The organism is Candidatus Methylomirabilota bacterium (assembly GCA_035315345.1).
Lineage (GTDB): Bacteria > Methylomirabilota > Methylomirabilia > Rokubacteriales > CSP1-6 > CAMLFJ01.
The window spans coordinates 1-57671 of record DATFYA010000089.1; the positions used below are offsets into that span (position 1 = coordinate 1).

52 protein-coding genes (1 of these 52 running past the window's edge) are annotated in these 57671 nt (G+C 71.7%); 37 read left to right on the top strand and 15 right to left on the bottom strand.

Features of this window, described 5'->3' with window-relative positions; translation table 11 throughout:
* The 3 genes from VKN16_11485 to VKN16_11495 form a co-directional block, all read left to right on the top strand.
* A partial coding sequence (locus VKN16_11485) for a fimbria/pilus outer membrane usher protein (protein HME94826.1) occupies positions 1–2124 on the top strand: 2124 nt, incomplete at its 5' end.
* Positions 2125–2135: 11 nt separating this feature from the next.
* Entirely contained in the window at positions 2136–2594 is a 459-nt protein-coding gene (locus tag VKN16_11490) for a spore coat U domain-containing protein (protein ID HME94827.1), read from the top strand.
* A 213-nt stretch (positions 2595–2807) separates the two neighbouring features.
* Positions 2808–3167, top strand: a complete 360-nt coding sequence (locus VKN16_11495) for a hypothetical protein (protein ID HME94828.1) — start codon at positions 2808–2810, stop codon at positions 3165–3167.
* On the opposite strand, the gene hemG is transcribed toward VKN16_11495, so the two are convergent.
* From hemG to hemE, 3 genes are read right to left on the bottom strand one after another with little or no spacing between them, the layout of a single operon-like run.
* Positions 3157–4578, bottom strand: a complete 1422-nt coding sequence (gene hemG / locus VKN16_11500; protein HME94829.1) for a protoporphyrinogen oxidase — start codon at positions 4576–4578, stop codon at positions 3157–3159. The genes VKN16_11495 and hemG overlap by 11 nt on opposite strands.
* Positions 4575–5492: a ferrochelatase gene (gene hemH, locus VKN16_11505; protein ID HME94830.1), complete on the bottom strand. Its 918-nt coding sequence runs from the start codon at positions 5490–5492 to the stop codon at positions 4575–4577. Before hemH ends, hemG begins: the two co-directional genes overlap by 4 nt.
* A gap of 5 nt (positions 5493–5497) precedes the next feature.
* Entirely contained in the window at positions 5498–6535 is a 1038-nt protein-coding gene (gene hemE, locus VKN16_11510; protein HME94831.1) for a uroporphyrinogen decarboxylase, read from the bottom strand.
* A gap of 77 nt (positions 6536–6612) precedes the next feature.
* Between hemE and VKN16_11515 the strand changes: the two genes are divergently transcribed.
* Positions 6613–8286: a thiamine pyrophosphate-binding protein gene (locus VKN16_11515; protein ID HME94832.1), complete on the top strand. Its 1674-nt coding sequence runs from the start codon at positions 6613–6615 to the stop codon at positions 8284–8286.
* Positions 8287–8323: 37 nt separating this feature from the next.
* Here the strand turns inward: VKN16_11515 and VKN16_11520 are convergent, their stop codons facing one another.
* Together VKN16_11520 and VKN16_11525 are read right to left on the bottom strand one after the other, a co-directional pair.
* On the bottom strand, positions 8324–9313 hold the full coding sequence (locus VKN16_11520) for an ABC transporter substrate-binding protein (protein ID HME94833.1): 990 nt from the start codon (positions 9311–9313) through the stop codon (positions 8324–8326).
* 25 nt (positions 9314–9338) lie between these two features.
* Positions 9339–12389 (bottom strand): CHASE domain-containing protein, encoded by a 3051-nt coding sequence (locus VKN16_11525; GenBank protein ID HME94834.1) that lies wholly within the window; start codon positions 12387–12389, stop codon positions 9339–9341.
* A 179-nt stretch (positions 12390–12568) separates the two neighbouring features.
* On the opposite strand from VKN16_11525, the gene VKN16_11530 reads away from it, so the two are divergent.
* The 17 genes from VKN16_11530 (at position 12569) to VKN16_11610 (ending at position 33650) form a co-directional block, all read left to right on the top strand.
* Complete coding sequence (locus tag VKN16_11530; GenBank protein HME94835.1) at positions 12569–13699, top strand: citrate/2-methylcitrate synthase; 1131 nt, start codon at positions 12569–12571, stop codon at positions 13697–13699.
* A gap of 48 nt (positions 13700–13747) precedes the next feature.
* On the top strand, positions 13748–15742 hold the full coding sequence (locus tag VKN16_11535) for an aconitate hydratase (GenBank protein HME94836.1): 1995 nt from the start codon (positions 13748–13750) through the stop codon (positions 15740–15742).
* A 12-nt stretch (positions 15743–15754) separates the two neighbouring features.
* Positions 15755–16852, top strand: coding sequence for a PrpF domain-containing protein (locus VKN16_11540; GenBank protein HME94837.1), 1098 nt, complete (start codon positions 15755–15757; stop codon positions 16850–16852).
* 67 nt (positions 16853–16919) lie between these two features.
* Positions 16920–18074 (top strand): acyl-CoA dehydrogenase family protein, encoded by a 1155-nt coding sequence (locus tag VKN16_11545; GenBank protein ID HME94838.1) that lies wholly within the window; start codon positions 16920–16922, stop codon positions 18072–18074.
* Positions 18071–18823 (top strand): enoyl-CoA hydratase/isomerase family protein, encoded by a 753-nt coding sequence (locus tag VKN16_11550; GenBank protein HME94839.1) that lies wholly within the window; start codon positions 18071–18073, stop codon positions 18821–18823. Before VKN16_11545 ends, VKN16_11550 begins: the two co-directional genes overlap by 4 nt.
* A gap of 13 nt (positions 18824–18836) precedes the next feature.
* Positions 18837–19871: a cobalamin-independent methionine synthase II family protein gene (locus VKN16_11555; GenBank protein HME94840.1), complete on the top strand. Its 1035-nt coding sequence runs from the start codon at positions 18837–18839 to the stop codon at positions 19869–19871.
* A gap of 32 nt (positions 19872–19903) precedes the next feature.
* Positions 19904–21184, top strand: a complete 1281-nt coding sequence (locus VKN16_11560) for an ABC transporter substrate-binding protein (protein ID HME94841.1) — start codon at positions 19904–19906, stop codon at positions 21182–21184.
* On the top strand, positions 21160–22173 hold the full coding sequence (locus VKN16_11565; GenBank protein HME94842.1) for an ABC transporter substrate-binding protein: 1014 nt from the start codon (positions 21160–21162) through the stop codon (positions 22171–22173). Before VKN16_11560 ends, VKN16_11565 begins: the two co-directional genes overlap by 25 nt.
* Before the next feature lie 39 nt (positions 22174–22212).
* Positions 22213–23073 carry a branched-chain amino acid ABC transporter permease gene (locus VKN16_11570; GenBank protein ID HME94843.1) on the top strand — a complete coding sequence of 287 codons (861 nt, stop codon included), beginning with the start codon at positions 22213–22215 and terminating at the stop codon, positions 23071–23073.
* Complete coding sequence (locus VKN16_11575) at positions 23070–24008, top strand: branched-chain amino acid ABC transporter permease (GenBank protein HME94844.1); 939 nt, start codon at positions 23070–23072, stop codon at positions 24006–24008. The genes VKN16_11570 and VKN16_11575 overlap by 4 nt, the downstream gene beginning before the upstream one ends.
* A complete protein-coding gene (locus tag VKN16_11580; GenBank protein HME94845.1) occupies positions 24005–24766 on the top strand; it encodes an ABC transporter ATP-binding protein in 762 nt (253 codons plus the stop codon). The genes VKN16_11575 and VKN16_11580 overlap by 4 nt, the downstream gene beginning before the upstream one ends.
* Positions 24767–24770: 4 nt before the next feature.
* Positions 24771–25478: an ABC transporter ATP-binding protein gene (locus VKN16_11585; GenBank protein ID HME94846.1), complete on the top strand. Its 708-nt coding sequence runs from the start codon at positions 24771–24773 to the stop codon at positions 25476–25478.
* Between the two features lie 172 nt (positions 25479–25650).
* The gene (locus VKN16_11590) at positions 25651–26142 is read left to right on the top strand and encodes an OmpA family protein (GenBank protein ID HME94847.1); all 492 of its coding nucleotides are present in this window, start codon (positions 25651–25653) and stop codon (positions 26140–26142) included.
* A gap of 314 nt (positions 26143–26456) precedes the next feature.
* The gene (locus tag VKN16_11595) at positions 26457–28334 is read left to right on the top strand and encodes an ABC transporter substrate-binding protein (GenBank protein HME94848.1); all 1878 of its coding nucleotides are present in this window, start codon (positions 26457–26459) and stop codon (positions 28332–28334) included.
* A gap of 122 nt (positions 28335–28456) precedes the next feature.
* Positions 28457–29485, top strand: coding sequence for a methionine synthase (locus tag VKN16_11600; protein ID HME94849.1), 1029 nt, complete (start codon positions 28457–28459; stop codon positions 29483–29485).
* 231 nt (positions 29486–29716) lie between these two features.
* Positions 29717–31069, top strand: a complete 1353-nt coding sequence (locus tag VKN16_11605) for a FecR domain-containing protein (protein ID HME94850.1) — start codon at positions 29717–29719, stop codon at positions 31067–31069.
* A gap of 4 nt (positions 31070–31073) precedes the next feature.
* Positions 31074–33650, top strand: a complete 2577-nt coding sequence (locus VKN16_11610; protein HME94851.1) for a GAF domain-containing protein — start codon at positions 31074–31076, stop codon at positions 33648–33650.
* Here VKN16_11610 and VKN16_11615 read toward each other — a convergent pair.
* Positions 33647–34294, bottom strand: a complete 648-nt coding sequence (locus VKN16_11615; protein ID HME94852.1) for an ABATE domain-containing protein — start codon at positions 34292–34294, stop codon at positions 33647–33649. The genes VKN16_11610 and VKN16_11615 overlap by 4 nt on opposite strands.
* A gap of 41 nt (positions 34295–34335) precedes the next feature.
* On the bottom strand, positions 34336–36519 hold the full coding sequence (locus VKN16_11620; protein HME94853.1) for a DUF2339 domain-containing protein: 2184 nt from the start codon (positions 36517–36519) through the stop codon (positions 34336–34338).
* Between the two features lie 119 nt (positions 36520–36638).
* Here VKN16_11620 and VKN16_11625 point away from each other — a divergent pair, with 119 nt between their 5' ends.
* The 11 genes from VKN16_11625 to VKN16_11675 all read left to right on the top strand — a co-directional run bounded on the left by VKN16_11625 (position 36639) and on the right by VKN16_11675 (position 45176).
* The gene (locus VKN16_11625) at positions 36639–37214 is read left to right on the top strand and encodes a YceI family protein (protein HME94854.1); all 576 of its coding nucleotides are present in this window, start codon (positions 36639–36641) and stop codon (positions 37212–37214) included.
* Positions 37215–37223: 9 nt separating this feature from the next.
* Entirely contained in the window at positions 37224–37925 is a 702-nt protein-coding gene (locus tag VKN16_11630; GenBank protein ID HME94855.1) for a DUF169 domain-containing protein, read from the top strand.
* Between the two features lie 98 nt (positions 37926–38023).
* Positions 38024–39217: a CoA transferase gene (locus VKN16_11635; protein ID HME94856.1), complete on the top strand. Its 1194-nt coding sequence runs from the start codon at positions 38024–38026 to the stop codon at positions 39215–39217.
* Complete coding sequence (locus tag VKN16_11640) at positions 39201–39995, top strand: enoyl-CoA hydratase-related protein (protein ID HME94857.1); 795 nt, start codon at positions 39201–39203, stop codon at positions 39993–39995. The genes VKN16_11635 and VKN16_11640 overlap by 17 nt, the downstream gene beginning before the upstream one ends.
* A 123-nt stretch (positions 39996–40118) precedes the next feature.
* On the top strand, positions 40119–41282 hold the full coding sequence (locus VKN16_11645; GenBank protein ID HME94858.1) for an acyl-CoA dehydrogenase family protein: 1164 nt from the start codon (positions 40119–40121) through the stop codon (positions 41280–41282).
* A gap of 7 nt (positions 41283–41289) precedes the next feature.
* A complete protein-coding gene (locus VKN16_11650; GenBank protein ID HME94859.1) occupies positions 41290–41844 on the top strand; it encodes a GNAT family protein in 555 nt (184 codons plus the stop codon).
* Positions 41841–42791, top strand: coding sequence for a hydroxymethylglutaryl-CoA lyase (locus tag VKN16_11655; GenBank protein ID HME94860.1), 951 nt, complete (start codon positions 41841–41843; stop codon positions 42789–42791). Before VKN16_11650 ends, VKN16_11655 begins: the two co-directional genes overlap by 4 nt.
* On the top strand, positions 42788–43345 hold the full coding sequence (locus tag VKN16_11660) for a class I SAM-dependent methyltransferase (protein HME94861.1): 558 nt from the start codon (positions 42788–42790) through the stop codon (positions 43343–43345). Before VKN16_11655 ends, VKN16_11660 begins: the two co-directional genes overlap by 4 nt.
* A 7-nt stretch (positions 43346–43352) precedes the next feature.
* Positions 43353–43856 carry a hypothetical protein gene (locus tag VKN16_11665; GenBank protein ID HME94862.1) on the top strand — a complete coding sequence of 168 codons (504 nt, stop codon included), beginning with the start codon at positions 43353–43355 and terminating at the stop codon, positions 43854–43856.
* Between the two features lie 8 nt (positions 43857–43864).
* Complete coding sequence (locus tag VKN16_11670; GenBank protein ID HME94863.1) at positions 43865–44386, top strand: GNAT family N-acetyltransferase; 522 nt, start codon at positions 43865–43867, stop codon at positions 44384–44386.
* A gap of 4 nt (positions 44387–44390) precedes the next feature.
* Positions 44391–45176 (top strand): DUF169 domain-containing protein, encoded by a 786-nt coding sequence (locus VKN16_11675; GenBank protein HME94864.1) that lies wholly within the window; start codon positions 44391–44393, stop codon positions 45174–45176.
* Between the two features lie 72 nt (positions 45177–45248).
* On the opposite strand, the gene VKN16_11680 is transcribed toward VKN16_11675, so the two are convergent.
* The 6 genes from VKN16_11680 to VKN16_11705 all read right to left on the bottom strand — a co-directional run bounded on the left by VKN16_11680 (position 45249) and on the right by VKN16_11705 (position 52463).
* On the bottom strand, positions 45249–48785 hold the full coding sequence (locus VKN16_11680; protein ID HME94865.1) for an AAA family ATPase: 3537 nt from the start codon (positions 48783–48785) through the stop codon (positions 45249–45251).
* Positions 48786–48831: 46 nt separating this feature from the next.
* On the bottom strand, positions 48832–49353 hold the full coding sequence (locus tag VKN16_11685; protein HME94866.1) for a MaoC family dehydratase: 522 nt from the start codon (positions 49351–49353) through the stop codon (positions 48832–48834).
* Positions 49350–49811, bottom strand: coding sequence for a MaoC family dehydratase (locus VKN16_11690; GenBank protein HME94867.1), 462 nt, complete (start codon positions 49809–49811; stop codon positions 49350–49352). The genes VKN16_11685 and VKN16_11690 overlap by 4 nt, the downstream gene beginning before the upstream one ends.
* Positions 49812–49942: 131 nt before the next feature.
* Positions 49943–50476: a metal-dependent hydrolase gene (locus tag VKN16_11695; protein HME94868.1), complete on the bottom strand. Its 534-nt coding sequence runs from the start codon at positions 50474–50476 to the stop codon at positions 49943–49945.
* 8 nt (positions 50477–50484) lie between these two features.
* The gene (locus VKN16_11700) at positions 50485–51252 is read right to left on the bottom strand and encodes an SIMPL domain-containing protein (protein HME94869.1); all 768 of its coding nucleotides are present in this window, start codon (positions 51250–51252) and stop codon (positions 50485–50487) included.
* Between the two features lie 23 nt (positions 51253–51275).
* Positions 51276–52463 carry a benzoate/H(+) symporter BenE family transporter gene (locus VKN16_11705; protein ID HME94870.1) on the bottom strand — a complete coding sequence of 396 codons (1188 nt, stop codon included), beginning with the start codon at positions 52461–52463 and terminating at the stop codon, positions 51276–51278.
* A 66-nt stretch (positions 52464–52529) separates the two neighbouring features.
* Between VKN16_11705 and VKN16_11710 the strand changes: the two genes are divergently transcribed.
* From VKN16_11710 to VKN16_11725, 4 genes are read left to right on the top strand one after another with little or no spacing between them, the layout of a single operon-like run.
* Complete coding sequence (locus VKN16_11710) at positions 52530–53456, top strand: ABC transporter permease (GenBank protein ID HME94871.1); 927 nt, start codon at positions 52530–52532, stop codon at positions 53454–53456.
* A complete protein-coding gene (locus VKN16_11715) occupies positions 53453–54277 on the top strand; it encodes an ABC transporter permease (GenBank protein HME94872.1) in 825 nt (274 codons plus the stop codon). The genes VKN16_11710 and VKN16_11715 overlap by 4 nt, the downstream gene beginning before the upstream one ends.
* Positions 54277–54711, top strand: coding sequence for a GNAT family N-acetyltransferase (locus VKN16_11720; GenBank protein HME94873.1), 435 nt, complete (start codon positions 54277–54279; stop codon positions 54709–54711). Before VKN16_11715 ends, VKN16_11720 begins: the two co-directional genes overlap by 1 nt.
* Positions 54708–56255: an ABC transporter substrate-binding protein gene (locus tag VKN16_11725; protein ID HME94874.1), complete on the top strand. Its 1548-nt coding sequence runs from the start codon at positions 54708–54710 to the stop codon at positions 56253–56255. Before VKN16_11720 ends, VKN16_11725 begins: the two co-directional genes overlap by 4 nt.
* Before the next feature lie 10 nt (positions 56256–56265).
* Here the strand turns inward: VKN16_11725 and VKN16_11730 are convergent, their stop codons facing one another.
* A complete protein-coding gene (locus VKN16_11730) occupies positions 56266–56472 on the bottom strand; it encodes a hypothetical protein (protein HME94875.1) in 207 nt (68 codons plus the stop codon).
* A gap of 189 nt (positions 56473–56661) precedes the next feature.
* Here VKN16_11730 and VKN16_11735 point away from each other — a divergent pair, with 189 nt between their 5' ends.
* On the top strand, positions 56662–57606 hold the full coding sequence (locus tag VKN16_11735) for a cation diffusion facilitator family transporter (protein ID HME94876.1): 945 nt from the start codon (positions 56662–56664) through the stop codon (positions 57604–57606).
* A 1-nt stretch (position 57607) separates the two neighbouring features.
* On the opposite strand, the gene VKN16_11740 is transcribed toward VKN16_11735, so the two are convergent.
* Positions 57608–57671, bottom strand: partial view of an antibiotic biosynthesis monooxygenase family protein gene (locus VKN16_11740; protein ID HME94877.1) — the 3' end only. Its footprint extends 305 nt past the window's final position; 64 of the gene's 369 nt are visible here — the last part of the coding sequence; the start codon falls outside the window, past its right edge; it ends in the stop codon at positions 57608–57610.

The window sequence follows — 57671 nt, forward strand, 5'->3', positions numbered from 1 at the left end:
CCCTACGTCGGCGTGATGTACGTCTCGCTCGCCTCGCTGGCCCCCGCGGTGGGCTACGAGCTCGACGAGCGGGCGCTGGTCCTCCGCGTGACCACCGCGCCCGCGCTCCTGAGCACCAACGTGCAGGACTTCCTGCAGGCCCGCCCGGAGGGATTGATCTACACGACGGACACCTCGGCGTTTCTCAACACCTCGCTGACCGGCATCGACTTCGAGCGCTTCACCTGGACGGGAGAGGGCGGTCTCAGCATCCGCAATACCCTGCTGTACGGCACCGCGTTCCGCGACGAGGACGGCATCTTCTCCCGCGGCCTCACCAACTTCACGGTCGACGATCGGGAGCGGCTGATCCGCTACGTGATCGGCGATCGCTTCGACGCCACCGGGCCGCTGGGTGGGGCCAACCTCGTGGGCGGCTTCAGCGTCTCGCGCGAGTTCTCGCTCGACCCCTACTTCGTGCGGTTCCCCACCGTCGGCCTGTCCGGCGCGGTTCTCACGCGGTCGACCGCCGACGTCTACATCAACGGCCAGCTGGTCAAGCGGGAAGTCCTGCCCCCGGGCCCGTTCGAGCTGCGGAACCTGCCCGCCACCGTCGGCGCCGGGAACGCCGAGATCGTGCTGCGCGACGCCTTCGGCCGCCAGCAAGTCATCGCGTCGCCCTACTACTTCACCTCGAACCTGCTCAGCGCCGGGCTCCAGGAGTTCAGCTACACCATGGGGTTTCGCCGCGACACCGACGCGGCCGGGCTCGGCGACTACGGCTCCTGGGCCCTGATGGCCCGGCATCGGATCGGCGTGACCAACGATCTCTCGGCGGGCGGCCGGCTCGAGGCGGCCGACGACCTCGTCTCGGGTGGTCCACTGGTGACGATGCGCCTGCCCATCGGTGGCGAGGTCGAGCTGACCGCGGCGGGCAGCCGCAGCGAGGGCGACAACGGCTGGGCCGCCGGCGTGGCCTACAACTACACCATGCCGTTCTTCAGCGTGGGCTGGGCGCTTCGCGGCTTCAGCGATCGCTACGCGACGACCAGCCTCGATCCGTCGGAGGACCGGCCGACCCTCGAAGCCACCACGCTGGTGGGATTCCCGGTGACGTCCCGGGCCACGGTCACCTTGCAGTACAGCCACACCAACTTCCGCGACACCAAGCCGACCGAGCTCGTGTCCGGCTCGGTCAGCCTGCGGCTGACCAACCGCGCGAACTTCTTCGTCACCACCGCCTATACCCGGCAGCCGGGTGCCAAGCCCGACACCACCGTCTTCACCGGGCTCACCGTCTACCTGGGCGATCGCACCACCGCGAGCGTCTCCAACCAGGTGAGCCGACACCAGAACATCTCCGATCTCGAGGTGCAGCGCTCCCTGCCCCTGGGTGAGGGATTCGGCTACCGCGTCTCGGCTGCGCGCGTGGAGCAGGACCGCCCACAGGTCAACGGTCGCAGCGGCGGCAGCGACGTGGAGTTCCAGGGGCTGGCCGACGCGCAGTACCAGGGCCGGTTCGGCTTCTACGAGGCCGCGTACGAGCGCACCGGCAGCCGCAACTCCTCGACGCTGACCGGCGCCTTCGGCCTGGTGGCCATCGCCGGCGGCGTGCACCTGAGCCGGCCGGTGCAGGACGGGTACGCGCTGATCAACGTGCCGGACCTGCCCGGCGTGCGCGGCTCGCTGAACAACCAGGAGGTCGGCCGCACCGACTCGCGCGGCCAGCTGCTCGTCCCGAACCTCCTGCCTTACTACGGCAACCGGCTGAGCATCGCCGACCAGGACATCCCGGTGGACTACCGGATCGAGACGACCGACCGGCTGGTGGGACCGCCGGTGAAGGGCGGCTCGGTGGTGACCTTCCCGGCGCAGCGCGTGCAGGCCGTGGTCGGCGCACTGATCGTGGAGATCGACGGCCGCCCGGTGACGCCGGCCTACGGGCAGCTCACGGTCACCGCGGACGGCCGCACCTACGAGTCGCCGATCGGCCGCGACGGTGAGTTCTACCTGGAAAATCTGCCGCGCGGGCGATACCCGGCGGTCATCGATCACAAGGACGCGACGTGCCGCTTCACCCTCGAGACGCCGGCCTCCACCGCCTCGATGGTCGACGTGGGCACGGTGCGCTGCGTCGCCCGATGAAAGGACGGCCCATGACCATCACGAGACTCGCTACGATCGTGCTCGCCGCGAGCGCCGCGCTGATGCCGCTCGCCGCCGAGGCGGCCTGCACCGTCAACACCACCAACGTCGCCTTCGGCGCCTACAACGTCTTCACCGCCACCCCCGACGACGCCACCGGCCGCGTGCGGCTCCGGTGCACCGGCACGCGTCCGCCCTCGGTCACGGTCCATCTCGACAAGGGCGGCGCCCCCGGCTTCACCCCGCGTCAGATGCGGAAGGGCACCGAGACGCTCGACTACAACCTGTACCAGGACTCGACCCGCACCGTCATCTGGGGCGACGGCACCGGCGGGAGCCAGACCGTCGTGCAGCCCAGCCCGCCGCTGAACACGAACATCGACGTGACGGTGTACGGGCGCATCCCGGCGGGCCAGGACGTGAGCTCGGGCGCCTATTCGGCCACGGTGACCGCGACCATCTTCTTCTAGCCCGGTATGGCGGGCGCGCCATGAGCATGGGGCGCCGCCCCTAGCATCCGCGCCCGCCCCCTCGGCCCGGGCCGGCGCCAGCGCCGCATTCCCTGGTCCGCTCGGCCGAATCGCCCCGCATCCACGGCCGTCCTCGCTGGTACCGCTCTTGCCCCCTCCAGTCCTGTGGCGCATAATTCGGAGCCGCGCGACGGCGCAGGAGGGAGCGGGCGAATGGGTGTGGCGGGTCGGGTCGGGGGACTGATCGCGACGCTGCTGCTCGTCTCGCCCGCCCTGGTGTGGGCCGGATCCGCGCAAGGATTGCTCAGCGTGGCCGCGGTCGTTCCCGCGCGCTGCGCGGTCCGGATGCCGGGCTCGCTCGAGCTGAGCGCAGCGGCCGCGAGCCTGCCGCGCGAGACGGTCACCATGCGCTGCACCAAGGGCACGCTGCCGCCCGGCGGCGTGGCCGGCGCCCGAGGGCCGCGGATCAGTCGCCACCTCATCCTCGCAACCCCTCCCGCCCCGCGCCCGCTCGCCGAGACCTCCCCGTCGGGGCTTGCCGGGCCCCGGCTGGTGATCACGGTCAACTTCTAGGCTCGCCCGCTCCCGCTCCCAGCAGCGCAGCCGCCGCCGCCTCGCCCGACCGCACGCAGTCCGCGATGCCGACCCCTCGATAGGCGCCCCCGGCGAGACACAGGCCGGGTAGCCGGGCCACCGCCTGCTCGATGGCTTCCGCGCGAGCGGCGTGGCCCACGTGGTACTGCGGCATCGAGCGCGGGTAGCGCACGACGCGCGTGAAGAGCGGCTCGCCCGTGACGGCCAGCAGACCCGCCACCTCGCGTCGCGCGGTGGCGGCGAGGGTCGCGTCATCGGCGTGAAGCGCCGCCTCATTCAGCGCCCCGCCCAGAAACACGCGCAGGAGCGCGTGCTCGGCGGGCGCGCGCCCGGGATATTTCACGCTGGAGAACGAGCAGGCGATGATCGGGCGCCGCTCGATCTGCGGCACCACGAAGCCGAATCCATCGAGCAGATGCCCGATGTCCCGGCGCCGGTAGGCGAGAGTCACGGTGGCCGACGAGGCGTACGGGATCCCGTCGAGCAGGTGGGCGAGGCCCGGATCGACGTAGCGCAGGAGCCGCGCGGACTGATGCGACTCCGGCGCCAGGATCAGCGCGTCGGCCTCGACGGCGGTCCCGCTCGCGGTGGCGAGCCGCCAGCCCGAGCCCTCGCGCGCGACGCCGGTGACCGGCTCCTTCAGGCGCACCGCGCCCGGGGGCAGCCGTGTGGCCAGCGCGCGGATCAGCTCCTCCATGCCGTCGGCCAGGGTCACGAACAGCGACCAGCGCGCGCCGCTCACCCCGTCCCCCCGCGCCGGCGTCCTCCGCGCGGCCCGCCAGAGCGCCAGGATCACGCTGCGATCGCGGCGCTCCATCTCGAGGAAGCGCGGCATGGTCGCGGCCAGCGACAGCTCGTCCGGGTCCGCGGTGTAGATGCCGGCGACCAGCGGCTGGGCGACGCGCTGCAGCGCCTCGCGCCCGAGGCGCCGGCGGACGAACGAGCCGAGGCTCTCGTCGGGATCGGATCCCCGCGGCAGGACCAGGTCCAGCGCCATCCGCAGCTTGCCGGGCCACGAGAAGAGCCGCGAGGCCACGAACGGGCCGAGGCGCGTCGGAGCCAGCAGCTGGAAGCCGTCCGGCAGCGGGTGGAGGTGGCCGCGAAAGACCACGTAGGTCCGGCGGAAGCGGTCGTCGGTCCGCAGAAGTCGCTGCTCCAGCCCGAGGCGGCGGCAGAGATCGAGCGCCCACGGCTTCTCGGAGAGGAACGAATCGGGACCGCACTCCACGAGGAAGCCATCGCGATGCTCGGTCTGGATCGTGCCGCCGAGCCGCTCCGCCGCCTCCAGCACCGTCAGGTCGAGCGGCCGGCCGCGCTCGCGCGCCACCTCCACCGCTCGGTGCGCGGCGGCGAGGCCGCTGATGCCGCCGCCGACGACCACCAGCTTCACGTGGCGGCCCCGCGGCGGACGAGATCGGCCAGCATGGCCACGAAGGCAGGGTGGTCGTTGGCCGCGGCGGCACGGTGGAAGTCGACGCCGCACGACGCGGCCACCGCGCGCGCTTCGACGTCGAGATCGTAGAGCACCTCCACGTGATCGCAGACGAAGCCGACGGGGATCACGACCACGTCGCGCGCGCCCTCGGCGGCGAGCCGTCGGATGACGTCGCCCACGTCGGGCTCGAGCCACGGGTCGCGCGGCGAGCCGCTGCGGCTCTGGTAGGCGAGCGACCAGCCGGTGCGGCCGAGACGCGCGGCGATCAGGCCGGCCGCGCGCGCCAGATGCTCGGCGTAGGGCGAGCCGGCCGCCATGGCCACCGGCACGCTGTGCGCGGTGAAGACGAGCCGCGCGTCGGACTGCCGCCGCGACGGGATCGCGTCGAGCGCGGCGCGCGCGCGATCGGCCATCGCCTCGATGAAGAGGGGCTGGGCGCCCCACGTCGGCGCGTAGACCACCTCGGGCGCGTCGGGACCCACTTTCTCGCGGGCCGCGGTCACGTCCTGCACGTAGCGATCCCACGAGACCTCCGTCTGCAGCGACGAGAGGATGATGCCGAGCGCGCACCGGACCCCGCGGTCCTTCATCTCGGCCAGCGCCTCGTGCAGGAATGGATGCCAGTTCCGCATGCCGACCCAGACCGGCAGCGGGCGGCCCTCGGCCGCGAGCGCGCCGCGGAGGGCCTCGGCCTGGCGCCGGGTGAGCGCGTTGAGCGGCGAGCGCCCGCCGATCGCCTCGTAGTGCTGGGCGACCTCCTCGAGGCGCTCGGGCGGGATGCGGCGGCCCTCGGTCACGATCTGGAGGAAGGGGCGGATGTCCTCGGGCCGCTCCGGGCCGCCGAAGGCGACGAGCAGCACCGCGTCCATCGCGCTCACCGGGCGGACATGTCGTGGACCATGTCCACGAGCGCCTTCACGTGCTCCACCGGCGTCTCCTTGTGAATGCCGTGGCCCAGGTTGAAGACGTGGCCCGGGCGGCCGGCCGCGGCCTGGAGAATCTCCCGGGCGGCCCGCCGGATCGCGTCGGGGCCGGCCAGCAGCACCGCCGGATCCAGGTTGCCCTGCACCGCGACGTCGTGGCCGAGTTGCTCCCAGGCCGCGCCCAGATCCACGCGCCAGTCGAGCCCGATGACGTCGCCGCCCGCCCCCTTCATCAGCGGCAACAGTCCCGCGGTGCCGACGCCGAAATGGATGACCGGCACGCCCGGCCGCAGCGCCTGGATCGCCCGGCGCGAGTAGGGCTCCACGAACTGGCGGTAATCCGAGGGCGAGAGCGCGCCGACCCACGAATCGAAGAGCTGCACGGCCTGGACGCCGGCCTCGATCTGTCCGTTCAGGTACGCGCCGGTGATGTCGGCGAGACGGGTCATCAGGGCCGCCCACGCCTCCGGCTCCTCGCGCATGAGGGCCTTGGTGAGCAGGAACTCGCGCGACGGGCCGCCCTCGACCAGGTACGAGGCCAGCGTGAACGGGGCGCCCGCGAAGCCGATGAGCGGCACGCGGTCCGCGAGGGCCTTGCGCACGCGCGCCACCGTGTCGAACACGAAGCCGACCGCGTCGTCGACGTCCACCGCGGGCAGCGCGCGCACCGCCGCCGCGCTCCGCACCGGCCGGGCCATGCGGGGGCCGTCGCCGGCGGTGAACTCGAGGCCCACCCCGAGCGGCTCCAGCACGAGCAGGATGTCGGCGAAGAGGATCGCCGCGTCCACCCCGAGGCGCTCGACCGGCTGCAGCGTCACCTCGGCCGCGGCCTCGGGATGCTTGCACAGCTCGAGGAATCCCATGCGCGCCCGCACCGCGCGGTACTCCGGCATGTAGCGGCCCGCCTGCCGCATGAGCCAGATCGGCGTGAACGACGTGGGGCGACGGTGACACGCCTGGAGAAACGTGGAGGAAACTGCCGGCGGCATGCTGCCCCGAGCCTACAGGCGGGGTCTGGCGCAGTCAAGGAAGCGGGGCTATCATCCGCCGCGAGGAGGCTCCCACCATGTCCTTTCTCTCCGGCAAGCAGGCGTTCCTTCAGATCCTGAAGGACGAGGGTGTCGACACCATGTTCGGCAACCCCGGCACCACCGAGCTTCCGCTGATGGACGGCCTCGTGCGCGAGCCGGGGATTCGCTACGTCCTGGCCCTGCAGGAGGCGGTGGCGATCAGCATGGCCGACGGCTACGCGCAGGCCAGCGGCAAGCTCGGCGTGGTCAACGTCCACACCTCGCCGGGGCTGGGCAACGCGATGGGCATGCTCTACGACGCCTACGAGGCGGGCACGCCGCTGCTGGTCACCGCGGGACAGCACGACCAGGCCATGAACCTGACCGAGCCCATCCTGTGGTCGGATCTGCCGCCGGTGGCCCGGCCCTACGTGAAGTGGTCGCACGAGATCACGCGACTGGAGGACCTGCCCCGCGCGGTGCGCCGCGCGGTGAAGACCGCGATGGCGCATCCGACCGGGCCGGTGTTCATCTCGCTGCCGGTCGACGTGCTCAACGCCGAGCGCGATCTGGACCTGCTGCAATCCACGCGGGTCGCCCCGCGCATCCGCGGCGATCGCGCCGCGATCGAGGCGGCCGCCGACCTGCTGGTGAAGGCCACGCGGCCGGTCCTCGTGTCGGGCGACGCGGTGGCCCACGGCGACGCGCTCGCCGAGATGGCGCAGCTGGCCGAGGTGCTCGGCGCCCCGGTGTACACCGAGTGCGTGCCGTCCACCTGCTCGTTCCCGTTCACCCACCCGCTCTATCACGGTCCGTTCCCGCGGCTCGGTCAGCCGATCCGCCAGATGCTGATGCAGCACGACCTGCTGTTCTCGGTGGGCGGCGATCTCTTCACCCTCTCGCTGCCCTCGGACGTGGAGCCGATGCCGGAGGGCCTGCCCCTGATCCATCTCGATCTCGATCCCTGGGAGATCGGCAAGAACTATCCCGCGCAGGTCGCCATCCAGGGCGATCCCAAGGCGACGCTGCCCGAGCTGGTCGAGGCCCTGAAGCGGCGACTCGGCCCCTCGCAGGTCAAGGCGGTGAGCGCCCGGATCGAGCAGCTGCGGGTGGCGCAGGAGGCGCGGCGCGACGCGCTCCGGCAGGAGGCGGCCGCTCAGGCCGATCGCGTGCCGATCAGCCCGCTCGCGCTGGTGGGCGCGGTCGCGGGCGCGGTGCCCGACGAGGCCATCATCGTCGACGAGACCATCTCCTCGAGCCTCGGCGTGCGCGAGCTGCTGCGCGCCCGCGACCATCGCGGCTTCTACGGCCTGCGCGGCGGTGGCATCGGCTGGGGCCTGCCCGCCTCGCTCGGCGTCAAGCTGGCCCAGCCCGATCGGCCGGTGATCGCGCTGGTGGGCGACGGCAGCGCGATGTACACGATCCAGTCGCTCTGGTCGGCGGCGCACGACTCGATCGCGGTGGTGTTCGTGATCTTCAACAACCAGTCCTACCGCATCCTCAAGCAGCGCACCCTCGCGCTGAAGGGCTTCTCGGCCGAGGACGACACCTACGTGGCGATGGACCTGGTGAAACCGGGCCTCGACTACGTGGGCCTGGCGAAAGCCCAGGGGGTGCCGGGCGAGCTGGTGGACAAGACCTCGGGAGTGGCCGCGGCGATCAAGCGCGGGATGGCCTCGGGCGGGCCGTATCTCGTCGACGTCCGGATCGACGGCGCGCTGCGCGGCTGAGCCGGCGGCGCGCCGACCAGGCGACTCGCGCGGCTCGCTACTGGATCACCTGATCCGCGCGCACCAGCATGGACTGGGGCATCGTCAGACCGAGCGCCCTGGCCGTCTTCAGGTTGACCACGAGCTCGAACTTCTCCGGACGCTGAACCGGAAGGTCAGCCGGCCGCGCTCCGCGGAGGATCGGGACAACGTACTGGGTCGCCGCGCGTCGAAACGCGTCCGGCTGGTTGGGCCCGTATGCCATCAGAAGCCCGAACGCCGGGAAGTTGGTGAACAGGGTGATCCCGGGCAACCGGTGCTTGAGGGCCAAGTGGGAAATGCGCGCGCGATGAATCGAGAGCAGTGGCGAGGTCAGCATGATGAGGCAATCCGCGCGCTCGCGGGCGGCTGCTTCGAACGCCTCGGCCAAATCCTCTGCGCGCCGCACCCCGAGTGATCTGATCGCCAGCCCCTTCACGCGTGCCGCCTCTTGAGTGGTCTCGAACTGGGACCGCCCGATCGTCTCGTCCCAGAGAACGGCCACGCGCGAGCCGGCCGGCACGGCTTCCTTCAAGAGCTCGAGCAGCTTGCCGGTCATCTCGGGCTGATCGAGGAACAACCCGGTCACGTTACCGCCGGGCCGGGCGATGCTTGCGATCCAGCCGCGCGCCACCGGATCGGTCTCGTAGTCGAGCGCGACCACGATCGGTACGCGGTCGGTCGCGTCGCGGGCCGCCTGGGTCGCGTACGGGTTCGACGTGACCAGGACGTCCACCGGCAACGCGACCAGATCGCGCGCGATCGCCTTGAATCGATCGAGCTTGCCCTCTGCGTACCGGGCTTCGACGCGAACGTTCGTTCCTCGGGCGTAGTCGGCTTCCTGTAGCCCCGTCAGGAAGGCGCCGACCGACGCGCGGTCCGCCGCGTCACTCGGGACGCCTGGGCGAAGCAGGGCGATCGTCGGCGTCCCCGCCACCGGCTGCGCGGCGGCGAACCGCCGGGCGAGCAGCCCGCTGGCCAGGCCGCCGACGAAGACGCGCCGATGCATCAGATCGCGAGCGGCCGCCGGGGGCTCACCCGGTCTCGGCGTCCGCGGTGGAGAGCAGCTCCCGCACCCGATCGGCCAGCGTTTCGGGGGCGAAGGGCTTGGCCAGGAACGCGGAGTGCTCGCTCGCGAACGCGGCGCGCGCGGAGGCGTCCTGCACGTAGCCCGACATGTACAGCACCGGGAGCGCGCGTCGCAGGGCGCGCAGGCGCTCGGCCAGGTCGCGGCCGGACATCCCCGGCATCACCATGTCCGTCACCAGGAGGTGGATGTCGCCCGAGTGATGCCGCACCATCTCGATCGCGGACGGGCCGTCGGCCGCGTCGAGCACGCGGTAGCCCACGCGCTCCAGGATCTCGGTGGCGAACTCGAGCACCTCCGGCTCGTCGTCCACCACCAGCACGGTGCGCGAGGTCGTCCGCACGCGGCGGCCCGGCTCCGCGGGCGGCGCCGCCGGCATCGCCTCCTCCACCCGTGGCAGGTAGATGGTGAAGGTGGTGCCGCGACCCAGCTCGCTGTCCACGCGGATCCGGCCGTGGCTCTGCTCGACGATGCCGTAGACGGTCGACAGGCCGAGCCCGGTCCCCTTCCCTTGCTCCTTGGTGGTGAAGAACGGCTCGAAGATGTGCTCGGCGGTCTCGAGGCTCATGCCGGTGCCGGTGTCGGTGACGGTGAGCGCGACGTACCGGCCGGCGGGCAGGCTGGCCGGGCCGAGCGGCATGGCCCCGCGGATCTCCACGTCGCGCACCGCGACCGTGATCCGCCCGCCGCCCGGCATCGCGTCGCGCGCGTTGACCGCGAGGTTCATGAGCACCTGCTGCATCTGGCTCGGATCGACCTTCACGCGCCCGGTGCCTTCCGTCGGCAGCACCGACAGCTCGACGTCCTCGCCGATCATCCGCTGCAGCATGGGCGCCAGCTCCGCCATCAGCGGCCCCAGCTCGAGCACGCGCGGCTGGACCACCTGCTTGCGGCTGAACGCGAGCAGCTGGCTCGTCAAGGCCACCGCTCGCTGCGACGTCTTCTGGATCAGCGCGACCTCCCGGTACATCGGCTCGTCCGGCTTGAGCCGGCTCAGCAGGATGTGGGCCCGGCCGCCGATCACGGTGAGCAGGTTGTTGAAGTCGTGGGCCACCCCGCCCGCGAGGCGGCCGATCGCCTCCATCTTCTGCGACTGCTGCAGCTGCATCTCGAGGCTCGCCCGCGCCGCCTCGGCCTGCTTCTGCGCGGTCAGATCCCGGATGTAGGCGTTGAACGCGGGCCGCTCGTCCGAGCCCGCCCGCGTCACGGTCAGCTCGACCGGAAACTCGCGGCCGTCAGCGCGGAGCGCGCTCACCTCGAGCCGTCCCCCGATGACCACCGTCTCGCCGGTGGTCAGGTAGCGCGCGAGGCCCCGGCGATGGGCCTCGCGGAACGAGGGCGGCACGATGACCCCGGCGAGCTCGAGCCCGAGGACGTCGGCGCGCGCGTGGCCGAACATGCGCTCCGCCGCCGGATTGAACTCGGTGATGCGGCCCTCGTGATCCATGCCCACGAAGGCGTCCATCGCCGACTCCAGCACCGCACGATGCCGCGCCTCGCTCTCGCGCAGCACCACCTCCGCGCGCTTCCGCTCCGACACGTCGAGCATGCTCCCGACCATGCGGACCGGCCGCGCGTTGCCGTTCCGGACCGGCCGGCCCCGATCCAGGATGTCGAGGTAGCGGCCGTCGCGCGCGCGGAAGCGGTACTCGGCCACGAAATCGCGATCGGCGGCCCGCGCCGCCGCCAATTGCGCCTCGACGCGCGGCCGGTCGTCGGGATGCACGCGTTCCAGCCACCACTCGCCGGTGGCTGCGACCTCGTCCCGCTCATAGCCGCACATCTCGCGGAGGCCGTGCGTCCAGCTGAGGGTCCCGCCGGCCAGGCTCCGCTCGTAGATCGCCGAGCTCACCGCGGAGGCGGCCAGCTCGAAGCGTTCGTTGGCGTGGCGCAGCCGCCGCTCCGCCGCCTGCACCTCCGCGCCGAGGCGGCGAGCCCGGAGGAGCGCGCGCGACTGCAGCAGCGCGATCGCGAATGCAAGGACGGAGATCAGCAGGCCGCTGCCGAGCACCGAGTACGGCACCAGCCGCCCGGGAGCGGAATGAAACGGCGGCCTCGTGGTCAGGCGAAGCGTCCACGTGCGTCCGCCGAAGGACAGCGGCACCGTGCCGCTCAGCTCCCGGGCGGAGTCCGCCGGGTGCAGATCGGCATCGCGATCGGAGAGCAGCCGGCCGGACGAGGGCGGCTCCGCGTCGTAGATCGCCACGCTCACCCGCTCGGAGAGCGTCGACCCGAGCAGCGCCCGCATCATCGCGTCGGGGCGGAACGCCATGGCCACGAATCCGGTGAGGGCCTGGCGCCGCGCCTCGCCCGCCGCGGGCACCCGGCCGTCGCGGTAGACCGGCACGAAGATCAGGAAGTCGGAGGCGCCGCCGAGCCCGGCCGGGCGGTCGCTCATCGCGGGCTGGCCGCTGTCCCGCGCTCGCTCCATCGCGGCCTGGCTCTCGGGCCACGCGGCGAGGTCCAGCCCCAGCACGTCGTCCTCGAATCCGGCAGCCGGCTCCACGAACGCGACCGGGTGAGACTCGGGTCGGGGCGAGGCCGGATGGATCTCGTATCCCGGCAGCCCGCCCTCGCGCATGGCCAGCTCGTGCCGCGTGCGGGCCACGGCCGGCACCCGCGGCGCCCAGGCGAGGCCGCGGATGTCCGGGTAGCGCGCCGGGAGGTCCAGCGCGGTGACGTAGGCGCTGAAGCCGGCGCGATCGACCGTCGGGCGGTCCGCGAAGAGCGCTCGCACGCCGAGCAGGATCAGGACGTACGCGTCGAGCCGCCGATCGATGGCCTCGCGGCTCACCGCTACGATGCGGTCGAATCGGTCCTGCTCGTCGGCGCGCACCGTCTCGCCGGCGTACCGCCACGCCGCGAAGGTCAGCAGCAGGGTGCAGGCCAGCACGCCCAGGGCGGGCGCGGCTCTCCGGAGCGCGTCGACGAGCGATGCGGAGGCGCGGCTCGCGGCGGGCGCCGAAGCCTCGGGCCGGCTCGACTCGACTGGACTCATGGCTCCTCGGTGTCCCGCGCGCGTCGGCGTCCACGGCGGGCGCCCAGATTGTACTCGGTCGCGCGTGGCACTCCAATGCTCTTGCGCTGTGCCGGGGGGCGGTATACCGTTCGACTGCGTCGTGACGGCGGCCGCGCGCCGTCGTGCGCGGGCACTCGCCGTTCCGACAGGAGCCAACGATGACCGAGGGGAGCCAGCTCATCCGGGGTCTGGAGGGAGTGGTCGCGGCCGAGACCCGCCTGTGCGACCTCGACGGCAAGAACGGCCGCCTCGCCTACGGCGGCTACGACATCGAGGACCTCGCGCGCCGGGCGACCTTCGAGGAAGTCTGCTACCTCCTCTGGCACGACGAGCTGCCCACCCGCGTGCAGCTCGATCGGTTCCAGGTGGAGCTGGCCGCGGTGCGGACGATTCCCGACGAGCTGGTGCGGATGTACGGCCTGATGCCGCGCGACACCGACCCGATGCGCGTGCTGCAGGCCTCGGTCGCGGTGCTCGGGATGCACGATCCCGACGCCACCGACAACTCGCGCCCGGCCAACCAGCGCAAGGCCATCCGCCTCACCAGCCAGTTCGCCACCGCGATCTGCGCCCATCACCGCGTGCGCACCGGCAAGCCGCCGGTGCCGCCCGCCCCTGAGCTCTCGCTGGCCGCGAACTTCCTCTACATGCTCACCGGCAGCAAGCCGACCGCGGTGACCGCCCGCGCCTTCGACGCGAGCCTCACCCTCTACGCCGAGCACGAGCTGAACGCCTCCACCTTCACCACCCGGGTGATCGCGGCCACGCTCTCCGACATGCACTCGGCGGTGGCCGGCGGGGTGGGCGCGCTGAAGGGCACGCTGCACGGCGGCGCCGGCGAGGCGGTGATGCGCACGCTGCTCGAGGTGGCCCGGCTCGACAACGTGGACGCGTTCGTGGACCGGGCGCTGGCCGAGAAGCGCCGGCTGATGGGCTTCGGTCACCGCGTCTACACCGCGGGCGACCCGCGCGCCGCCATCTTGAAGGGCATGGCGGAGGAGGCCTGTCGTCAGTCCGGCCAGGCCCTCTGGTACGACCTGGCGGTGGCGCTGCACGCGAAGATCAACGCGGCCAAGCGGCTCATCCCCAATGTCGACTTCTACTCGGCGCCGCTCTTCTACTCGATCGGCATCCCGGTGGATCTCTTCACTCCGGTCATCGCCACCGCCCGCATCGCGGGCTGGACCGCGAACCTGCTCGAGCAGTACGACGACAACCGCCTGATCCGCCCCCGCGCCGACTACAAGGGCCACGCGCGGCGTCCGTTCGTGGCCACGGACAAGCGGTAGCATGAGGCGATCCTGCGGGAGTGCGGGGGCCAGATCCAGGCGCTAAGCGTGCAAAAAAACCTCACGCGCAAGCTCATCGACTCGCATCTGGTCACCGGCAAGCCGGTGGCCGGCGAGGAGATCGGCCTGCGCGTGGACCAGGCGCTGCTCACCGACACCAACGGCACCATGGCCTTTCTCCAGTTCGAGGCCATGGGCTTCCCGCGGGTGCGTCCGCCCCGCGTGGTGACCTATATCGACCACAACGTCTACCAGGTCGACTCGCGCAACTCCGACGACCACCGCTACCTGCAGACCGCGGCGCGCCGCTACGGCTCCTGGTTCTCCAAGCCGGGCAACGGCATCTGCCACCAGGTGCACTTCGAGTCGTTCAGCGTGCCCGGCCAGACCCTGCTCGGCACCGACAGCCACACCACGCTCTGCGGATCCACCGGGATGCTCGCCATCGGCGCGGGGGGGCTCGATGTCGCGGTGGCGATGGGCGGCGGGCCGTATCACCTGGTGATGCCGCGGGTGACCTCGGTGTGGCTCACCGGGCGGCTGCAGCCGTGGGTCTCGGCCAAGGACGTGATCCTCGAGCTGCTGCGGCGCTACTCGGTGCGCGGGGGCAGCGGCCGTATCTTCGAGTACGGCGGCCCCGGCGCGGTCACGCTGTCGCTCCCCCAGCGGGCGACGATCTGCAACATGGGCGCCGAGCTCACGCTGACCACCAGCGTGTTCCCGTCGGACGAGATCACCCGCGAGTACTTCCGGCTCCTCGGCCGCGAGGCGGAGTGGCAGCCACTCGCCCCCGACCACGACGCCGAGTACGACGACCGGATCGAGCTGGACCTCTCCGCGCTCGAGCCGCTGGTGGCCCTGCCCGGATCGCCGGACCGCGTGGTCCCGGTCGCCGAGGTGGCCGGCCTGGAGGTCGAGCAGGTGATGGTCGGCTCCTGCACCAACTCCTCGTGGGAGGACATGCAGGCGGTGACCCGCGTGCTCGACGGCCGCCGCGTGGCCCCGTCGATCTCCTTCGTGGTCTTCCCGGGCAGCCATCGCATCGTGGAGGTGATGGCCCGCGAGGGCCTGCTGGCGCCGCTCCTGGCCGCCGGCGCCATCATCTCCGAGCCGACCTGCGGGGCGTGCGCGGGCATCGGCCACGTGCCGGCCTCGGGCGGCCGCAGCCTGCGCGCCTTCAACCGCAACTTCGCGGGCCGCAGCGGCACCAAGGACGACGCGGTGTACCTCTGCTCGCCCCTGACCGCCGCCGCGTCCGCGCTGACCGGGCGCATCACCGACCCGCGCACGATGGGGGAGGCGCCGGGGCGGCGCTGGCCCGCGTCGCTGCGCGCGTCGGACGCCGGGCTGATCCCCCCGGTGGCCGAGGCGGAGGCGGTGAGCGTGGAGGTGCTCAAGGGACCGAACATCAAGCCGGTGCCCCGCGGTCAGCCGGTGCCGGACCGCCTCACCGCGCCGGTGCTGATCAAGCTCGGCGACAAGGTCTCGACGGACGACATCTCGCCCTCCGGCACCGCGGTGCTGATGTTCCGCTCCAACGTGCCGGCCATCGCGGAATTCTGCTTCCGCAACGTGGACGCCGAGTTCGTGGCGCGGGCGCGCGCAGCCGGCCGCGGCGTCATCGTGGGCGGCGAGATCTACGGCCAGGGCTCCTCGCGCGAGGCCGCGGTGCTCTCGCCGCTGCACCTGGGCGTGCGGGCCGTGCTCGCCAAGAGCTTCGCGCGCATCCACCGCGCGAACCTCATCAACTGGGGGATCGTGCCGCTCGAGTTCGAGCATCCGGCCGACTACGACGGCATCGAGCGAGACGACACCCTCGCCGTCGACGGCCTGCGCGAGCGGCTCGCGTCGGGCGAGTCGGTGGTCGTGAGCAATCGGCGGACGGGGGCGCGCTTCCGGATGCGCTGCATCCTGAGCCCGCGCGAGCGCGATATGCTGCTGGCGGGCGGTCTGCTCGCCCAGACCGCCGGGGAGACATCGCCCCCTCACCCTGCTCTCTCCCCTTCCGGGGGCGAGGGTGGGGACGGAGGAAGGACCGCGTGAGGAGCAGCTGACATGGCTCAGGGACGGGTGCGGGCGGTCTACATGCGCGGCGGCACCAGCCGCTGCCTCGCTTTCCACGAACGGGATCTGCCGCCGGCCGGGCCGGAGCGTGACCGCGTGCTGCTGGTCGCGCTGGGCAGTCCGGATCCCTATGGCCGTCAGCTCGACGGCCTGGGCGGCGGCATCTCCTCGCTGTCGAAGGCGTTCATCATCGGCCCGCCGACCCATCCCGACGCGCAGGTCGACTACACCTTCGCCCAGGTCGAGGTGAGCCGCGCGGTGGTGGACTACACGGGCAACTGCGGCAACTGCTCCTCCGCGGTCGGCCCCTTCGCCATCGACGAGCGGCTGGTGCCCTCCTCCAACGGCGAGACCGCGGTGCGCATCCACAACACCAACACGAAGAAGATCATCGTGGCGCGCGTGCCGGTGGTGGACGGCGAGGCCGCCGTGGTCGGCGATTTCGAGCTGCCCGGCGTGGCCGGGCTGGGCGCCCGCATCGCGCTCGACTTCCTCGAGCCGGGCGGGTCCCGCACCGGCCGCCTCCTGCCCACCGGCCGGGCGCGCGACGTGATCGCCGGGGTCGAGGTCTCGCTGGTGGACGCCAGCAATCCGGTGGTGTTCGTGCGCGCCAAGGATCTCGACCTTACCGGCACCGAGACGCCCGCCGCGATGGACAGCGATCGCGCCCTGGTGGCGCGGCTCGAGGCCCTCCGGGCGGCCGGCGCCGAGGCCATGGGCATCCCGGGCAGCGCGGCCACGCCCAAGATCGCGGTGGTGGCGCCGCCCACGGCGTTCACCGCGCTGGACGGCGTGGGCTACGACGCCGAGCAGACCGACGTGGTCGGGCGCTGCATCTCGATGGGCAACGCGCACCGCGCCTTTGCGCTCACCGCGGCCATGTGCCTGGCGGTGGCGGCGCAGGTCGACGGCACCGTGGTGAGCGAGTGCGCGGGCGGACGCGTGGGGGATCTGCGCCTCGGCCATCCGTCGGGCGTGCTGCCCATCGCGGCCTCGGTCGGCCGCCGTGACCACGCGGCGTGGGCCGAGCGGGTGACCGTGTACCGCACCGCGCGCCGGCTCATGGAAGGCTACGTCCGCATTCCGTGATCCCGCCCATCATCCGCCGCTCCGCGCGCCGGACGACGGAGCCCGCCGGCGAGACGCCGCGCTGACCGTGCCGCGGCCGACGTTCACCGATGAGCACGAGATGCTGCGGCGGACCGTGCGCGCGTTCGTGGAGAAGGAGGTCGTGCCCCACGTCGACGCGTGGGAGGAGGCCGGCCGCATCCCGCGGGCGTTCTGGCGCCGGCTCGGCGAGCTGGGGCTGCTCGGCCTCGAGTTCCCCACCGAGTACGGCGGCGGCGGCGGGGACTTTCTCTCCAGCGTGGTGCTGGGCGAGGAGATGGCGCGCTGCCGATCGGGCGGGGTGGCGTTCAGCGTGCTCGTGCACACCGACATGTCCTCGCCGTGGCTCACCCGCTTCGGCACCGAGGCCCAGAAGCGTGCCTACCTGCCGGGCATCGTGAGCGGCGAGACGGTCTGCGCCCTCGGCATCACCGAGCCCGGGACGGGCTCGGACATGGCGGGCATCGCCACCCGGGCGGTGCGCGACGGCGACCGCTACCTGCTCACCGGCAGCAAGATCTTCATCACCAACGGCGTGCACGGCGATCTCTACTTCATCGCGGCGCGCACGCATGCCGGCACCGCCGAGCGCCGGCACGCGGGCATCTCGATGTTCCTGGTGGAGCGCGGGTGGCCCGGCTTCACGGTGAGCCGGCGGCTCGACAAGATGGGCATGTGCGCCTCGGACACCGCCGAGCTGTCGCTGGAGGAATGCCCGGTGCCGGTCGCCAACCTCCTGGGCGAGGAGGGCCGCGGCTTCCACCAGCTGGCGGCCGGCCTGCAGCGTGAGCGCATCATGGCCGCGGTGCTCGCGCTCTCGGGCGCCGGCCAGGCCCTCGAGGACACCACGGGCTACCTTCGCGAGCGACACGCCTTCGACGGACCGCTCGCCGGCAAGCCGGTGCTGCGGCACCGGGTGGCCGACATGGCCACCGAGATCGAGGCGGCCCGCCACCTGGTCCATCACGCGGCCGCGCTCTACACCGCGGGCGAGGACTGCGTGACCGCGGTGTCGATGGCGAAGCTCTTCGCCACCGAGGTCGCCAATCGCGTCGCCTACCAGGCGGTGCAGCTGCACGGCGGCTACGGCTACATGCGCGAGTTCCCGGTCGAGCGCTTCTTCCGCGACGTGCGGCTCTGGACGATCGCCTCCGGCACCTCGGAGATCATGCGCGAGATCATCGCCAAGCGGATCCTCTCGTGAGCGCCGCGCCGGCCGTCACCCTCACCCAGGACGGCGCGGTGGCCCGCCTGACGCTCGAGCGGCCCGAGGCCCGCAACGCGCTCAGCCGGGCCATGGCCGACGCGCTCGAGGGTGCCCTCGCGCGCCTGGCCCGCGCCGACGACGCGCGCGCGGTGGTGGTGGCCGGCCGGGGCCGATCCTTCTGCGCGGGCGCCGACATCTCCGAGATGCCCACGCTGTCGCCCGACGAGGCCGAGGCGCTGGCCGCGCGCTGGCAGCGCATCATGGACGGCTTCGCGGCCCTGCCCCAGGTGACGATCGCGGCCGTCCAGGGCCACGCCCTCGGCGGCGGGCTCATGCTCGCGATCGCGCAGGATCTCCGCGTGGCCGAGGCCTCCGCGCGCTTCGGGCTGCCCGAGGTGGGCCTGGGCTTCAACCCGGGCTACGGCCTCGCCCGGCTGCTCGACATCGCCGGCGGGGCCCACGGGCGCGACCTGATGCTCACCGCCCGCGTCGTCGACGCCGCCGAGGCCTTTCGCATGGGCCTCGTGACCCGCGTGGTGCCCGACGGGGCGCTCGGCGCCGCGGCCGACGAGATGGCGCGCGACGTCGCGCGGTCGCCGCGCGGCGGCCTCGCCGCGAGCAAGGCCATCACCGCGGACCTGCGCGCGGGCCGGGCCGGCACCGAGCCGCGCGCCTACGGGGCCCTGCGCGCGGCGCCCGACGCCCAGGCCCGCATCGCCGCCTTCCTGAACCGTCGCCGACCGTAGAAAGGACACGCGCATGGCCGCCACGCTTCCGCTCCTCTACACGCACGTCATGGGCAGCCACGGCTTTCCTTCGTGGTTCTGGACCGCGCTCGACAAGATCAAGGCCGGCGAGTACGGGCAGACCGACGTGCGCGAGACCTTCGACGACGCCACCCAGCTCGCGATCCGCGACCAGGAGCGGGCGGGCATCGACGTCGTCTGCGACGGCGAGATGCGGCGCTACTTCTTCGTGCAGACCTTCTACGGGCACATGGAGGGGCTCGAGACGCTCGAGCCGCTGCGCAAGACCGGCCTCTACGCCTACGACAGCGTGCCGCGCTACCGCGCCACCCGGAAGGTCACGGTGCCGCGGGGCCTCGGCACGGTCGACGAGTTCAAGTACCTGATGACCCAGACCGACCGGCCGGTGAAGGCCACCTGCCCGGGCCCGGTGACCCTGTCCATCCACATCCAGACCCGCCCGGGCGACGCCTACAACGGCGATCGGCTCGCCCTCTGCTGGGACCTGGTGCCTGCGGTCAATGCGGAGCTCCGAGCGCTGGCCGCGGCGGGAGCGACGTGGATCCAGGTCGACGAGCCGTCCGCCGCCATCGTGCCGGGCCAGGCCGCCGAGTACGTGAAGATGTTCAACGCCTGCGTGGAGGGCGTGCCCGCGAAGATCGGCTACCACGTCTGCTTCGGGAACCTGCTCTCGCGCCCGCGCGGCAAGCGGTCGTATCGCTGGATGTTCCCGGCGCTGCTGGAGACGCGCTGCGACCAGTTCGTGTTCGAGTACGCGAACCGGGAGATGGCAGAGATCGAGATGTGGAAGGAGATCGGGGTGGACCGCGACGTCGCGTGCGGAGTGGTTGACGTGAAGAGCTTCTACATGGAGACTCCCGAGGACGTGGCCGAGCGGGTGCGCCTCTGCCTCGACAGCGTCCCGGCGGAGCGGCTCTCGCTGGTGCCGGACTGCGGGTTCTTCCCGGTGCCGCGCTGGGTCGCCTTCGAAAAGCTCAAGCGCCTCGCCGCCGGCGTGGCGCTGGCGCGGCGGCAATTGCAGGGCTGACCCACACCACTCTCAACGACGAGGGGGACGAGATGGCGACGACGAGACGGCAATTCCTCAAGACGGCGGGCGGCGCGGCGGCCGCCGGCGCGATCGGCTTTCCGGCGGTGGCGCGGGCCCAGGCCAGGCCGGGGGTGCCTTCGGACCCGGTCAAGATCGGCATCCTGGCCATCCGGGCCGGGATCGCGGCCCCGGTGGGCGCGGCCGGGCTGCGCGGCACCGAGTGGTGGGCGGAGCGGGTCAACAAGTCGGGGGGCATCCTCGGCCGCCCGGTGCAGCTGGTCGTCGAGGAGGAATCCACCCCGAAGGACACCGTGGAGCGCTACCGCAAGCTCATCCTCCAGGACAAGGTCGAGGTGGTCATCGGCGGGATCTCCACCGGGGTGACGCTGGCCCTGGGCCCCGTCGCGGAGGAGATGGAGACGCCGTGGCTGTCCTGGGACGGCACGACCCAGAAGGGCATCGAGGAGACCATGCCCAGCCCGAAGTGGGCCTTCCGCAGCGTGGACAACGAGGTCGAGGCCATCGTGGCCGGCCAGCTGACCCCGAAGTACTTCAGGGGCATCAAGTCGGTCGCGGGCATCGGCAACGACTACTCCTACGGCCACGACTGCTGGCAGACCTACCAGGCGGTGCTCAAGCGCTACGTGCCGGACGTGAAGTTCGTGCTCGAGCTGTTCCCCAAGCTCGGGGTGACCGACTTCACCTCGCACATCGCGGCCATCCAGCAGGCCAAGCCGGACCTGCTCATGTGCTCGTTCTGGTCGGGCGACGCGACGATCATCATGAAGCAGGCCGCCGCGGTCGGACTGTTCAAGAACATGAAGGGCGTCTTCACCACCGCGGGCGGGGTGCACGACTCGCTCAAGAAGGAGTTCACCCCCGAGGGGCTCCTGCTCGGCTACAACAGCATGTACTTCGCCGACCCCAAGGGCAGCCCGCTGCTCAAGCAATTCGTGAGCGAGTACCGGAGCAAGTACAACGAGTACCCGCCCTACGAGTGCGACCACGCCTACTTCAACATCGAGTCCTACAAGGCCGCGGTGGAGAAGGCCTACTCCACGTCGAAGAAGTGGCCGTCCCGGGCGGAAGTCGTCAAGGCCCTCGAGGGCATCGAGGTGGACTCGCTCTCGGGCAAGCGGTCGTGGCGGGCCGACCACGTGCAGATGTGCAGCTTCTATCAGGGCATCACCACCCACAAGAACAGCTACGACTTCGTCACCATCGATCCGGTCGAGGTGGTCTCCACCCGGCAGGGCATGAAGCCGTCGGGCGCCAAGCTGATGGATTGGATCGGCTCCTGGAAGATCTGATCGCGCGCCGGGCGCTCTTCCGCGTGGCCGGAGCGGCGGTCCTCGCCGCTCCGGCGGCCGTTCTCGCCCAGACGACGGCTCGCGTCCATCGACTGGGCCTCCTGGCGCCCACCCCGCCGCCCACGCCGGCGGACGGGACCGCGGCGGTTCGCTCGGTGCCCGCGTTCCTCGAGGAGATGGGGTATCGACCGGGCCGGAACCTGGTCCTCGAGCAGCGGTACGCCGCCGGCCGGCTCGAGCGGCTTCCCGCGCTGGCTCGCGAGCTGGTCCGCGCCCGGATCGACGTCATCGTCGCAATCGGCGCCGCGGCGACCCGGGCCGCGCGGGCGGCCAGCACCACGGTGCCGGTGGTCTTCCTCGGCAATTTCGATCCGATCGCGATCGGCCTCGTGAAGAGCCTCGCCAGACCGGAGGCCAACGTGACCGGGGTCCTGATCGCCCCGGCGGGCACCCTCGCCGGCAAGAAGCTCGAGCTGCTGAAGGCCGCGGTACCCCGCGCCACCCGCATCGCGCTGCTCTCCCACGAGGATCCCGGCCTCCGCGCCCAGGAGCAGGAGACCGACGCCGCCGCCGTCGCCCTCGGCATCGCGCTGCCGGTCACGCGGGTGGTCGGCGGCGACTACGAGCGCGCCTTCACCGCGCTGGTCGCCGATCGGCCCGACGCGCTGTTCGTGGGCGCGTCGACCTACTTCATGCGCGACCGCAAGCGCATCATCGAGCTGGCGGCCCGGCATCGCCTCCCCGCCATCTACGAGTGGCCCGAGCAGGTCGAGGAGGGCGGCCTCATGTCCTACGGCAGCGATCTCGGCGCGACGACCCGCCGCGTCGCCCAGTACGTGGACCGCATCTTCAAGGGCGCCCGGCCCGGCGACCTGCCCGTCGAGCAGCCCACCGAGCTGCAGCTCGTCGTCAATCTGCGGACGGCCCGGGCCCTGGGGCTCGACCTGTCTCCGGCCCTGCTGGCGCGGGCCGCCCGGGTCATCGAGTAGCGCCGCCGCCGCGTGAGCGCGAACCTCGTCGCCATCCTCATGGGCGGCGTCTTCCACGCCGCCGTCCTGTTCCTGGTCTCGGCGGGCCTGCAGCTGGTGTTCGGGGTGCAGAAGATCTTCAATCTGGCCTGCGGGTCGTTCTACGCCCTCGGCGCCTACGTGGGGGTGTCCGCGGTGGCGCTGTTCGTGTCCGCGGGGGGCCCGCCGTCGCTCTTCATCCTGCCCTTGATCCTCGCCGGGCTCCTGGCCGGAGCGGTGGGGCTGGTGGTGGAGCGCGGGCTGCTGCGCTTCGTGTACGACCGCGACGAGACCTTCCAGCTGCTGCTGACCTTCGCGGTCGTGCTGATGATGGAGGACGCGATCCGCCTGACCTGGGGCACCGCGCCGCAGTCCACCTCCGGCTACTACCTGCGCTACGGCCAGGCCCGGATCCTGGGCGCGGTGGTGCCGGTCTACAACCTCATCGTGATCGCGGCCAGCGTGCTGATCGCGGCCGGCCTCGGCTACATGCTCACCCGCACCGCCTTCGGGCGCATCATCCGGGCCGCCGCCGACAACCGCGAGATGGCCGAGGCCCTCGGCGTCGACATGCGCTCGGTCTACGCACGGGTGTTCACGCTCGGCGCCGCCCTCGGCACCCTCGGCGGCGCGCTCGTGATCCCGGCCACCGCGGCCATGAGCGAGATGGGCATCGAGCTGATCGTGGAGGCCTTCGCGGTGGTGGTGATCGGCGGCCTCGGCAGCATGCGCGGGGCGCTGGTGGGCGCGCTGGTGGTCGGCGTGCTGCGCGCGCTGGCGATCAGCGTGTACCCCGAATTGGAGATGCTCCTCATCTACCTCATCGTGATCGCGGTGCTGCTGCTCCGCCCCCGCGGCCTCTTCGGAGGCGCCGCCGCATGAGGGGCCGGCTGGTCCTCGCCGCGGTGCTCGCCGTGCTGATCGCGCTGCCGCTGGCCCTGAGCCCGTACCGCGTGCTGCTGATGCTGCCGTTCATGGCCTACGGGGTGATTCTTCTCGGCCTGAACCTGCTCTTCGGCTACACCGGGCTGGTGTCGTTCGGCCACGCCCTCTTCGTCGGCATCGGGGCCTACACCGCCGCGGCCCTCACCGCGCAGGGGGTGCGGTCGCTCGAGGTCATCGTGCTGCTCGCGGCCGCGCTGGGCGCGCTGGCCGCCGCGCTGGTCGGCGCCCTCTGCGTGCGCTACGTGAAGATCTACTTCGGCATGCTGACGCTCGCCTTCGGCATGGTCTTCTACACCTTCCTGCTGAAGTTCTATCGCATCACCGGCGGCGACGAGGGCATGCCGGTGCTCCGGCCCCTGCTGCTGGGCCTGAATCTCGACGGCATGTCGAAGACCGCCTTCCTGGTGGGCCCGTACTACTACTACTGCCTCGGCGTGCTGGTGCTGGCCGCCGCGGTCATGTGGCGCATCGTGCACTCGCCGTTCGGCCTCTGTCTGCGCACGATCCGCGACAACCCGACCAAGGCGGAGGCGCTCGGGGTCAGCGTGACCCGCTATCGCTGGTACGCCTTCGTCATCTCGGCGGTGTTCGCGGCGGTAGGGGGCGCGCTGCTCGCCCCGCCCACCGGCAACGTCGACCCCACGCTGGCCTACTGGACGCACTCCGGCAACCTGGTGTTCATGGTGCTGCTCGGCGGCTTCGCGAGCTTCTTCGGCCCGGTGCTGGGCGCGTTCGTGTTCATCTTCCTGCAGGACACGGTGATGTCGGTGGTGCCCTACTGGCGCCTGGTGTTCGGCGCCATCCTGGCCGCCCTCGTGATCTTCGCCCCCGGCGGTCTGATGGGCTTTCTCGTCAGGCCACGCCCGTCGTGACCGCGCCCGCGCTCCTGGACGCCCGCGACGTGCGGAAGCTCTACGGTGACTTCTGCGCGCTCGACGGGGTGAGCCTGTCGGTCGGCGCCGGGGAATTCGTCTCGATCATCGGGCCCAACGGCGCCGGCAAGTCCACCCTGATCAACGTGCTCACCGGCCTCCTCGCCCCCAGCGGCGGACACGTGCGCTTCAAGGGGCAGGACATCGGCGGCATCGGCCCGGTCGCCCTCACCCGGCTCGGCATGGCGCGCAGCTTTCAGCTGGTGCAGATCTTCCCCGACCTGACCGTGCTGGAGACCCTGCAAGCCGCGGTGGTGTCCCGCCGTGGCCACGGGCTGCGGCTCTTCACCTCGCTCCGGCACGACCGGCAGACCGAGGCGGAGGCCCTCGAGGTCGCCGACCTCTTCGGCCTCGCCGACCGGGCGGGCCGGCGGGCTCGCGAGCTGCCGCAGGGGGACAAGAAGCTCCTCGACGTCGCGTCGGCCTTTGCGCTGCGGCCCGAGATCATCCTGCTCGACGAGCCGACCAGCGGCGTGAGCACCGCGGACAAGCACGCGGTCATGGAGATCCTGGTCGGGGCCGCGAAGCGGATCGGGTTGCGCGCGATCATCCAGGTCGAGCACGACATGGACATCGTCTTCGGCTACTCGGACCGCATCGTCGCGCTCCACCAGGGTCGAGTCCTGGCCGACACCACCCCGGCCGGGATCCGCGCCGATGCCCACGTGGTGGACACCGTCATCGGACGGAAGCGCTAGCGCCGTGCTCTCGGTGTCGTCCGTCGACGTCTTCATCCAGCACAGCCACATCCTGCGCCAGGTCTCGCTGGCGGTCGGCGAGCGGGAGGTGGTCTGCCTGGTGGGCCGCAACGGCGCCGGCAAGACCACCACCTTGCGAACGATCATGGGCTACGTGCGCCCGCGCGCCGGACGGGTGGTGTTCGGCGACGAGGAGATCCACGGCCGCCCGACCCACGAGATCGCCCGCCGCGGGATCGGATTCGCCCCGGAGGACAGCGGGATCTTCGCGGATCTCACGGTGGCCGAGAACATCGAGATCGCCACGTGGACGAGGCCCGGCGGTCGCCCGACCGCCGAGCGCCTCGAGCGCGCGTACGAGGTCTTCCCCGTCCTTCGCAAGTACCGCCACCGCAAGGGTCCCGAGATGAGCGGCGGCGAGCGCAAGATGCTGTCGGTCGCGCGGGCGCTCGCCCTCGACCCGCGCTTGCTCCTCCTCGACGAGCCGTTCGAGGGGCTCTCGCCCGCCATCATCCCCACGGTCAGCGACGGTCTCGCCGAGATCACCCGCCGCGGTCATTCGATCCTCCTCGCCGAGTCCAACATCCACCACGTTCCCGAGTTCGCCACGCGACTCTACGTCATCGAGCGCGGCGAGATCATCTTCGCGGGCCCCCCGGGCGCGGTGCGGGCCGATACAGCGACCATGCGGATCATCGGGGGGGCGGCCTGAGCCGGTGTATCCCCGCGAAATATCGTGACGGCGGTGAGCTGACCTGCGCTGGCCGGTAATTTCTTCACAGCCTCCGGTGGCCGACGCGCCGCTCGGCAAAACGAACTTGTCCCGTTGAACGGGCGAGGACTATTCTCGGCAGTCGAGCCGAGCTCTGGTCCCGGAGGAGTCAATGAAGAGGCGAGCCACGCACGTCATCGCTCTCGCGGCGCTCATCTCGTGCCCGATTCTCGCCGCGGGCCGTCCGGCCCCCGCCCAGGCGCCCACCGCCGACCAGCCCATCGGCTTGCCGCGGGTCAGCGACTACGAGCCGATCCGGGAGCTGCGGGACATCCACTTCGACTTCGGCGAGGCGACGATCAGACCGGGCGACGTCAAGATCCTCGACGCGAACGCGGCCTGGCTGCGCGCCCATCCGCAGCAGCTGCTCCTCATCGAGGGGCACTGCGACAATCGGGGGACTACGAGCCGGAAGAATGACTTCAACGTCGATCTGGGGGAGCAGCGGGCGCAGGCCGCGATGAATCATCTGGTGGCCCAGGGGGTCGAGCCGAGCCGCATCACCATCTTGAGCTATGGAGAAGAGCGGCCGCAGTGCACCGAGGCGAGCGAACGGTGCTGGAGCCAGAACCGGCGGTCGCGCTTCCTCGTGAAGCCGCGCTAGAGCCGAGGGTCACGGCCATGCACGAAGAAGACAGCGGCGTTTCGAACGGCAGCGTGGCGCCGTGCGGGCACCGTAACCCGCCCCGCGCGCATTTCTGCGATGTGTGCGGCGCCACGCTGCCGATGCCATGCCCCCGTTGCCATGCGATCAACCGCCGACAGGCACACTTCTGCAACATGTGCGGCAGCAGCCTGCGCGACGCGCGACGAACGCCCGCCGCCTCGCCGGCTCCATTCGAGCCATCGGCCGCCGGGCCGCCTGAGACCGAGCCGGATGCGGCCCCATCCCCGGGCGGGTCCCTGGTCCGGTCGACGATGGGGAGCGGCCGGAAGCCGGTCGCGCCCGGCCTCGGCGACGTCAAGCGGCTCGAGGAGATGCAGCGATACTTGCGGCAACGGCGACGCTCGCGACACGCGCGGGCGTGGGTGGGGATCGCGTGCGCGACGTTCTTGGTCGCTCTCTTCGCCACCGGCCTGGTCCGTGCCTACATCGCGACGCGGAGCGCCGCGCGGCCGTTCATCGACACCGAGACGAAGGCGCCCATCCCCGTCCGGGCCGGAGGGACTGGCCCGGTGCACACGGAACCCGCCGAGACGACGGTCGCCCCGGATCGCCGCGCGGGCTCACCGTCTCCCGGCGCGCCCGCGGGGTCCCCGGCTGGCGCGGCGGCCGAGCCCCGGTCCGGCGGCACGTTGACCTTCCTGGTGCCGGGCGAGCCCCCTTCCTACGACGCGCACCGGGAGGAGACGTTCGCGCTGATGCACCCGGCAGCGCCGCACTACAACACGCTGCTGCGCATCGACCCGCTCGATCCGACGGGCACCCGGGTCGTCGGGGATCTGGCCACGTCGTGGGCCGTCTCGGCGGACAAGCGCACCTACATTCTCACGCTGCGTCGTGGGGTGAAGTTCCACGATGGCAGCGAGATGACCTCGCGAGACGTGCGCGCCACCTACGAGAAGATCATCAATCCCCCTCCCGGGATCACGTCGGCCCGCAAGGGTGAGTACCTGCAGATCGAGACGGTGCAGGCGCCGGAGCCGTACATCGTCGCGTTCAAGCTCAAGTGGCCGTCGCCCTCGTTCATTCACTCGCTGGCGTCGCCGTGGAACTGGATCTACAAGGCGGACATCCTCGAGCGCGACGTCCGCTGGTACGAGAAGCACATCATGGGGACGGGCCCGTTCGTCTTCGTCGAGCACGTCAAGGGCACGCGCTGGGTCGGCCGCCGGAACCCCGAGTACTGGGACCGTGGCAAGCCATATCTCGACGGCTACCAGGCGCTCTTCATCCGCGACGACGCCGCGCAGGCGGCGGCCATCCGCTCCGGGCGCGCCGACATACAGTTTCGCGGCTTCTCCCCGGCGCAGCGCGACGACATCGTCCGCGCGCTCGGCGAGAAGGTCACCGTGCAGGAGAGCCCGTGGAACTGCGGCCTCCTGGTCGCCATCAACCACGAGAAGGAGCCGTTCGGCGATCGCCGCGTCCGCCGCGCCCTCTCGCTCGCCCTCGATCGCCACGCGGCCGCCGGCGCGCTGTCGAGGACCGCCATCGTCCGGGAAGTCGCGGGGGTGCAGGTGCCCGGCTCGCCGCTCGCCACCCCGCCGGCGGAGCTCGTGAAGCTCGCCGGGTACTGGCGGGACATTCGGGAGTCACGGTCCGACGCGCGCCGCCTGCTGGCCGAGGCCGGAGTTCCCGAGGGGTTGTCCGTCGCGCTCAAGAACCGCGATATCCCGATGCCGTACCAGCACGTCGGCGCATGGCTCGTGGACCAGTGGAGCCAGATCGGGCTGAAAGTGCGCCACGAGATCGAGGACTCGGCCCAGTACTTCAAGGACCTCCGGACCGGGAACTTCGAGCTCAGCACCGACTTCCAGTGCGGGTACGTGGTCGATCCCGACCTGGACCTCTACAAGTTCCAGTCCTCGGGCCGGAGTGACGCCAACTACGGCCGGTACACCGATCCGGTACTGGACGACCTCTACGTCCGGCAGAGCCGTACCGTGGATCCCGAGCACCGCCGGCGATACATCCAGGCCTTCGAAAAGCGTCTCCTCGACGAGGAAGCCCACTACATCTACACGCTCCAGTGGCACCGTATCGTGCCGCACAGCTCCCGCGTCCGCGGCTGGACGATCACCCCCAGCCACTACCTCAACAATCAGCTCGACACGGTGTGGCTGGCCGAATAGCCCGGGCTCCTCTCTCGCTCTCCGCGACGCACCGCCGCCGCATCGCCATTGACCGGGTCCGCGAGAGATAGCATGCTCGCATGGGCCAACCCCATGCTCGCACTCGACAGGAGGAACCGCAGATGGCCGCTCTCCCGCTGATCCCGTCCACCGTCGTCGGCTCCCACGGCAAGGCCGGCTGGTGGTACACCGCCGTGAAGGCCCACGAGGTGGGCGACATGGGCCCGGCCGATCTCGAGGAGATGTTCGACGACGCGGCCGACACCGCGATCCGCGACATGGAGCGCGCCGGCCTCGACGTCATCACCGACGGGGAGGTGCGGCGGCTGGACGGCTACGTGGACTCCTACTACGCGATCATCAAGGGCATCGAGCCGTTGCCGGTGCGACGCCGTGCCGGCCCGTGGGGCTACGATCAGCAGACGCGCTACGAGGCCACCGGCCGGATCGAGACGCCGCCGGGCGGCCTGGGCATCGTGAAGGAGTTCGAGTACCTCAAGGCCCACACCGGCCGCGCGACCAAGGCGACCTGCGCGGGCCCGCTCACCTTCGGCTCCCGCATCCATCCCGGCAAGATGTACAAGGGCGTGGTCGACGTGGCCGAGCGCTTCGCGGAGGTCATCAACGCGGAGCTGCGCGCTCTGGTGGCGGCGGGCGCGGATTTCATTCAGCTGGACGAGCCCGCGCGCGGGAACGTGAGCGGCGAGGAGATGGCGCGCCTCTACAATCTGGCCACCGAGGGCGTGAAGGCCAAGCTGGCCTTCCACATCTGCTTCGGCAACCGCTTCGGCCGCTCGCGCTTCGACCGCTCCTATCGGCCCTACTTCCCGGGCGTGCTCAAGGCCCGCGCCGATCAGCTCGTGCTCGAGTTCGCGGGCCGCGAGTTCTCGGAGCTCGACGTCTGGAAGGAGTACGGTCAGGACCGGGAGCTGGGCGCGGGCGTCATCGACGTCAAGGGCTTCTACCCCGAGAGCCCGGAAGACGTGGCCGGCCGCATCCGCCGGGTCCTCACGGTCTGCCGGCCCGAGAAGCTCTACGTGAACCCCGACTGTGGCTTCGGCTGGTCGCCGCGCTACATGTGCAATCAAAAGGTGGGCGCTCTCGCCGCGGGCGCGGCGCTCGCGCGCAAGGAGCTGGGCGGCTCCCGCTAGTCGCTCCGCCGCGCACGATTCGCGCGGGCAATCCCTGCGCGCGGTTCTGGTCCGCGTGCCTGCCACTTCTTGCGAGTGTCAGCGGATCCGCGTCGATCCGCTGACAGGCACGCGTCAGAGAATCCGCGCGCTTGGGTCGAAGTGTCCGCGTGGCACCTCGCTTGCCTGTCACAGCCTCGCCGGCGATCGGCGGTCACGATCAGCGCCGGCGGGAGGGAGCCAGAGCAAGCCATGCACGGAAAGAACGTCTTCGCGGCCGCCGCGGTTCTCTTCTGCGCGAGCCTTCCGGCCACGGCCGCCGCGCAGTCCGATGGGAGCGCCGGCGTCGTCACGAGCGTCAACGGGGATGCGACCCTGATCCGCGCGGCCACCACGGTGGCCCCGGCCTCGCTTCGCATGCGGGACGAGATCTTCGTCCGCGATCGCATTCACACCCAGGAGCGCTCGCTGGTGCGCGTGCTCCTGGGCGGCAAGGCCCTCATCACGGTCCGCGAGCTGTCCGCGCTCACCATCACCGAGGAGGCGGGGCGCGTCACCGTCGATCTGCAGTCGGGCAAGATCGGCGTGGCCGTCGTCAAGGGCCGCATGCGGCCGGGCGAGGTCATCGAGATTCGCTCCCCCAACGCGACGGCGGCGGTGCGCGGCACCGTCTTCGTGGTGGAGGTCGAGCCCCTGAAGGCCGGCGCGGCCGCCACCACCACGCAGGTGCATCTCTTCCACGGCGCGCTCGACGTGAGCGCCCGTCTCGATCCGTCGCATCCCACCGTGCGCCTGGCCGAGATGCAGAGCGTGGCGGTGTCGGGCAACGCGCTGGGCTCGGTCCGGCCGCTCTCGCGGTCCGACGTGGCCGCCCTCACCGCGGACCTTCGGCCGCGGCAGATGCAGGCGACCGAGGCGCCCAGCGAGGTGACCGGCGGCCTGGTGGCCCGGGAGCAGGCCCGTGCGGTGGCGCTGGCCTCGGCGCTCCTGTCGCCCGCAGCCGCCGGACCGGTGCGCTCCGTGAAGAACCTCAAGGCCGCGGGGGACGGCGTGGCCGGCGCGACCGCGAGCGCGACGACCGCCTCCACCGAGGTGCTGGACCAGCTCGTCGATAGCCTCGGCATCGACGGGCTGGATCAGACGCTCACCGGCCTCGGCAACACCGTCGGCAGCCTCGGCGGGGTCGTCGGAGGTCTCGGCGGCGCGCTCGGGAACGTGAGCGGCCATCTCGGCGGCGCGCTCGGCGGCACCGTCGGCGGACTTGGTGGCACGGTCGGCGCCCTCGGCGGTTCCATCGGCAGCGCCGGCGGCGCCATCGGCGGGCTCGGCGGCGGCGTCGGGGGGCTCGGGGGCAGCCTGGGCGGACTGGGTGGCGGCGTCGGCGCCGTCGGCGGGACCGTCGGCGGGCTCGGCGGCGCCATCGGAGGGGTGGGAGGCGCCGTGGGCGGCACGGTGGGCGCGCTCGGCGGCACCGTCGGCGGAGTCGGCGGAACCGTCGGCGGCACGGTCGGCGGAGTCGGCGGGACGGTCGGTGGAGTCGTCGGTGGAGTCGGCGGAGTCGTCGGCGGTGTGGGCGGCGGGCTGGGTGGCCTGCTCGGACGCTAGCCCCATGATCGATTCGACGCTCGCTCGCTCACGCGGCATCGTGTGGTACCCGGCCGACTTCTCCCGGGGGCAGGTCATCGCGCAGCTGCCGGACGACCTCGAGCCGCGCCTGCTCGCATCGACCGCGGCGCCGCAGTTCGGCGCGGCCGACCCCGCCGTCCTCATGCTGGACGATCTTGATCCGGCGCTCGTGGAGGCGGCGGGCCGGGCCATGGTCCCGGTGGTGGTGCTCTCCGACGCGGCCGACGGGGCGCCGGCTGCGCGCGGCGTGGTCTCGCTCCCGATGCCGGTGAGCCCGGCCACCCTGGCGAGCGTGCTGCGGGCCGCCTGCGAGCAGGCGCGGGTCACCCGCGAGGCCACCGAGACGGCGCGACAGCTCGAGGAGCTGAACGCCATCGGGGTGCGGCTGTCCGGCGAGCGCGACGCCAAGCTGCTCCTCGACCTGATCCTGACCAAGGCCCGGACGATCACGCGGAGCGACGCCGGCTCGATCTATCTGGTGGAGCGGTCGCCGGACGGATCGCGGTGGCTGCGGTTCGAGCTGGCCCAGAACGAGAGCGTGCCGGTCGAGTTCAACGCCGTCTCGCTGCCCCTGAACCCGCGGAGCCTGGCCGGCCACGTGGCCCTCTCCGGCGAGATCCTCCACGTCGACGACGCCTACGCGCTGCCCGAGACGGGCCCTTACCGCTTCAACCGGGAGGTGGACGCCCTCGCCGGCTATCGCACCAAGTCGATGCTCGTGCTCCCCATGAAGACGCCGGGCGGGGACATCATCGGCGTGCTCGAGCTGATCAACGGCAAGGGCGAGAGCGGGCGGCCGTTCGCGTCGGTCGCGGCGATCGAGCGGGATGCGCGCCCCTACTCCGAGGCCTCTCGCAATCTGGCCGCCTCACTGGCCTCGCAGGCCGCGGTGGCCCTGTCCAACAGCCACCTCTTCCGCGAGCTGACCCGTCGACAGGGCCGCCTGGAGGCGCTCGTCGAGGTCAGCCAGCGGGTCACGCGCCTCTGGCCCCCCGCCACCGTGCAGCGGCGCATCGCGGATCTCTACTGCAGCCTGCTCCAGGCCGAGGTGGTCGCCTTCCACCTGCTGGACGGCGAGCGACTGGTGCGCGTCGAGGCCCGCGGCGAGGCCGTCGACGAGCTGCTGCCCACCGAGATCACCGCGAAGGCCGGGCCGGCCGGCGAGGTCGTAGCCTCCGCGGCCGCGTGCGTCATCTCCGACGTCCCCGGCCATGCCGGACTGACGCCCGCCCAACGCGAGATCGCCGCGCGGCTGGAGCTGCGGACGTGGCTATCGGTTCCGGTCCAGGCCGGCGACCGGCTGGTGGGCGTGCTGAGCGCGGTGACCGGGCAGGCCGCGCTCTCGGACGACGACGTCGCGGTCGCCACCACCTTCGCGGCCCAGGCGGGGATCGCGCTCGAGAACTCGCGCCTGTACGCGCAGCTCGAGCGCGCGCTGGACGACGTGCAGAAGGGGCAGGACCAGCTGGTCCAGGTCGAGCGGCTGCGCGCCCTCGGTGAGATGGCGGCCGGGGTGGCCCACGACTTCAACAACCTCCTGGCCGTGGTCATGCTTCGCACGGAGCTGCTGCTGGCCCGGAAGCCGGCCGTCGACGTGGCCGAGAGCCTGACCATGATCCGCCAGGCCGCCCACGACGGGGCCCAGACGGTGCGCCGGATCCAGGAATTCACGCGCACGCGCAGCAGCCGGCCGTTCAGCCCGGTCGACGTGCCGAAGCTCCTCCATGAAGTGGTCGAGCTGGCCCGTCCCCGCTGGCGCGACCAGGCGCAGAGCTGCGGGGTGACCTACGACGTGCGCGTGGAGGCCGGCCCGGTGCCGACGGTGGCCGGGACCGCCGAGGAGCTGCGCGAGGCCCTGCTGAATCTTCTGAACAATGCCCTCGAGGCGATGCCGGCGGGGGGCCGCTTCATCCTCCGGACCGCCGCGGAGAAGGGGCGCGTCGTGATTCGCGCCGAGGATTCCGGCTGTGGAATGTCGGAGGAGACGCGGCGGCGGGTCTTCGAGCCCTTCTTCACGACCAAGGGGGCCCAGGGCAACGGGCTCGGTCTGGCGGTGGTCTGGGGGATCGTGGCTCGCCACGGCGGCCAGATCACCGTCGAGAGCGCGCTCGGCCAGGGGACCACGTTCGTCATCGGCCTGCCCATCCCCTCGGCCTTGCCGACCGCTGGCGCGGTGGCCGGCGAGCCGGTGGTGCCGGAGGGCAAGCGGATCCTGCTGGTCGAGGACAACGTCGAGATCCGCCGCTCGCTCGCCGATCTGCTGCGGGAGCGAGGCTGCCGGGTGAGCGAGGCCGGCGACGGCCTGGCCGCCATCGCCCAGATCCAGGTCGAGCGGGTGGACCTGGTGCTGACCGATCTGGCAATGCCGGGCGTCTCGGGATGGGAGGTCGCGAAGGCGTGCCGCGACCGGCTGCCCCACGCCGCCGTCGGGCTGATCACCGGCTTCGGCGACCAGCTCGACCCCCACAAGCTCGAGGCGCACGGCATCGGGTTCGTCGTCGCCAAGCCGTTCTCGTCGAGCGACCTGCTGCGGGAGGTGGCGGCGGCCTTGTCGCGCTAGCCCTGCCCGTCCGGCGGCCGGCCCCCGCCGGCGCCGCGCCTCCGCTCGTAGTGGCGGCGGCCCTTCGCCCGGTTCCCGCACGTGGTCATGTCGCACCAGCGTCGGCTGCGATTCTTGGTCGTATCCATGAAGAGCCAGCCGCAATCGTAACCGGCGCACTCGCGGACGAGCGGTAGATCCGCCGAGGTCAGCAGCTCGGCGGCCGAGCGCGAGACCCACCACGTGATGCGATCCAGGTCGAGCTTCGCCTCGGGCCAGGCCCACTCGAAGCCGGGGCCCGCGACGACCAGCCCCGCGTGGGACATCCCCCGGCCGATCGCCCGGTTCAGGGTCCGAAGATCGCTCGCCGAGGCCGGCAGTCCGGCCGCCCGCGCCGAGAACAGCCCGTGGATCGCCTCGCGCAGCGCGAGCGCCTGGGACAGCGCCTCCCCGGCCGGCCTCGGGCGACCGGCCGCCACCTCGTCCAGGACCGCGGCTTCACCCGGCGTGATGATCGTCGCCTGGCGGGCCCATGACACCAGATGGCTGTATTTATTGATGTATTCTATGCGGTCGCTGAGAGGGCGAGCCCGCACGGTATTCGTGAAGTCGAGGCAGAGACGCCCGGAATTGAACTCGAACAGCCCGACGGAACTGTCCTCCATGGGGCGGAACTATATAACTCTCTAACTCTGATTTGGAAGTCCTAACTTTCAACCGACTGGGAGACCGCTCGACGCTTCTGATAGGCGAGGCTGACCAGCAGGAGGACCACGCCGAGGACCACGAACGATAGGATCCGATACGCGGTCTTGACCTCGGCGAAGTCCACGGCAAATACCTTGAAGACGGTTAGCCCAAGCAGCGCGAGAGCGGCGTAGCGCACCGCCGGATTCGATCGCGCGAAGCCCCACGCGAGCGCGATACCCGCATAGATCGCCCAGAGCACCGACAGCCCCGCCTGGGTTCGCCACCTGAAGTCGGCGCGTGGGCTGCCCGGCGATCGGAGTGCCTCCTGGTACCGCGTCCAGCTCACGCTGAGCACGTAGAGCAGGATCAGGCCGGCCGCCCCCGAGATGGCCCGCCCGACGTATCGCACGCCGGGATCCGCCGAGCGAGCCAGCCCGCCTCCCGCGATCCCGATGGCCACACAGGCCCCGATCCGCGACAGGAGCGGCCAGCTCAGCAGCGTACCCGCCGCGTGCTGCGCGATGCCATCATCCGCGGCCAGCACCCGGACGGCCAGGATGACGACCAGCGCCGGAATGGCGAGGCTGAAGGCCGGGGATCGGACAAGCCGGGCCAGGAATCCGACGGTCAGGACCTCGAGGGTGAGCAGCACGGCGGGCCAGAGACCCTTCGGCTCCCGCCAGCAGAGCGCCGCCGCGGTCAGTGCCGCGGCCACCCAGAGGAGGGACCGGACGGCCTCGGTCCGCAGATAGCCCTCGCGGCTCTCGCGCACCCGACCGGCCAGGCTCCCGCCGACGACCAGGGCAACGACCACCAACGCGTGGATCAGGAAGGTGAGGTTCCAGACCGCCGGAACGCCCGGAAACCCGTAACGGTCGAGGGCCAGCACGCGGATGGCGGCGAGCAGCAGGGCCACGAGTCCGGCCCACACCGCGACCGGCATCGGCCCGTGGGCGGCCAGCCAGAGCAGCGCGACGCCCTCGACGGCCCAGGCCAGCGTGATCCATTGCCCGCCCAGGGCCAGCGGAATGGCCAGAGTGAGAAAGGTCCAGGACACGCCTTCGTGCAGCATCACGGTCGCCGAGTCCTCGGGGACCCGCGCCGCATAGTCGACCGCGACCAGGCGGTAGAGCACGGCGAGGATCAGCGCGTACGGTCCCTCCGCCAGCGGTCGCCACGTCTCGAGCGTGACGTACACCGCCCAGAAGTAGCCCGCGGCATTGGCCACCACCAGCACGAGGTCGATCCGTCCGATGCGCTCGCCCCGGGCCCGCTCGCGGAAGAGCGGGACGGCCACGAACACGAGGAAGATCGCGGAGAGCAGGACCAGCCGGGCCAGCGGCCGCGGCGCCTCGGGCTCGCGCAGCAGCGTGGGCAGGATCAGCAGCGCGGACCCGCCCCAGGCCAGGCGGTTGAGCGCGGGCCACGGGCGGAACCGCGCCACCAGGAGGGCGAGCGCGTCGAGCACCAGCAGATAGGCGAGCAGATTGCGCTCGTCGGGCCGCTCGACCTGCAGGAGCACGGGGGTGAGGAGGCCGCCGAGGACCGCGAGCACCGCGGTGCTCAGGCGGCCGCTGAGCACCGCCACCGCCGTCCCCAGCACGGTCACCGCGAACATGGCCGCGAAGGCGGCGGGCGCACCGAGCAGGCGATAGAGCACGTGCGCCGCGAACAGCGATAGATAGAGGATGCCGAGGCCGCCGCCCGCGAGCCCCTCGCCGAGATAGGGCAGGTCGCGGCGCGCGTGCAGGGCCAGGCCGCCCAGCAGCATCAGCAGGCCGCAGACGATGCCGACGCTGACCCGCGTGACCGGGCCGAGGTAGTCGTGGTCCATCGCCCACTTCAGGAAGAGCGCCACCGCGACCAGGATCACCACCACGCCGACCCAGGTCGCCCAGCGGGCCCCGATGCGCTGCTCGAGATCGAGCGCGGGACGGGGCGGCGGCGCGAACGGCGGTGTCGGCTCGCTGATCACGGGCTCGGCGGGCGACGACGCGTCCACGTCGACCGGAACCGCCGGCGCGGGCCCTGCGGGGTCGGCGCGCGTCGACAGCTCGCGCACCTGCTTCTCGAGCGCGGCGAGACGGGCGGGCGCGTCGTCGGGCCAGCGGCGGGCGCGCGCGGCCAGCACCGCGATCAGCGAGAGGACGAGCGCCACCATCGACACGACGAGGCCGAGCACGAATGCCGCCGCGAGCATCAGGGGTGAGCCCTCTCTGCGGCGAGCCTACACCAGCGACGATGCGCCGCCGGCGTGATTTGTCCCGCGCGCGAGCGGAAAGCGCGCGGCTCCTCGACGGATGAGCGATACTAGTCGCCGTGCCGCGCCCAGTCCTCGTCCGCTCGCTCGCGCTCGCCGGGCTCGCGCTGGCCGCGCTGGCGGCGGCCGGCCCCGCGATGGCCGAGGCGCTGCGCTTCCGCATCCAGCCCGAGGCCAGCGAGATCATGTTCCGCGCGACCTCGCGGCTGATGAACGCGGAGGGCCACTTCTCGCGCTTCAGCGGCGACGTGGTGGTGGATCCCGCGGTGCCCACCAGCGCGAAGATCACGCTCACCATCGAGGCCGCGTCGCTCGATACCGGCATCGACATGCGCGACCGACACCTGCGCAGCGTCGACTTCTTCGACGTGGAGCGCTATCCGACCATCGCGTTCCAGAGCGTGCGGGTCGAGTCGGGGGGACGCCGCGCGACGGTGGTGGGCCGGCTCACGCTGCGCGGGGTCACTCGCGAGCTCGCGGTGCCGGTGGACGTGCAGATCAGCAACGCGGCGCTCGTCGCCTCCGGGGAATTCATCGTCAACCGGGGCGAGTACGCGATGAACTACAACTCGTTCTTGAACCCGATCGGCAACGAGGTGCGGGTGGCGTTCACCTTCCGCGCCCGGGTGCCCTGAGGAGCGCACATGGATGCACGCACTGCCGGCCATCGCATGACCGAGCTGTTGGGCCTTCGGACACCGCCGGTGGCGGTGACCTTCACCGCGGCGGCGCCCCCGGGCGTCCCGCGCGTGGCGAAGGCCGGGCCCGCCGGCTGCGCGTACTGGAAGCAGGCCGCCGAGGGCGCGGTGTTCTACACCGAGGCCGCCGATCACTACCATTGCCCGGTCGGCTCGTACACCCACGGCGTCGCGCTGCCGCCCGAGCGGGCGAAGGAGCTGGAGGGCGTGGTCGGCACCATGGTCGGCCTCCGTTACATTCGGGAAGACGAGGTCGCCGCGCTCCCGCGTCGCTCCGAGCGGCTCCGCGTCGCGGTCTATGCGCCGCTGGCCCAGGCCCCGGTGCCGCCCGACGTGGTCCTCGTGCGCGGCCGGGCGCGCCAGATCATGCTGGTCGCCGAGGCCGCGCTGGCCGCCGGGCTCGCCGGCGACGGCGCCGCCATGGGTCGGCCGGCGTGCGCCATGATCCCCGCGGTGCTCGGGGGACCGCGGGGCGTCACGAGCCTCGGCTGCATCGGCAACCGGGTCTATACCGGCCTCGGGGACGATGAGCTGTACTTCACGATCCCCGGCCCGCGCGTCGGCGACGTGGTCGACCGGCTCGAGTCGGTGCTCCACGCCAATCGCGAGCTGGAGGAGTATCACCAGGGGCGGCGCGCGAGCTTGTAGACTCCCGCTCACCCAGCCCTCTCCCCGGAGGGGTGAGGGTTCGACGCGAGAGGGAGAGGCCAGGGAGGCCCGAGCGGTCGGGCTATAATCGGTTCCCCATGAACGCCGCCCTGGCCGGAATCCTGGTCGCCGACCTGACCCAGAACGTCGCGGGCCCCTATTGCACCCAGATCCTCGGTGACCTGGGCGCCGAGGTGGTCAAGGTGGAGCGCGTGGGCCGCGGCGACGACGCGCGCGCGTGGGGGCCGCCCTTCTGGGGCCAGGAGAGCGCGACCTTCCTGAGCGTCAATCGCAACAAGCGGAGCCTGGCGGTGGACCTCAAGTCCGCCGAAGGCATCGCGGTGGTGGAGCGGCTCCTGGCTCGCGCCGACGTCTTCGTGCAGTCGCTGCGGGCCGGCGCGGTGGAGGAATTGGGGCTCGGCTGGCCGCGCGCCGCCGCGCTGAATCCGCGGCTCGTGTACTGCTCGGTCACCGCCTTCGGCACCGAGGGACCGCTCAAGGACCGCCCGGGCTACGATCCACTGATGCAGGCCTACGGCGGCATCATGTCCATCAACGGCCACCCGAATCAGCCTCCCGCGCGCGTGCCCGTCTCGGTGGTGGACATGGGCACCGGCATGTGGGCGGTCACCGGCATCATGGCCGCGCTGCGCGAGCGCGACCGCACCGGCCACGGCGCCCACGTCACGACTGCGCTCTTCGACACCGCGCTGGCCTGGTCGGTCTTCCAGATGAGTCACTACCTCGCGACCGGCGAGGTGCCGCAGCCGCAGGGCTCGGGCACCGCGATGATCGTCCCGTACGAGGCGTTCCCGGTCACCGACGGCTGGGTGATGATCGCGGCCGCCTCCGACGCCCTCTTCCTCAAGACCACCACCGCGCTCGCGGTCCCCGGGCTCGCGCGCGATCCGCGCTTCGTGGACAATCCGCGCCGGGTGCAGCACCGTGCCGCGCTGCAGGAGGCGCTGGCCGCGGTGACCCGCGGACTCACCGCCGACGACGTGCTCGCGCGGCTGCAGCGGGCCGGCGTGCCCGCGGCGCGCGTGTCCACCATGGATCAGATCGCGAGCGAGCCGCAGACCGAGGCCAGCGGCATGCTGCCCGCGATCAAGCACCCGCGCCTGCCCGACTACCGCCCGATGGCGCTGCCGATCAAGTGGGACGGCGAGCGGCCGGCCCCTACCCGCGTGCCCCCGCTGCTCGGCGAGCACTCGGCGGAGGTGCTGGCCGAGCTGGGCTACGACGCGGCCACCATCCGAGACCTCGCGGAGCGCCATGTCGTCCAGCTATAGAACGCTCAACGTCACCGCCTCGCCGGACGGCTTCGTGGTCACGGTGGAGCTGAATCGCCCCGAGGCGCTCAACGCGATGAACACCGCGATGGGCGAGGACCTGCTGCGCTGCTTCGACGGGCTGCGCTGGGACAAGACGGTCCGCGCGATCGTGTTCACCGGCGCGGGCACGAAGGCCTTCTGCGTGGGCGGCGACCTCAAGGAGCGCGAGGGCATGACCGACGAGGCCTGGCGCGCCCAGCACGTGATCTTCGAGGCCGCCGCCGCGGGCGTGCTCCACTGCCCGGTGCCGGTGATCGCGGCGGTCGAGGGCTTCGCGATGGGCGGCGGCTGCGAGCTGGCGGTGCTCTCCGACTTCGTGGTCTGCGGTGAGACCGCGGTGTTCGCGGTGCCCGAGGTCACCCGCGGCATCTTCCCCGGCGTGGGCGGCACCCAGCTGCTGCCGCGCATCCTGGGCGCGCCCATGGCCAAGGAGCTGATCTTCACCGGGCGGCGCGTGGACGCGCGCGAGGCCCGGGCGATCGGGCTCGTCAACCACGTGGTGCCCGCCGGGCAGGCGCGGGCCCGAGCGCTGGAGATCGCCGCCACCATCGCGGACAATGGACCGATCGCGGTGCGCCAGGCCAAGAAGGCGATCAACCGGGGCGGCGAGACCGATCTGGAGACCGGGATGGCGCTGGCCATCGAGGCCTACAACAACACCGTGACCACCGAGGACCGCCTCGAGGGCGTCCGCGCGTTCAACGAGAAGCGGAAACCCAGGTTCCACGGGCGATAGCGACGGAGCACAATTGAGCGGCGAGACACGACGGAGCCACGCGGAGAGCCGCGACCATCTCGTCCACGGTCAACATGGCTCAGCCATGTTGAAGCTGAAAAGGGGTCACGCATGACTGCCGACATGACCTTTGTCCTCACCGACGACCAGAAGGCGCTGAAGACCGCGGTCTACGAGCTCTGCAAGCAGTATCCCGCCGAGTACTGGCGCGACCTCGACACGCGGCGCGAATACCCCGAGGCCTTCGTCAACGAGCTGACCAAGGCCGGCTACCTGGCCGTGCTCATCCCCGAGGAGTACGGCGGCGGCGGGCTGGGGATCATGGAGGCCGCCCTGATTCTCGAGACGATCGCGCGCGCGGGCGGCAACCCGGCGGCGTGCCACGCCCAGATGTACATCATGGGCACGGTGCTCCGGCACGGCTCCGCGGAGCAGAAGAAGCAGTACCTGCCCAAGATCGCCACCGGCGAGCTGCGCCTGCAGGCCTTCGGGGTCACCGAGCCCAACGCGGGCTCCGACACCACCAAGCTGCAGACCACCGCGGTCCGCAAGGGCGACCACTACGTGGTCAACGGCCAGAAGATGTTCATCTCGCGGGTCCTGCAGTCCGACCTCATGCTGCTGCTCGCCAGGACCACCCCGGTGGAGCAGGTCAAGAAGAAGACGGACGGGCTCAGCGTGTTCCTCATCGACATCCGCGAGCTCCAGGGCAAAGGGCTCGACGTGCGCCCGCTCAAGATGATGATGAACCACTCGACCAACGCGCTGTTCTTCGACAACATGGAGATTCCCGCAGCCAGCCTCATCGGCCAGGAGGGCAAGGGCTTCTCCTACATCCTCGACGGCATGAACGCCGAGCGCATCCTGGTCGCCTCCGACTCGCTGGGCGACGCGCGCTGGTTCATCGAGAAAGCGGTGGCCTACGCCGGCCAGCGGGTGATCTTCGGCAAGCCCATCGGCGCCAACCAGGGCGTGCAGTTCCCGATCGCCAAGGCGCACGTCAACATCGAGGCCGCCGACCTCATGCGCACCAAGGCCGCCCGCATGTTCGACGCGGGCATCCCCTGCGGCGGCGAGGCCAACATGGCCAAGTACCTGGCCTCCGAGGCGGCCATCGAGGCGGGCAACGCGTGCATGGACGCGCACGGCGGCTACGGCTTCGCGGAGGAGTACGACATCGAGCGGAAGTTCCGGGAGTCGCGGCTCTATCGCGCCGCGCCCATCAACAACAACCTGGTGCTGGCCTTCGTCGGGGAGCACGTCCTCGGCATGCCCCGCTCCTATTGAGCCATCGATGCTGGGTCCGATCCTCGAGGGCGAGCGCGTCCGGCTCGAGCCGCCGCGGCCGGAGTACCTCCCGGTCTATCAGCGATGGTTCGCCGACATGGAGGTGACGCGATACCTGCTCTACCGGTTCCCGTTCACCGCGAAGGCCGAGGAGGAGTGGCTGGAGCAGGTCGGAAAGGACCCGAACCAGGTGATGTGGGCGATCGTCCTACGACACAACGGCAAGCTGATCGGCAACACCTCGATCGAGAAGATCGACTGGCGCAACCGGCGCGGCGAGACCGGCATCGTGATCGGCGAGAAGGAGGAGTGGGGCAAGGGCTGCGCGGGCGAGTCGATGCGGCTGCGGACGCGCTACGGCTTCCGCGAGCTGGGCCTGGAGAGCCTCACCACCCACGTGGTGATCGCGAACCGGGGCAGCCGCCGCGGGCTGGAGCGCGCCGGGTACCGCCAGTGCGGGGTCCGGAGACACTACTACTTCATCGACGGCCGCTGGCACGACGTGTGGATGGGTGAGGTGCTACGAGACGAGTGGGAAGCGACCCAGGAGACGACACGATGAAGCTCCCGAAGCGGGTGACGATCTGCGAGGTGGGAACGCGGGACGGGTTCCAGATCGAGCCGGAGTTCATCCCGACCGCGGACAAGATCGACGTGGTCAACCGGCTGGCCGCGGCGGGCATGCCGCGGATCGAGGTGACCTCGTTCGTCTCGCCCAAGGCCGTCCCGCAGCTGAAGGACGCCGCCGAGGTCATGGCCGCGATCGTGCGCCGGCCCAACACCATCTACTCGGCGCTGGTGCCCAACGACAAGGGCGCGGTGCGCGCGGTGGACGCCGGCGTCGACGAGATCCACACCGTGGTGTCGGCGAGCGAGAGCCACAACCTGGCCAACGTGAACATGACGATCGGCGAGTCGCTCACCAAGCTCGCCGCGGTGGCCGAGGTGGCCCGCCGGGCCGAGGTCCCGGTGGTCTCGGGCATCTCGTGCTCCTTCGGCTGCCCCTTCGAGGGCGCGGTGCCGGTCGACCACCTGGAGTCGGTGGTGGCGCGCCTGGTGGACACGGGCGCCCGCGGCATCGGGCTGGCCGACACGACCGGCATGGCCAACCCGGCGCAGGTGGCCCGCGTGCTGGAGCGCCTGATGCCGCGCTTCCCGGGCGTGGAGTGGACGCTCCATACCCACGACACTCGCGCGATGGCCATTCCCAACATCCTGGCCGCGATGGAGATGGGGGTGACCTGCTTCGACGCCTCCATCGGCGGACTCGGCGGTTGCCCGTTTGCTCCCGGCGCCTCCGGCAACGTGTGCACCGAGGACCTGATCCACTGCCTGCACGCGATGGGCGTCGAGACCGGCGTCGACCTGGACGCGCTGATCGCCACGTCGAAGCGGGTGCAGGAGATCGTGGGCCGCTCGCTGCCGGGCCAGCTCGTGAAGGCGGGCAAGTGGGACCGACGCTACCCGCTGCCCGACGGCGTCCGCGAGAGGATCCCCGCTCGCTCATGACCAAGACCGCCCAGCGCATGCTGCGATTGATGGACAGAGCCGTCACCGAATGGACCCTCCCCGTCATCGGCCGCGAGAAGGGCCGCGTGCTGCGCCGTCTCCTCCTCAAGCACCGGCCGCGGCGGGCCATCGAGGTCGGCTCGCTCTTCGGCTATTCCGCGATCCTGGTGGCCGGCCACCTGCCGCCGGGCGGGCGGCTCATCTGCGTGGAGCAGAATCCCTACCTTGCCAGGTTCGTGAAGCTCAACGCGGAGACCGCGGGCCTGGGCAAGCGGGTGAAAGTGGTGGTGGGCGACGCCCTGCGGGTGCTGCCGCTGCTGCGGGGGCCCGTCGACTTCCTGCTGATCGACGCGAACAAGGAAGACTACCTCGACTATCTGCGCGCGGTCGAGCCGCGGCTGGTCCGGGGCGCCCTCATCGTGGCCGACAACACCGGCATGTACCGCCGCGACGTGAAGGCGTATCTCGATCACGTGCGCACCGATCCGCGCTACCAGAGCCGCGAGCACGACTTCGGCTTCGACTGCATGGAAGTCTCGGCGGTCCGCGGTTAGGGCTCCCATGTTCGGCGAGCAGCACGACCCGGAGTTCCTGAAGCACCTCTTCGAGACCACCGAGATCCTGCGCAAGCCGGTCGCGGGCATCATCGCGGGCTACCACGTGCTGCCCTACATCCTGGTGGGCCCGCAGGAGGCGCACCCGGCCGCGTCGGTGGAGATCCGCGGCAAGATCAAGGTCTCGCCGCGCCTGGTCCTGGCTCCGGGCCGCGCCGGCCAGACCTACGGCGATCTCTTCAAGGAGACCGAGCTGATGGACGAGGCCCTGATCGCGCGCGTCTTCTCCTTCGCGTACTCCAATCGCCACCAGGTGACCCTCGAGAGCGAGGACCTCAAGATCCAGCGCTGGGACCGCAACCCGCAGGCACAGGTGGAGCGCGCCCTGGACGAGCTGTCCCAGCGAGAAGTCATCAACACCGGGGTGATCCTCGCCCCCAACGTGCGGTTCTATCCGGTCTCGCTCGACCGCTTCATCACCGAGATCCTGGACCAGGAGTTCAAGCCGTAGGCGCCCCCATGTCGATGATCGATCTCCTGGATGCCGACGCGGCCCGCCGCGAGCAGCCTGCGCTGATCGCGCTCCTGCGCGACGTGGTGGACGACGGCGGCTCGGTGGGCTTCCTGCCGCCGCTGTCCGCGGACGACGCGCGCGAGTACTGGGAGAGCGTCGCGGTCGCGGTCAAGGGCGGCGGGCGGCTCCTGTGGGTGGCGCGCGAGGACGGCGCCCTCCTGGGCACCGTCCAGCTCGATCTGGAGAAGCGCGCGAACGGCAGCCACCGCGCCGAGCTGATCAAGCTGATGGTCCACACGCGCGCGCGCCGCCGCGGGGTCGGGCGCGCCCTGATGCGGGCCGCCCAGGACGAGGCGCGCCGCCGCGGGCGCCGTACCCTCGTGCTCGACACGCGGCAGGGCGATCCGTCGGAGGCCCTCTACCGCTCGCTCGGCTGGACCTTCGCGGGCGCCATCCCGCAGTACGCGCGCAGCGCCAACGGCGAGCTGCACGCCACCGCGCTCTACTACCTGCTGCTCGGAGACTGACGACATGAGCACCGCGACCTACGACTGGGACGCCATCGTCAACGGCCTGAACCAGTACCTGCGCCTGCGCTCGATCCCGATCGGCATGAAGCTGTTCGAGACGGTGGAGGAGATGGAGGCCATCCCCAAGATCCGCCGCCCCAAGGCCAAGCACACCACCGACCAGATCGTGGCCCAGGCCCGGCAGCTCGGCTGGACGGTGGGCATCACCATGGCCGATCTGGTCGGCGCTCAGTGCGGCGCGGTGATCGGCCTGTCGCCGCAGGACGACGAATGGCTCTCGGGCAAGCGGATGGCCGGCGTCTGGTTCAAGACCCGGGAGGACGCGAGCCTGCACCAGCACGCGATGGACTGCGTGCCCTACGGCCGCTACAAGGCGATGGCGGTGGCGCCGCTGACCTCCGGCCGCCTGAACCCGCCCGACATCTGCCTGATCTACGGCACGCCCGGCCAGATGATCTTCTTCATCAACGGGCTGCAGTGGACCGGCTACAAGAAGATGTCGTTCACCTCCGTGGGCGAATCGGCGTGCGCGGACTCGTGGGGCAAGGCGCTCAAGACCGGGGAGCCCGCGCTGACCATCCCCTGCTACGCGGAGCGCCGCTACGGCGGCGTCGCCGACGACGAGATGCTGATGGCGACGCCGCCCCGCTTCCTGCCCAAGGTGATCGACGGGCTCGCCGCGCTGAGCAAGAACGGCCTGCGCTATCCGATCCCGCCGTTCGGCATCCAGTCCGACGCGGCGGCGGGGCTGGCGGTGAGCTACCCGAGCCCCGGCAGCCGTTCGTGAGTCGAAGGGGGCGCGCCGACCTCCCCCCGCGCGGGATGCCGCGCGCCGAGCCCGCGCTCGAGCAGAGGGCGGTCAGATGCGCCGCTCGCCGGCGAGCGCTCGGCGCATGAGCGGCCCGTCTGCGAACGCCGCGCGCAGATCGTCCGGCAAGCCGGACGCGACGCGCTCCAGGCCGGCCCGTGCTTCCGCGCGCAAGGCCGCGGCGGCCGTGGCCTGCCCGCCGGCCTCGCGCTGATCGGCCAGGTCCAGGCTGGCGCGCCACACGACCGGCTCGAAGCCGAGCGCGCCTGCTTGCTGCCTCACGTCCTCGAGGATCCCCTCTCCGTCCAGCCCCCGACCGAGCGCGATCAAGGAACGGGCGCCCAGGCGCCGCGCGTCGAGCCCCCATGACCGGTAGTCGCCCGCCACGGCCTCGGCACGTCCGGCGACGCGGTGGGCCTCCTCGGCGCATCCGCGCCGCAGGGCAAGATCGGCCAGCGCCAGCAGCGGCGGCAGCACGAACTCGGTCGCCTCGGCCGCGGCCTCGATGGCCTCGTGGAGCAGCGGCTCGCCCTCCGTCTCGCGGCCCAGCGCGAGCAGGTCCTCGCCCAGCTCGTCGAGCGCCCCGGCGATCCACAAGGCGGCGCCGAGCGAGCGCGCGATGGCCAGCATCTCCTCGTGCAGCACCCGGGCTCGCTCGGGCGCTCCACAGAGCCGGGTGAGCCGGCCGAGAGCCCACTGGGCGGCCGCGGTCCACTCCCGATGGCCGATCTCGCGAGCGAGGGCCAGCGCGCGCTGATTCTCTTGCAGCGCAGCCGCGAGGTCGCCGTGCTGCTCGCCCAGCCAGGCCAGGGCCAGATGCGCGTAGGCTTCATCGGCCCGAGCCCCCTGCTCGATCGCCGCCTGCTGGCCTTGCCGGATCAGGGGATCGGCCTCCGCGAAGTGGCCGGCCAGGGCGAGCCAGAAGCCGATGTTGGTGATGACCGACGGCTGCGCGGCGCGGTCGCCCACGCGCTGGAAGCGCCGCAGCGCCTCGCGGTTGCGCTCGATCGCCCGCTCGATCCGGCCGCTGATGCCGTCGCTCATGGCGAGGACGTCGAGGGTGCGCGCGCCGCCGCGCTCGTCGCCCAGCGCCTCGAAGATGTCGAGCGCCCGGGTGAGCTGCCGCTGGCTCTCGGTCATCTGGCCGAGATTCAGGTGCACGAGGGCGGTCCGCACCAGGGCCTCCGCGGTGCCCCGCCGGTCGCCGGCCGCTTCCGCCATGCGCACCGCCTCGCCGGTCAGCTCGAGCGCGCGCCGGTAGTCGCGGTGGCCGCCCCACAGCTCGCCCAGCGCGCCCAGCAGCTCGCCGCAGGCGCCCGCGTCGCCGGACTCGCGGGCGATGGCCAGCGCCTGCTCCAGGTCCGCGCGCGCGGGCTCGAAGGCCCCGAGCACGCCGTGGACCTGGCCGCGGGCGGCCAGGAGCCGCAGGCGCTCGGCGGGCGGTCGCGCCGCCCGCTCGATGGCGTGCAGCGCCTGGCCGTACCACTCGATCGCCTCGCGGTTGGCGAAGGCGCCCCGCGCCCGCTCGGCGGCGCGGGTCGCGTGCTCGCCGGCCGGGAGCCAGTCCTCGGCCTGCGCGTAGTGGTGCGCCAGCACGGGCGCCAGCTCCTCCACGCGCGCCGGGTTGAGGGTCACCAGGGCGGCGGCGGCCCGCGCGTGCAGATCGCGCCGCCGCGGGGCGAGGATGCCGGAGAGCGCGACGTCCTGGGTCAGCGCATGCTTGAACACGAACGTCGAGCCCTCGGGGCCGTGGCGCTCGTAGAGGAACTCCTGACGGGTCAGCTCGCGGAGGTGGGGCTCCGGATCGTCGCCGTCCCAGGTCCCCTGGAGAAGCGACAGGGAGAACTCCCGGCCCAGCACGGAGGCGGTCTGGAGCAGGCGCTTGGACACGTCGGGGAGCCGGTCGATGCGCGCGGCCAGCACGCCGTGCACCGTGTCGGGCACGATCAGGCCGGGCCGACCGAGGCCGTGATCGTCCAACGCGCGGGCCAGCTCCTCCAGGAAGAACGGGTTGCCCTCCGCCTTGTCCAGGATCAGCGCGGCCAGCGGGTCGCCCAGCCCGGCCCGTGACAGCACCGAGCGCACCACGGTCAGGCTGTCGGCGGGGGCCAGGCGCCGCAGGGCGATCTGGGTGGCGTAGGAGCGATCGATCCAGGGCGGGCGATAGCCCGGGCGATAGGTGGTGAGCAGCATGACCGGCAGGCCGGCCAGCCGCTCCACGATGGCGGCCAGGCACTCTTCGGACGTCCGGTCGATCCAGTGCAGATCCTCCACGGCGATGACCAGCGGCCGTTGCGCGGCGGCCCGGGCGACGAGGTGACGGATCGCCTCGAACGTGCGGGCCTTGATGGCCTCGGGCCCGAGCCCGCCCGGCAGCTCGTCCCCGGCCACGCCGAGCAGATGCAGCAGGAAGGGGACGAGGGCGGCGTCCACCCCCATCTGGGCCGTCGCCGCGCGCGCGGCCTCCCGGGTGTCCTCCACCGGGTCGGCGTCGCCCACGCCGCACAGGCCGCGGACCACGTCGAGCACCGGCACGTAGGGCATGGCGGCGCCGAAGGACAGGCAGCGGCCCTCGACGTAGACCGAGCGGCGGCCGGCCAGCGCGCGCTGCAGCTCGAGGACCAGCCGCGACTTGCCCACGCCCGGCTCGCCGACGATGCTCACCGCCTGGCCGCGGCCGCCCTCGATCTCCACCAGGAAATCCCGCAGGGCGCGCAGCTCGCGGTCGCGTCCGACGAAGTGGCTCAGCGGCCGCTGGTCCGCCGCCTGCAGCGGCGAGCGCCGGTCGCCCCGGCCGCTCACCGCGTGGACCACCACCGGCGCGGACAGTCCGCGCACCTCCACCGGACCGCGGCTCTCCAGGGCCACGTAGCCGCGCACGAGACGCGCGGTGTCCTCGCTCACCAGAATCTGGCCGGGCTCGGCCATCTGCTGCAGGCGCGCGGCCAGATGGGTGGTATCGCCGACCGCGGTGTAGTCCATGCGCAGGTTGTCGCCGATGGCGCCCACCACCACGAATCCGGTGTGCAGGCCGAGCCGCAGTCGCACCGGGACCCGCCGGCCCGGCTCGACCTCGAGCGGCTGCTGGTCGAGGGCGCGGCGGAGGTCGAGTGCCGCCAGCACCGCGCGGCGGCCGTGGTCCTCGTGGGCGAGCGGGGCGCCGAAGAGCGCCATGAAGCCGTCGCCCAGGAACTGGTTGATGGTGCCCTCGTAGCGGTGGATCTCGCCGAGGGCGGTCTCGAAGAAGCGGCTCAGCAGGCCGTGCATGCCCTCGGGACCGAGCTGCTCGGCGAGCGCGGTGGAGCGGACCATGTCGCAGAAGAGGACGGTGACCGACTTGCGCTCGCCCTCCAGGGCGGCCCGGGAGGCCAGGATGCGCTCGGCGAGGTGCCGCGGCGTGTACGTGAAGGTGGCCGCGGCGTCGGAAGCGCGCGGGGCGGCCACCGGCGCGCCGCAGGCCATGCAGAAGCGGGCCTCGCCGGGCAGGGGCTGCCCGCACGCGGCACAGCCCGGAACGAGCCGGCCGCCGCACTCGAGGCAGAAGCGCGCCTCGACTGGATTGTCCCGCCGACACTGAGCGCAGCGCACCGCGATCGGATCCGCGCCCGACGTTATCAGGGGCCCGCGGGACGGGTCAACCCGCGCCGGGCGTCGTGGCGCCCGGCTCGCTCCGAATCCGGCCGGGCTGGTCGATCTGGCCGCCGATCCGGGAGGCGGCCGCCGGCCGGCGCCGGTAGAGCACCAGCGAGACAAGGCTCATCACCACCTCGCCGCGCTGGTTGCTGATCCGGCTCTCCACCTTCACGGTGCCCAGGTCGGGCCGCCGGCCTTCGACCTTCTCGCGCACCACCGACTCCACGGACAGCACGTCGCCCGGACGTACCGGCTTGATCCACCGCAGGTCGTCGAAGCCCTTGGCGCCCGCGGTCGCGTTGTCGGGGATCATGCCGTCGCAGATCATGCGGATGAACATCGCCCCGGTGTGCCACCCGCTGGCGACGAGCCCGCCGAAGAGACTCTGGCGTCCCGCCTCCTCGTCCAGGTGGAAGGGCTGGGGATCGAACTGCCGCGCATACTCGACGATCTCCTCGCGGGTGACCTCGTAGCGGCCGAACCGCATCGTCTCGCCGACCTGCACGTCCTCGAAGTACTTCACGACGCGGCCGCCTCGAGCGCGGGCCGGCGGTGGTACATGGTGATGCCGACGATGGCCACCACCACCTCGCCGTGCTGGTTCCGCATCTCGACCCGGCGTCGCACGAAGCCGATGGGCTTGCTGCGCGACGGCCACGTCTCGAGCACCTCGGTGCGGCCGGTCAGCACGTCGTCGGGGCGCACCGGCTTGAGCCAGCGACAGGAGTCGAGCCCGGGCGAGCCGGTGGCCGCGGCCTGCTCGCGCCGGTTCGCCTCGACGGAGAGGCGCATCATCAGGGCGCAGGTGTGCCAGCCGCTGGCGATGAGCCCGCCGTAGAGGCTGGCGCGGGCCGCCACCGGATCGGTGTGGAACGGCTGCGGGTCGTATTGGCGGGCGAAGGCCAGGATCTCGGCCTCGGTGATCCGGTGCGATCCCAGCTCGGTCGTCTCGCCGACCTCGAAGTCCTCCCAGTGCTTCACGTGTGATCCTTTCTCTCGGCGTTGCGGATGATGACCGGCGTGGCCCTGACCGGTTGGGCGCGACGGCGACGTGCGCCCGCCGGCCTCCATCGTACCCGACCCTTTTCGCGGCCGGGCGCCCGGACCAGAGATCAACGACGCATCGCCCGCCGCGCGCCGGCCAGGGCGAGCCCGAGGGCCAGCGCGGGCAGCCCGACCCAGCGGGCCTCGGAGGCGAGCACGACGGCGGCGCGCGGTAGGAACGCGACGAGCCCGATCGGCGAGACCTCGATCACCCGCCAGTCGGCCGGGGCGAAGAATCGCCGCGTGGACCACGGCCACAGGAAGGCGACGCCGAGCCCGCCGTCGGTGAAGGCGTCGAGCACGCCGTGGGAGGCCATGGAGACGAACAGGAAGGCGAAGGCACCCCCGAAGCCGCTTCGCAGCGCGCGGTGGGCGCACGCGCCGATCAGCGCGACGAGCGCCGCCACGAGCAGCGAGTGGCTGAACCCGCGGTGGCCCAGAGCCGCCGAGTACGGGACGCCCCAGTGGAGCGTCACCACGTCGAGATCGGGCAGCGCCGCCACCGCCATCCCGGCCGCGACCAGCCGGGCCGAGAGGACGCCGCGCCCGAGGCCGCCGCCCAGCGCCAGCGGGAGGGCGGCGTGGGCGAACACGGTGGGCATCGCAGACGCTATCTCAGCTCGAACTCGAACGTGCTCACCACCCGGATGCGCTTGACCGGCGTGCTGGTCGGGCTGAACGGCGCCGACTCGTCGCCGCCGTCGAGACCGAAGATCTGGATCGCGCCCTGGTTGGCCGAGCGGATGCTGCCGACCTGCGCCCCGGAGTCGGCCGCGAACTGCTGCGCGGTGGCCCGGGCGTTCTTCGTCGCCTCGGCCAGCAGCTGCGGGCGCAGGTCGTTGAAGGTGGAGACCGCGTAGCGCGGGTTGGCCCCCCCGTGCTCGCGCTCACCGTCGAGGGCGACGCCGGCCTTGAGCAGCTCCTCGGTCGAGCCCACCGACGTCCGCACCAGCTCCACGTTGGCGGTGCGCACCACCACCGAGGTCGTCACCACGTAGCGGAGCCGATCGCTCGGCTGCGGCTGGCCGTACTCGCGAGCGAGCTTGTCCACCGTGCGGGTCGGCTGGCGCTCGATCTCCGCCTCCGGAAACCCCTGCTTCCTGAGGAACGCCACCACCGCGTCCCGGTCCGCGCTCAGGCGGGTGTGGGCGTCCACGAGCGTCTCGCTGGCCCGGCGCAGGCCCAGCGCCCACACCGCGCGGTCCGCCTTCACCTCGCGCTCCACGAGCCCCTTCACGGTCACCACGCGGGTGTCCGAGCGGAAGCGGGTGGCGCCGCGGCCCACGAGGTACCCCGCGGCGGACAGCCCGAGCAGCAGGCACAGCCCCACGATCAGCGCGGGGAGTACCCCCGAGCGTCCATCGTTCGAGATCGTCATATGCGCCACCTCCGTGGCCCGCGTTACGCGCGACGCCTCTTGCGCTGGCCGGTCGCCTCGCGCGTGATCAGCAAGGTCACCACACCCAGCACCAGTCCCCAGAACGCCGATCCGATCCCGGCCAACGTCACGCCGGAGGCGGTCGTCAGGAACGTGACGAGCGCCGCCTCCCGTTGATTCTCCTCCCGCACCGCGCTGGCGAGCGCCCCGCCGATGGTGGCCAGCAGCGCCAGCCCGGCGATGCCCGCGACCAGCTCGGGCGGGAACGCGGTGAAGACCGACACCACCGTGGACCCGAAGAGCCCGATCACGAAGTAGAAGACGCCGGCGGCCACCGCGGCCACGTAGCGGCGCTTCGGGTCCTCGTGCGCCTCGGGCCCCATGCAGATCGCCGCGGTGATGGCGGCCAGGTTGAGGGCGAAGCCGCCGATCGGGGCCAGAGCCAGGTTCGCCAGCCCGGTCCAGCCGATCAGCGGGGAGATCGGCACCCGGTACCCCGAGGCGCGGATCACCGCGACACCGGGCACGTTCTGCGAGGCCATGGTCACCGCGAACAGGGGGATCGCGACGCCGATGATCGCGCCCGGGGTGAAGCGCGGCGTGACCCACACCGGCCGGGCCAGCGAGAGGCGGACAGCGTCCACGTGCAGCAGGCCCTGGGCCAGCGCGATCGAGCCGCCGACCAGCAGGGCCGCGATCACCGCGTAGCGCGGGGTGAGCCGCCGCGCCAGCAGATAGGCGGCGAGCATGCCGAGGCTGAGCGCGAGGCGCGTGCTCATCGCGGTGAAGAGCGCCAGCCCGAAGCGCAGCAGCACCCCGGCCAGCATCCCGGCCGCGATCGCCAGCGGCAGGCGGTCCATCACCCGCTCGAACCAGCCCGAGAATCCGCAGAGCGTGATGAGCAGCGCCGAGAGCAGGAACGCCCCGGTGGCCTCCTGGATCGACAGGCCGGCCGCGCTCGTGACCAGCAGCGCCGCGCCCGGCGTGGACCACGCGGTCACCACCGGCACCCGGTAGCGCAGCGACAGCAGCGCGCAGGTCAGGCCCATGCCCACGCCGAGGGCGAGCATCCACGAGCCGACCTGCGCGGTCGAGGCGCCGACCGCCCCCGCGGCCTGGAACACGATCACCGCCGAGCTGGCGAATCCGACGAGCACGGTGACGAAGCCGGCCGCCACCGCGGAGACCGACAGATCACGGAAGAAGGTCATGAGGCCCCGCCCACTATAGCAACTGGCGGCGCCAGCCTCGGCGGGGGATCGGGTACACTCGCCGGGATGCGGGCCTACCTCCTGTCGCGGCTCGGGCAGACCGTGCTCGTCGTCTTCCTCTCGCTCACCGCGGTGTTCTTCCTGGTGCGGCTCGGCGGCGACCCGGTGTTGCTGTTCCTGCCCATGGACATCCAGGCCAAGGACCTGAACGAGTTCCGCCAGCGACTGGGCTTCAACGATCCGCTGGCCGTGCAGTACGGCCGCTTCATCACCCGCGCCGTTCACGGCGACTTCGGCGAGTCGCTGCGCTACCGGCGCGATGCCCTCGGGCTGGTGCTGGAGCGCCTGCCCGCGACGCTCTCGCTGGCCGGGAGCGCGCTCCTGCTCACCTTCTGCGTGGCGGTTCCGGTGGGGGTGCTCTCGGCGGTGCGGCGCGGGTCGCTCGTGGACTTCCTCGGCATGGGCGGGGCGGTGCTGGGCCAGGCGGTGCCCGGCTTCTGGCTCGGCCTCATGATGATCTACTTCTTCTCGGTGCGGCTCGGCTGGCTCCCCACCGGGGGCATGGGCGGCCCGCTCCATTTCGTGATGCCGTGCGTGGTGCTCGCCTCGTTCTACGCCGCGCGCCTGGCGCGCATCACCCGCTCCTCGGTGCTCGACACCCTGAACGAGGAGTACGTGCTCACCGCGCGGGCCAAGGGTCTGGGCGAGCCGGTGGTCATCGGCAAGCACACGCTCAAGAACTCGGCGATCCCCATCGTGACCCTGGCCGGCCTCGACACCGGCCAGCTCCTGGGCGGCGCGGTGATCACCGAGACCATCTTCGCGTGGCCCGGGCTCGGCCGGCTCACCGTCCAGGCCCTGCTCAATCGCGATTTTCCGGTAGTGCTCGCCGCGGTTTTCGTCTTCTCGGTGACCTATACCCTCATGAACTTGCTGGTGGACGTGCTCTACGGCTGGCTCGATCCGCGCACGCGGGCGCGCGCGCGCGCATGACGCGGTTCCTGGCCCGGCACGGCCGCGGCCTCGTCGGCATCACCATCGCAAGCCTGGTGATCGTGGCCGCGGTGGCCGCGCCCCTGCTCGTCCCGCACGACCCGCTGCAGAGCGACTTCGCGGCCGGCCTCCAGCCGCCCGGCACCCCGGGCCACCCGCTCGGCACCGATCAGCTGGGACGCGACCTGCTGGCCCGCGTGCTCTACGGCGCGCGGATCGCGCTGTTCATCGGCGTCTGCTGCGTGCTGCTCACCGCGATCGTCGGCGGGCTCCTCGGCCTGCTCGCCGGCTACTTCGAGGGCTGGCCGGGCGCGGTGCTGATGCGGGTGGCCGACGTGCAGCTGTCGTTCCCCTTCATCCTGCTCGCGCTCACCATCAACGCCATCGTCGGCCTCGGGCTGCGCAACATCATCGTCAGTTTGTCAGTCGCCGGCTGGGTCGTGTATGCTCGCGTGGTCCGGGGGGAGGTGCTGTCGGTGAAGGAGCGCGATTTCGTGCACGCAGCCCAGGCCCTCGGTCTCGGACGCGGGCGCCTGCTCTTCCGGCACGTGCTCCCCAATGTGACTCCCTCCATCGTCATCCTGGCCAGTCTCCAGTTCGCCCAGTTCATCGTGGCCGAGGCCGCCATCTCGTTCCTCGGCTTCGGGGTGCAGCCACCCACCGCCGCGTGGGGCAGCATGCTGTCCGAGAGCCGCGACTATCTATTCGTGGCCTGGTGGCTGGCCGCCTTTCCCGGCGCCGCCCTGGCCCTCACCGCGCTCGGCATCAACCTGGTCGGCGACTGGCTGCGCGACGTGCTCGATCCGCGGTTCCGCGTCTGATGGGCGTCGTCATCCGCCCGTGCCGTCCCCAGGAGGCCGACGCCCTCCTGGATCTCTGGCATCACGCCGACGCCACCGCCAGCCCCACCGACACCCCCGAGCAGATCAGCGAGGTGATCCGCGACGCGGCGGCCGCCGTGCTGGTGGCGGTCGATCGCGGCCTGCTGGTGGGCTCGGTCATCGGGGCGTGGGACGGCTGGCGCGGCAACATCTATCGCCTGGCCGTGCTGCCGTCGTACCGGCGTCGCGGCATCGCGCGGGCGCTGGTCGCGGAGGTGGAGCGACAGCTCGCCGACCGCGGCGCCCGACGCATCTCGGCCCTCGTGGAGCACGACCACCCGTGGGCGGTGGGCTTCTGGGACTCGCTGTACGAGCCCGATCCGCGCCTGATCCGCTACGTCAAGAAGATCGAGCCGACAAGGAGAGACCCATGACTCGATTCACCCGGATGCTGGCCGCCTTCGCCGCACTGCTCGGCGTGGCGGTGACCTGCCCCCTCACCCCCGCGGCGGAGGCGCAGGACCGCGCGCGGACGAAGGAGATCGTGGTGGCCTTCGCGGCCGAGCCGCGCACGCTGCTGCCCGACACCATCGTGGACTGGACCACGAACGTGCAGCTCGAGCACATCTACGACCGGCTCGTGGACCGCGATCCCAAGACCTACAAGCCGATGCCCATGCTGGCCACGAGCTGGAAGGTGGTCAACGACACCACCTGGGAGTTCACGCTCAAGCAGGGCGTCAAGTTCCACAACGGTGAGCCCTTCAACGCCCAGAGCGTGAAGGCGACGATGGATTACATCAAGGACCCCGCCAACAAGACGCACTACGCGCCGCGCTGGTCGCAGGTCAAGGACGTCCAGATCGTCAACGACTACACCGTCCGCTTCATCACCGACAAGCCCTGGCCGGGACTCATCGACCGCATCTCCGAATCGACCGACTTCCTCGCGATGCCGCCCAAGGCCCTCAAGGAGCAGGGGCCGCAGGGCCTGCTGGCCAAGCCGATCGGCACCGGACCCTTCAAGTTCGTGCAGTGGGTGCGCGACGAGCGGCTCGTGCTCGAGCGCAATCCCGACTACTGGCAGGGCGCGCCCGAGATGAACCGCGTCACGTTCCGTTACATCCCGGAGTTCAGCGCCCGGCTCTCCGCGCTGCTCGCGGGCGAGATCGACATCATGAAGGACGTGCCGCCCCACGCGGTGGAGATGGTGGACAAGTCGGGCAAGGGCAAGGTGCGCTCCACCGTCTCCTCGCGCATCAACTACCTGGCCCTCGTCAACCTGAAGGCCGGCCCGATGCAGGATCTCCGGGTGCGCAAGGCGATCAGCCACGCGGTCAACGTGGACGAGCTGATCCAGCAGGTGCTCAAGGGCCGGGCCAGCAAGATGTGCGGGCCGCTCTCCCCGCTCAACGTCGACTACACGCCGGGGATCGAGTGCCTGAAGTACGATCCCGCCAGGGCCCAGGCCCTCTTCAAGGAGGCCGGGGTCGACCCGACCAAGCTCCAGCTCACCCTCGACACTCCGTCGGGCCGCTACCCGCTCGACAAGGACGTCTCGCTCGCGATCGCGGCCCAGCTGCAGCGCCTCGGCATCAAGGTGAACGTGGTGGTCAACGAGTGGGGCACGCACCTCGACAAGATCAAGAACCGCACCACCGGCGACATGTTCTATCTCGGCTGGGGGCCTGCGCTGAGCGCCCAGAACACCATCGAGCAGCTCTTCCAGGCCAACCAGACCTACTCCTCCTACGGCAACAACAAGGTCATCGACGCCAAGATCGCCCAGGCGGTCACGATCGTGGACCCGAAGAAGCGGCTGGAGGCGTGGGCGGAGCTGCAGCGGCTGGTGCACGACGAGGCCCCGTGGGTCTTCCTCTGGCAGCAACACGATCTCTACGGGGTGGCCAACTGGGTCGAGTGGACGCCGCGCGCCGACGAGAAGGTGTGGATGTACGAGGCGAAGCTGGCGCGATAGCGCGGCCGCTTCAGGCGGGTGTCGGGGACACGTCCCCGGGCGGCTGGTCGGATGACGCGTCCCCGTCATCCGCCTCGGCCGCGGCGGCCGGATCATCCTCGACGTCCGCGTCGGGCACCAGGCTCGCCTGCGCCGCCTCCATCAGCTTCTCCTTGCCCGGATCGCTGAGCTCCGCCATCTCCAGCACCATCAGGTCGTACCACACGTCCCACTGCATGGCGTCCTCCTTGCCCCTCCGGTAAGGGCATCGGCCGTGCCACCTGGAGATCGCCGCCGGATCAATGACTTGACGATCGCCCCGGTGAGAGCGGCCCGGGCATTCGGCCCGCCGGCGGGCAGCGCGCCATCGCGCGCGCCGCCGGGCTAGTCGTGGCCGGCGCGCGAGACGACCCGTACACTGCGAGGCATGGAGGAATCCAGAACCGCGGTCACCGCGGCGCTCCTGGGTAACGCGGCCCTGGCGCTGCTCAAGGGCACGAGCGCGGTATTCACCGGCAGCGCGGCCATGCTGGCCGAGACGTTTCATTCCATCGCGGACACCGGCAACCAGACGCTGCTCTTCCTCGGCATGCGGCTGGCCAGGCGGCCGCCCGACGAGGCCCACCCGTTCGGCCACGGCAAGAACGTCTACTTCTGGTCCTTCGTGGTCTCGATGATGCTCTTCACGCTGGGCGGCGCCTTCTCCATCTGGGAAGCCGTCCGCCACTACCTGCATCCGTTCGAGAAGACGCCGACGATCTGGGCCTACGGCGTGCTCGCGGGGAGCTTCGTGTTCGAGTCCATCTCGCTGACGTTCGCGGTGCACGGACTCCGGCGCAACGCGGGCTCACGCTCCCTGCGGCAGTACTGGCGGGACAGCCGCGATCCGACGCTGGTCACCGTCCTCATGGAGGACAGCGCTGCGCTGGTGGCCCTGCTGATCGCGGCGGCCGGCTTGTGGCTCACCCAGACGACCGGCGACGGCATCTGGGACGCGGCCGCCTCCGGCCTCATCGGCCTGCTGCTGATCGCGGTGGCGATCGTGCTCGCGGTGGAGAGCCACTCACTCCTGATCGGCGAGCGAGCCCCCGCGTGGATCGAGCGCGCGATACGCGAGGTGGTGGCATCGGAGACCGCGGTGACGCGGCTGGTAGAGCTGCACACGATGCACCTGGGGCCGCGGGCCGTCCTGATCGTGCTGGGCGTCACGTTCGACGGTCACCTCAGCGCCGACGGGGTGGGCGAAGCGGTCGCACAGCTGCAGCGGCGGCTCGCGAAGCGGCTCGTCGACCTCACCACCGAGCGATTGATCGTGATCGAGCCGACCCCCGCCCCCGCCCGGCGCCCGGCCGAAGCAGCGCGAGCCGGCTGAGCTAGGGTTGCTTGCCGGATCCGCCCGATCGGGGGGCGGAGCGCTTCGAGGCCGCGCCGCGCGTC

Bases quoted from the DNA above. Each gene is read 5' to 3' on its own strand.
- VKN16_11490 (HME94827.1), top strand. From the start codon at position 2,136: ATGACCATCACGAGACTCGCTACGATCGTGCTCGCCGCGAGCGCCGCG.
- VKN16_11495 (HME94828.1), top strand. From the start codon at position 2,808: ATGGGTGTGGCGGGTCGGGTCGGGGGACTGATCGCGACGCTGCTGCTC.
- hemH (HME94830.1), bottom strand. From the start codon at position 5,492: ATGGACGCGGTGCTGCTCGTCGCCTTCGGCGGCCCGGAGCGGCCCGAG.
- hemE (HME94831.1), bottom strand. From the start codon at position 6,535: ATGCCGCCGGCAGTTTCCTCCACGTTTCTCCAGGCGTGTCACCGTCGC.
- VKN16_11515 (HME94832.1), top strand. From the start codon at position 6,613: ATGTCCTTTCTCTCCGGCAAGCAGGCGTTCCTTCAGATCCTGAAGGAC.
- VKN16_11520 (HME94833.1), bottom strand. From the start codon at position 9,313: ATGCATCGGCGCGTCTTCGTCGGCGGCCTGGCCAGCGGGCTGCTCGCC.
- VKN16_11525 (HME94834.1), bottom strand. From the start codon at position 12,389: ATGAGTCCAGTCGAGTCGAGCCGGCCCGAGGCTTCGGCGCCCGCCGCG.
- VKN16_11530 (HME94835.1), top strand. From the start codon at position 12,569: ATGACCGAGGGGAGCCAGCTCATCCGGGGTCTGGAGGGAGTGGTCGCG.
- VKN16_11540 (HME94837.1), top strand. From the start codon at position 15,755: ATGGCTCAGGGACGGGTGCGGGCGGTCTACATGCGCGGCGGCACCAGC.
- VKN16_11555 (HME94840.1), top strand. From the start codon at position 18,837: ATGGCCGCCACGCTTCCGCTCCTCTACACGCACGTCATGGGCAGCCAC.
- VKN16_11560 (HME94841.1), top strand. From the start codon at position 19,904: ATGGCGACGACGAGACGGCAATTCCTCAAGACGGCGGGCGGCGCGGCG.
- VKN16_11570 (HME94843.1), top strand. From the start codon at position 22,213: ATGGGCGGCGTCTTCCACGCCGCCGTCCTGTTCCTGGTCTCGGCGGGC.
- VKN16_11575 (HME94844.1), top strand. From the start codon at position 23,070: ATGAGGGGCCGGCTGGTCCTCGCCGCGGTGCTCGCCGTGCTGATCGCG.
- VKN16_11590 (HME94847.1), top strand. From the start codon at position 25,651: ATGAAGAGGCGAGCCACGCACGTCATCGCTCTCGCGGCGCTCATCTCG.
- VKN16_11595 (HME94848.1), top strand. From the start codon at position 26,457: ATGGGGAGCGGCCGGAAGCCGGTCGCGCCCGGCCTCGGCGACGTCAAG.
- VKN16_11600 (HME94849.1), top strand. From the start codon at position 28,457: ATGGCCGCTCTCCCGCTGATCCCGTCCACCGTCGTCGGCTCCCACGGC.
- VKN16_11605 (HME94850.1), top strand. From the start codon at position 29,717: ATGCACGGAAAGAACGTCTTCGCGGCCGCCGCGGTTCTCTTCTGCGCG.
- VKN16_11610 (HME94851.1), top strand. From the start codon at position 31,074: ATGATCGATTCGACGCTCGCTCGCTCACGCGGCATCGTGTGGTACCCG.
- VKN16_11615 (HME94852.1), bottom strand. From the start codon at position 34,294: ATGGAGGACAGTTCCGTCGGGCTGTTCGAGTTCAATTCCGGGCGTCTC.
- VKN16_11620 (HME94853.1), bottom strand. From the start codon at position 36,519: ATGCTCGCGGCGGCATTCGTGCTCGGCCTCGTCGTGTCGATGGTGGCG.
- VKN16_11630 (HME94855.1), top strand. From the start codon at position 37,224: ATGGATGCACGCACTGCCGGCCATCGCATGACCGAGCTGTTGGGCCTT.
- VKN16_11635 (HME94856.1), top strand. From the start codon at position 38,024: ATGAACGCCGCCCTGGCCGGAATCCTGGTCGCCGACCTGACCCAGAAC.
- VKN16_11640 (HME94857.1), top strand. From the start codon at position 39,201: ATGTCGTCCAGCTATAGAACGCTCAACGTCACCGCCTCGCCGGACGGC.
- VKN16_11645 (HME94858.1), top strand. From the start codon at position 40,119: ATGACCTTTGTCCTCACCGACGACCAGAAGGCGCTGAAGACCGCGGTC.
- VKN16_11650 (HME94859.1), top strand. From the start codon at position 41,290: ATGCTGGGTCCGATCCTCGAGGGCGAGCGCGTCCGGCTCGAGCCGCCG.
- VKN16_11655 (HME94860.1), top strand. From the start codon at position 41,841: ATGAAGCTCCCGAAGCGGGTGACGATCTGCGAGGTGGGAACGCGGGAC.
- VKN16_11660 (HME94861.1), top strand. From the start codon at position 42,788: ATGACCAAGACCGCCCAGCGCATGCTGCGATTGATGGACAGAGCCGTC.
- VKN16_11665 (HME94862.1), top strand. From the start codon at position 43,353: ATGTTCGGCGAGCAGCACGACCCGGAGTTCCTGAAGCACCTCTTCGAG.
- VKN16_11670 (HME94863.1), top strand. From the start codon at position 43,865: ATGTCGATGATCGATCTCCTGGATGCCGACGCGGCCCGCCGCGAGCAG.
- VKN16_11675 (HME94864.1), top strand. From the start codon at position 44,391: ATGAGCACCGCGACCTACGACTGGGACGCCATCGTCAACGGCCTGAAC.
- VKN16_11695 (HME94868.1), bottom strand. From the start codon at position 50,476: ATGCCCACCGTGTTCGCCCACGCCGCCCTCCCGCTGGCGCTGGGCGGC.
- VKN16_11700 (HME94869.1), bottom strand. From the start codon at position 51,252: ATGACGATCTCGAACGATGGACGCTCGGGGGTACTCCCCGCGCTGATC.
- VKN16_11705 (HME94870.1), bottom strand. From the start codon at position 52,463: ATGACCTTCTTCCGTGATCTGTCGGTCTCCGCGGTGGCGGCCGGCTTC.
- VKN16_11710 (HME94871.1), top strand. From the start codon at position 52,530: ATGCGGGCCTACCTCCTGTCGCGGCTCGGGCAGACCGTGCTCGTCGTC.
- VKN16_11715 (HME94872.1), top strand. From the start codon at position 53,453: ATGACGCGGTTCCTGGCCCGGCACGGCCGCGGCCTCGTCGGCATCACC.
- VKN16_11720 (HME94873.1), top strand. From the start codon at position 54,277: ATGGGCGTCGTCATCCGCCCGTGCCGTCCCCAGGAGGCCGACGCCCTC.
- VKN16_11725 (HME94874.1), top strand. From the start codon at position 54,708: ATGACTCGATTCACCCGGATGCTGGCCGCCTTCGCCGCACTGCTCGGC.
- VKN16_11730 (HME94875.1), bottom strand. From the start codon at position 56,472: ATGCAGTGGGACGTGTGGTACGACCTGATGGTGCTGGAGATGGCGGAG.
- VKN16_11735 (HME94876.1), top strand. From the start codon at position 56,662: ATGGAGGAATCCAGAACCGCGGTCACCGCGGCGCTCCTGGGTAACGCG.